Annotated in this window: 52 protein-coding genes and 1 pseudogene (2 of these 53 only partly in view); 22 read left to right on the top strand and 31 right to left on the bottom strand. The window is 73.0% G+C overall.

Annotated elements, in window-relative coordinates:
* The 5 genes in view from ACZ56L_RS11390 to ACZ56L_RS11370 are tightly spaced (at most 50 nt apart) and all read left to right on the top strand, a layout consistent with a single transcriptional unit that may run on beyond the window.
* Positions 1-1,859: the 3' portion of a molybdopterin oxidoreductase family protein gene (locus tag ACZ56L_RS11390; RefSeq protein WP_471063356.1), read on the top strand. It extends 343 nt beyond the left edge of the window; the window shows 1,859 of its 2,202 coding nt (coding positions 344-2,202); its start codon lies beyond the left edge, outside the window; the stop codon is at positions 1,857-1,859.
* Positions 1,856-3,241: an NAD(P)/FAD-dependent oxidoreductase gene (locus tag ACZ56L_RS11385; protein WP_471063354.1), complete on the top strand. Its 1,386-nt coding sequence runs from the start codon at positions 1,856-1,858 to the stop codon at positions 3,239-3,241. Before ACZ56L_RS11390 ends, ACZ56L_RS11385 begins: the two co-directional genes overlap by 4 nt.
* A 50-nt stretch (positions 3,242-3,291) precedes the next feature.
* Positions 3,292-5,835 (top strand): nitrite reductase large subunit NirB, encoded by a 2,544-nt coding sequence (gene nirB, locus ACZ56L_RS11380; RefSeq protein ID WP_471063831.1) that lies wholly within the window; start codon positions 3,292-3,294, stop codon positions 5,833-5,835.
* Entirely contained in the window at positions 5,832-6,215 is a 384-nt protein-coding gene (locus ACZ56L_RS11375) for a nitrite reductase (NAD(P)H) small subunit (RefSeq protein ID WP_471063352.1), read from the top strand. The genes nirB and ACZ56L_RS11375 overlap by 4 nt, the downstream gene beginning before the upstream one ends.
* A 9-nt stretch (positions 6,216-6,224) precedes the next feature.
* Positions 6,225-7,571 (top strand): nitrate/nitrite transporter, encoded by a 1,347-nt coding sequence (locus tag ACZ56L_RS11370; RefSeq protein WP_471063350.1) that lies wholly within the window; start codon positions 6,225-6,227, stop codon positions 7,569-7,571.
* Positions 7,572-7,686: 115 nt separating this feature from the next.
* Here ACZ56L_RS11370 and ACZ56L_RS11365 read toward each other — a convergent pair whose 3' ends face one another.
* Positions 7,687-8,757: a YihY/virulence factor BrkB family protein gene (locus tag ACZ56L_RS11365; RefSeq protein ID WP_471063348.1), complete on the bottom strand. Its 1,071-nt coding sequence runs from the start codon at positions 8,755-8,757 to the stop codon at positions 7,687-7,689.
* 67 nt (positions 8,758-8,824) lie between these two features.
* Positions 8,825-9,478, bottom strand: a complete 654-nt coding sequence (gene def / locus ACZ56L_RS11360) for a peptide deformylase (RefSeq protein WP_345228011.1) — start codon at positions 9,476-9,478, stop codon at positions 8,825-8,827.
* A gap of 82 nt (positions 9,479-9,560) precedes the next feature.
* Here def and ACZ56L_RS11355 point away from each other — a divergent pair, with 82 nt between their 5' ends.
* Together ACZ56L_RS11355 and ACZ56L_RS11350 are read left to right on the top strand one after the other, a co-directional pair.
* Entirely contained in the window at positions 9,561-10,058 is a 498-nt protein-coding gene (locus ACZ56L_RS11355) for a winged helix-turn-helix domain-containing protein (protein ID WP_471063346.1), read from the top strand.
* A gap of 102 nt (positions 10,059-10,160) precedes the next feature.
* Positions 10,161-10,484 (top strand): L-rhamnose mutarotase, encoded by a 324-nt coding sequence (locus tag ACZ56L_RS11350; protein ID WP_345227770.1) that lies wholly within the window; start codon positions 10,161-10,163, stop codon positions 10,482-10,484.
* Between the two features lie 103 nt (positions 10,485-10,587).
* Here the strand turns inward: ACZ56L_RS11350 and ACZ56L_RS11345 are convergent, their stop codons facing one another.
* The 13 genes from ACZ56L_RS11345 to ACZ56L_RS11285 all read right to left on the bottom strand — a co-directional run bounded on the left by ACZ56L_RS11345 (position 10,588) and on the right by ACZ56L_RS11285 (position 27,656).
* Entirely contained in the window at positions 10,588-11,397 is an 810-nt protein-coding gene (locus tag ACZ56L_RS11345) for an NAD-dependent epimerase/dehydratase family protein (protein WP_468687110.1), read from the bottom strand.
* 170 nt (positions 11,398-11,567) lie between these two features.
* Positions 11,568-12,536, bottom strand: coding sequence for a carbohydrate kinase family protein (locus tag ACZ56L_RS11340; RefSeq protein ID WP_471063344.1), 969 nt, complete (start codon positions 12,534-12,536; stop codon positions 11,568-11,570).
* A 161-nt stretch (positions 12,537-12,697) separates the two neighbouring features.
* Positions 12,698-13,642 carry a pseudouridine-5'-phosphate glycosidase gene (locus ACZ56L_RS11335; RefSeq protein WP_471063342.1) on the bottom strand — a complete coding sequence of 315 codons (945 nt, stop codon included), beginning with the start codon at positions 13,640-13,642 and terminating at the stop codon, positions 12,698-12,700.
* Between the two features lie 51 nt (positions 13,643-13,693).
* Entirely contained in the window at positions 13,694-16,195 is a 2,502-nt protein-coding gene (locus ACZ56L_RS11330) for an Hsp70 family protein (protein WP_471063340.1), read from the bottom strand.
* A 44-nt stretch (positions 16,196-16,239) separates the two neighbouring features.
* On the bottom strand, positions 16,240-16,923 hold the full coding sequence (grpE, locus tag ACZ56L_RS11325; RefSeq protein ID WP_471063338.1) for a nucleotide exchange factor GrpE: 684 nt from the start codon (positions 16,921-16,923) through the stop codon (positions 16,240-16,242).
* A complete protein-coding gene (locus tag ACZ56L_RS11320; protein ID WP_471063336.1) occupies positions 16,920-17,288 on the bottom strand; it encodes a hypothetical protein in 369 nt (122 codons plus the stop codon). The genes grpE and ACZ56L_RS11320 overlap by 4 nt, the downstream gene beginning before the upstream one ends.
* Positions 17,289-17,295: 7 nt before the next feature.
* Entirely contained in the window at positions 17,296-19,929 is a 2,634-nt protein-coding gene (locus ACZ56L_RS11315) for a hypothetical protein (protein ID WP_471063334.1), read from the bottom strand.
* Positions 19,930-20,266: 337 nt separating this feature from the next.
* Positions 20,267-21,499, bottom strand: coding sequence for a multiple monosaccharide ABC transporter permease (mmsB, locus tag ACZ56L_RS11310; RefSeq protein WP_345227794.1), 1,233 nt, complete (start codon positions 21,497-21,499; stop codon positions 20,267-20,269).
* Positions 21,500-21,507: 8 nt separating this feature from the next.
* Positions 21,508-23,070: a multiple monosaccharide ABC transporter ATP-binding protein gene (gene mmsA / locus ACZ56L_RS11305; protein WP_401764104.1), complete on the bottom strand. Its 1,563-nt coding sequence runs from the start codon at positions 23,068-23,070 to the stop codon at positions 21,508-21,510.
* Between the two features lie 32 nt (positions 23,071-23,102).
* Positions 23,103-24,227, bottom strand: coding sequence for a multiple monosaccharide ABC transporter substrate-binding protein (chvE, locus tag ACZ56L_RS11300; RefSeq protein WP_471063331.1), 1,125 nt, complete (start codon positions 24,225-24,227; stop codon positions 23,103-23,105).
* A 4-nt stretch (positions 24,228-24,231) separates the two neighbouring features.
* A complete protein-coding gene (locus tag ACZ56L_RS11295; protein ID WP_345227799.1) occupies positions 24,232-25,233 on the bottom strand; it encodes a hypothetical protein in 1,002 nt (333 codons plus the stop codon).
* Positions 25,234-25,476: 243 nt separating this feature from the next.
* On the bottom strand, positions 25,477-26,505 hold the full coding sequence (locus tag ACZ56L_RS11290) for a zinc-dependent alcohol dehydrogenase (protein WP_401763886.1): 1,029 nt from the start codon (positions 26,503-26,505) through the stop codon (positions 25,477-25,479).
* On the bottom strand, positions 26,502-27,656 hold the full coding sequence (locus ACZ56L_RS11285) for a mandelate racemase/muconate lactonizing enzyme family protein (protein WP_471063329.1): 1,155 nt from the start codon (positions 27,654-27,656) through the stop codon (positions 26,502-26,504). The genes ACZ56L_RS11290 and ACZ56L_RS11285 overlap by 4 nt, the downstream gene beginning before the upstream one ends.
* Before the next feature lie 254 nt (positions 27,657-27,910).
* Here ACZ56L_RS11285 and ACZ56L_RS11280 point away from each other — a divergent pair, with 254 nt between their 5' ends.
* Complete coding sequence (locus tag ACZ56L_RS11280; protein WP_468687086.1) at positions 27,911-28,684, top strand: IclR family transcriptional regulator; 774 nt, start codon at positions 27,911-27,913, stop codon at positions 28,682-28,684.
* A complete protein-coding gene (locus tag ACZ56L_RS11275; RefSeq protein WP_471063327.1) occupies positions 28,681-29,550 on the top strand; it encodes an SMP-30/gluconolactonase/LRE family protein in 870 nt (289 codons plus the stop codon). The genes ACZ56L_RS11280 and ACZ56L_RS11275 overlap by 4 nt, the downstream gene beginning before the upstream one ends.
* 4 nt (positions 29,551-29,554) lie before the next feature.
* On the opposite strand, the gene ACZ56L_RS11270 is transcribed toward ACZ56L_RS11275, so the two are convergent.
* A complete protein-coding gene (locus ACZ56L_RS11270; protein WP_471063325.1) occupies positions 29,555-31,123 on the bottom strand; it encodes an aldehyde dehydrogenase (NADP(+)) in 1,569 nt (522 codons plus the stop codon).
* A 219-nt stretch (positions 31,124-31,342) separates the two neighbouring features.
* Here ACZ56L_RS11270 and ACZ56L_RS11265 point away from each other — a divergent pair, with 219 nt between their 5' ends.
* Both ACZ56L_RS11265 and ACZ56L_RS11260 read left to right on the top strand, forming a co-directional pair.
* Positions 31,343-31,924: a DinB family protein gene (locus ACZ56L_RS11265; protein WP_401763895.1), complete on the top strand. Its 582-nt coding sequence runs from the start codon at positions 31,343-31,345 to the stop codon at positions 31,922-31,924.
* 87 nt (positions 31,925-32,011) lie between these two features.
* Entirely contained in the window at positions 32,012-32,842 is an 831-nt protein-coding gene (locus ACZ56L_RS11260; RefSeq protein WP_468687078.1) for an alpha/beta fold hydrolase, read from the top strand.
* 9 nt (positions 32,843-32,851) lie between these two features.
* Here ACZ56L_RS11260 and ACZ56L_RS11255 read toward each other — a convergent pair whose 3' ends face one another.
* The 4 genes from ACZ56L_RS11255 to ACZ56L_RS11240 all read right to left on the bottom strand — a co-directional run bounded on the left by ACZ56L_RS11255 (position 32,852) and on the right by ACZ56L_RS11240 (position 37,356).
* Positions 32,852-33,754, bottom strand: a complete 903-nt coding sequence (locus ACZ56L_RS11255; protein ID WP_345227822.1) for a carbohydrate ABC transporter permease — start codon at positions 33,752-33,754, stop codon at positions 32,852-32,854.
* Positions 33,751-34,731 (bottom strand): carbohydrate ABC transporter permease, encoded by a 981-nt coding sequence (locus ACZ56L_RS11250; RefSeq protein WP_471063322.1) that lies wholly within the window; start codon positions 34,729-34,731, stop codon positions 33,751-33,753. Before ACZ56L_RS11250 ends, ACZ56L_RS11255 begins: the two co-directional genes overlap by 4 nt.
* A 4-nt stretch (positions 34,732-34,735) precedes the next feature.
* Complete coding sequence (locus tag ACZ56L_RS11245; RefSeq protein WP_471063320.1) at positions 34,736-36,007, bottom strand: ABC transporter substrate-binding protein; 1,272 nt, start codon at positions 36,005-36,007, stop codon at positions 34,736-34,738.
* 80 nt (positions 36,008-36,087) lie between these two features.
* Positions 36,088-37,356, bottom strand: a complete 1,269-nt coding sequence (locus tag ACZ56L_RS11240) for a Gfo/Idh/MocA family protein (protein ID WP_471063318.1) — start codon at positions 37,354-37,356, stop codon at positions 36,088-36,090.
* Between the two features lie 125 nt (positions 37,357-37,481).
* Here ACZ56L_RS11240 and ACZ56L_RS11235 point away from each other — a divergent pair, with 125 nt between their 5' ends.
* From ACZ56L_RS11235 to ACZ56L_RS11220, 4 genes are all read left to right on the top strand, one after another.
* A complete protein-coding gene (locus tag ACZ56L_RS11235; RefSeq protein WP_468687069.1) occupies positions 37,482-38,633 on the top strand; it encodes an ROK family transcriptional regulator in 1,152 nt (383 codons plus the stop codon).
* Positions 38,634-38,916: 283 nt separating this feature from the next.
* Positions 38,917-40,911, top strand: coding sequence for a discoidin domain-containing protein (locus ACZ56L_RS11230; RefSeq protein WP_471063316.1), 1,995 nt, complete (start codon positions 38,917-38,919; stop codon positions 40,909-40,911).
* 182 nt (positions 40,912-41,093) lie between these two features.
* A complete protein-coding gene (locus ACZ56L_RS11225; protein ID WP_345227838.1) occupies positions 41,094-41,990 on the top strand; it encodes a SigB/SigF/SigG family RNA polymerase sigma factor in 897 nt (298 codons plus the stop codon).
* Between the two features lie 342 nt (positions 41,991-42,332).
* The gene (locus tag ACZ56L_RS11220) at positions 42,333-42,629 is read left to right on the top strand and encodes a DUF5133 domain-containing protein (RefSeq protein WP_345227840.1); all 297 of its coding nucleotides are present in this window, start codon (positions 42,333-42,335) and stop codon (positions 42,627-42,629) included.
* 69 nt (positions 42,630-42,698) lie between these two features.
* Here ACZ56L_RS11220 and ACZ56L_RS11215 read toward each other — a convergent pair whose 3' ends face one another.
* The 4 genes and pseudogenes from ACZ56L_RS11215 to ACZ56L_RS11200 all read right to left on the bottom strand — a co-directional run bounded on the left by ACZ56L_RS11215 (position 42,699) and on the right by ACZ56L_RS11200 (position 45,778).
* The gene (locus ACZ56L_RS11215) at positions 42,699-42,890 is read right to left on the bottom strand and encodes a helix-turn-helix domain-containing protein (RefSeq protein ID WP_471063313.1); all 192 of its coding nucleotides are present in this window, start codon (positions 42,888-42,890) and stop codon (positions 42,699-42,701) included.
* A gap of 384 nt (positions 42,891-43,274) precedes the next feature.
* A complete protein-coding gene (locus tag ACZ56L_RS11210) occupies positions 43,275-44,195 on the bottom strand; it encodes an alpha/beta fold hydrolase (protein WP_471063829.1) in 921 nt (306 codons plus the stop codon).
* Between the two features lie 51 nt (positions 44,196-44,246).
* Positions 44,247-44,681, bottom strand: a pseudogene (locus ACZ56L_RS11205) (GNAT family N-acetyltransferase); the annotation flags it as partial.
* 131 nt (positions 44,682-44,812) lie between these two features.
* Positions 44,813-45,778, bottom strand: coding sequence for an aminoglycoside phosphotransferase family protein (locus ACZ56L_RS11200; RefSeq protein WP_471063827.1), 966 nt, complete (start codon positions 45,776-45,778; stop codon positions 44,813-44,815).
* Positions 45,779-45,841: 63 nt separating this feature from the next.
* Here ACZ56L_RS11200 and ACZ56L_RS11195 point away from each other — a divergent pair, with 63 nt between their 5' ends.
* Positions 45,842-46,780 carry a DUF389 domain-containing protein gene (locus ACZ56L_RS11195; protein WP_471063311.1) on the top strand — a complete coding sequence of 313 codons (939 nt, stop codon included), beginning with the start codon at positions 45,842-45,844 and terminating at the stop codon, positions 46,778-46,780.
* 101 nt (positions 46,781-46,881) lie between these two features.
* Here ACZ56L_RS11195 and ACZ56L_RS11190 read toward each other — a convergent pair whose 3' ends face one another.
* From ACZ56L_RS11190 to ACZ56L_RS11180, 3 genes are all read right to left on the bottom strand, one after another.
* A complete protein-coding gene (locus ACZ56L_RS11190) occupies positions 46,882-47,298 on the bottom strand; it encodes an ATP-binding protein (RefSeq protein WP_471063310.1) in 417 nt (138 codons plus the stop codon).
* A 109-nt stretch (positions 47,299-47,407) separates the two neighbouring features.
* Positions 47,408-47,716 carry a hypothetical protein gene (locus ACZ56L_RS11185; RefSeq protein WP_471063308.1) on the bottom strand — a complete coding sequence of 103 codons (309 nt, stop codon included), beginning with the start codon at positions 47,714-47,716 and terminating at the stop codon, positions 47,408-47,410.
* Positions 47,717-47,945: 229 nt separating this feature from the next.
* Entirely contained in the window at positions 47,946-48,515 is a 570-nt protein-coding gene (locus ACZ56L_RS11180) for a MarR family winged helix-turn-helix transcriptional regulator (protein ID WP_401763927.1), read from the bottom strand.
* A gap of 46 nt (positions 48,516-48,561) precedes the next feature.
* On the opposite strand from ACZ56L_RS11180, the gene ACZ56L_RS11175 reads away from it, so the two are divergent.
* Positions 48,562-49,521, top strand: a complete 960-nt coding sequence (locus tag ACZ56L_RS11175; RefSeq protein ID WP_471063306.1) for an EamA family transporter — start codon at positions 48,562-48,564, stop codon at positions 49,519-49,521.
* Positions 49,522-49,593: 72 nt separating this feature from the next.
* On the top strand, positions 49,594-49,923 hold the full coding sequence (locus ACZ56L_RS11170; RefSeq protein ID WP_345227861.1) for a DUF4288 domain-containing protein: 330 nt from the start codon (positions 49,594-49,596) through the stop codon (positions 49,921-49,923).
* A 183-nt stretch (positions 49,924-50,106) separates the two neighbouring features.
* On the opposite strand, the gene ACZ56L_RS11165 is transcribed toward ACZ56L_RS11170, so the two are convergent.
* From ACZ56L_RS11165 to ACZ56L_RS11155, 3 genes are all read right to left on the bottom strand, one after another.
* Positions 50,107-50,610 (bottom strand): cupin domain-containing protein, encoded by a 504-nt coding sequence (locus tag ACZ56L_RS11165; protein ID WP_471063304.1) that lies wholly within the window; start codon positions 50,608-50,610, stop codon positions 50,107-50,109.
* 77 nt (positions 50,611-50,687) lie between these two features.
* Positions 50,688-51,209, bottom strand: coding sequence for a hypothetical protein (locus tag ACZ56L_RS11160; protein ID WP_471063302.1), 522 nt, complete (start codon positions 51,207-51,209; stop codon positions 50,688-50,690).
* A gap of 36 nt (positions 51,210-51,245) precedes the next feature.
* Positions 51,246-51,599, bottom strand: a complete 354-nt coding sequence (locus tag ACZ56L_RS11155; RefSeq protein ID WP_471063300.1) for a CbiX/SirB N-terminal domain-containing protein — start codon at positions 51,597-51,599, stop codon at positions 51,246-51,248.
* A 325-nt stretch (positions 51,600-51,924) separates the two neighbouring features.
* On the opposite strand from ACZ56L_RS11155, the gene ACZ56L_RS11150 reads away from it, so the two are divergent.
* Positions 51,925-52,896, top strand: a complete 972-nt coding sequence (locus ACZ56L_RS11150; RefSeq protein WP_468687036.1) for a quinone oxidoreductase family protein — start codon at positions 51,925-51,927, stop codon at positions 52,894-52,896.
* Positions 52,897-53,174: 278 nt separating this feature from the next.
* Here ACZ56L_RS11150 and ACZ56L_RS11145 read toward each other — a convergent pair whose 3' ends face one another.
* A complete protein-coding gene (locus ACZ56L_RS11145) occupies positions 53,175-53,627 on the bottom strand; it encodes a VOC family protein (protein ID WP_471063297.1) in 453 nt (150 codons plus the stop codon).
* A 69-nt stretch (positions 53,628-53,696) separates the two neighbouring features.
* On the opposite strand from ACZ56L_RS11145, the gene ACZ56L_RS11140 reads away from it, so the two are divergent.
* The 3 genes from ACZ56L_RS11140 to ACZ56L_RS11130 form a co-directional block, all read left to right on the top strand.
* Positions 53,697-53,915, top strand: a complete 219-nt coding sequence (locus ACZ56L_RS11140; RefSeq protein ID WP_471063295.1) for a hypothetical protein — start codon at positions 53,697-53,699, stop codon at positions 53,913-53,915.
* A 100-nt stretch (positions 53,916-54,015) separates the two neighbouring features.
* Positions 54,016-54,828 carry a MerR family transcriptional regulator gene (locus ACZ56L_RS11135; RefSeq protein WP_471063293.1) on the top strand — a complete coding sequence of 271 codons (813 nt, stop codon included), beginning with the start codon at positions 54,016-54,018 and terminating at the stop codon, positions 54,826-54,828.
* Positions 54,829-55,011: 183 nt separating this feature from the next.
* A protein-coding gene (locus tag ACZ56L_RS11130; protein ID WP_471063291.1) for a serine hydrolase crosses the window boundary here: on the top strand, positions 55,012-56,401 show its start. Its footprint extends 3,440 nt past the window's final position; only the first 1,390 of its 4,830 coding nucleotides appear in the window; its start codon is at positions 55,012-55,014; its stop codon lies off the right edge, out of view.

Genomic DNA, 56,401 nt, shown 5'->3' with positions numbered 1-56,401 from the left:
TGACGAACGAGAAGGCGTACCTGCTCGGCAAGTTCGCCCGGGTCGCCCTGCGGACGGCCAACATCGACTACAACGGCCGCTTCTGCATGTCCTCGGCCGCCGCCGCCCACCGCAACGCCTTCGGCCTGGACCGCGGCCTGCCCTTCCCGCTCGCGGACGTCGCCCGTACCGGCTGCCTGGTCCTCGTCGGCAGCAACCTCGCCGACACGATGCCGCCCGCCGTCCGTCACGTGCGCGAACTGCGGGACAACGGCGGGACGTTGGTCGTCGTCGATCCGCGCCGCACCCGCACCGCGGACCTCGCCGACCTCCACCTGGCCCCCGCCCCCGGCACCGACCTGGCCCTCGCCCTCGGCCTGCTCCACCTGGTGGTCGCGGGCGGTCACGTCGACGAGGACTTCGTCGCTTCCCGTACGACCGGGTGGGAGGCCGCGCGTACGGCGGCGACGGCGCACTGGCCGGAGCGTGTGGAGGCGATCACCGGGGTGCCGGTGGCCGACATGCGGCGCGCGGTCGAGCTGTTCACGGCCGCCGGATCCGGCATGGTCCTCACCGCGCGGGGGCCGGAACAGCAGTCCAAGGGCGTCGACACGGTGGGCGCGTGGATCAACCTGTGCCTGGCCACCGGCCGCGCGGGCCGCCCGTTCTCCGGATACGGATGCCTCACCGGCCAGGGCAACGGGCAGGGCGGGCGCGAGCACGGGCAGAAGGCCGACCAACTGCCGGGCTACCGGTCCATAACGGACCCGGCGGCGCGGGCGCACGTGGCGGAGGTGTGGGGCGTCGACCCTGCGGACCTGCCCGGCCCGGGCGTCTCCGCGTACGAGCTCCTGGACTCCCTCGGCACGGAGGGGGGCGTGCGCACCCTGCTCCTCATGGGCTCGAACCCGGTGGTGTCGGCGCCGAACGCCCGGCACGTGACCTCGCGGATCGCGGCCCTCGACACCCTGATCGTGTGCGACGTGGTCCTCTCCGAGACGGCGGCGCTCGCGGACGTGGTCCTGCCCTCCGCCCAGTGGGCCGAGGAGACCGGCACGATGACCAACCTCGAAGGCCGCGTCATCCTGCGCAGGGCGGCCGTCCCCCCGGCGGGGCGGGCCCGGACCGATCTGCGCATCCTGCGCGGACTCGCGGGCCGCCTGGGCCACGAGAAGGGTTTCCCGGCCGACCCGGAGGAGGTCTTCACGGAACTCCGCGCGGCGTCGGCGGGCGGCCAGGCGGACTACTCGGGCATCGACTACGCACGCATCGAGGCGGAGGACGGAGTGTTCTGGCCGTGCCCGGCGGGGGCGGGCGGGGTCGGGGCGCAGGGTCCGGCGGGGGCGGGCGGGGCGGTGTATCCAGGGACCCCGCGCCTCTTCCTGGACCGGTTCGCGACCCCCGACGGGCGGGCCCGGTTCGCGGACGTCTCGCACCGGCCCGCCGGGGAGGAGCCGGACGCGGAGTACCCCCTGTACCTGACCACCGGGCGGGTGCTCGCCCAGTACCAGAGCGGTGCCCAGACCCGCCGGACGCCCGAGCTGAACCGGGCCGCCCCTGGCGCCTTCGTCGAGCTGCACCCCCGGCTGGCGGCCCGGCTCGGGGTGGCGGAGGGCGAGCGGCTGACCCTCACCAGCCGCCGGGGGCGGGCGACCGCGCCGGCCCGGATCACCGCGGCCATCCGGCCGGACACCGTCTTCATGCCGTTCCACTGGCCCGGCGAGGGCCGCGCCAACTCCCTCACCCATGACGCCCTGGACCCGCAGTCCCGGATGCCGGAGTTCAAGGTGTGCGCGGTACGGGCGGAGAAGGCGCCCCCGGCCGGAACCGGCACTGCGGCGACCACGGCCGGCACCGCCCCCGTGGAGGCGGCCCGATGACCGCCGCCCCCCGCCGCGTCGCGGTCGTCGGCGCCGGAATGGCCGCCGCCCGCCTCGCCCAGCAGACCCTGGCCCAGGCCCCGCCCGGCACCCTCGAACTCACGCTGTACGGGCACGAGCCCCACGCCCCCTACAACCGGGCCCTCCTCGCCGGAGTCCTCGACGGCCGCTACCCGCCGGGGGCCCTGACCCTGCCCACGGGCGGGGCGACGGTCCGCACCGGCACGGAGATCGTCGCCGTCGACCCCGCGTCCCACACCCTCCGCACCGCTTCCGGGGAAACCTGCGGCTACGACACCCTCGTCCTCGCCACGGGCGCCAACCCCATCCTCCCTCCCCTCCGCAACCTCCACGCGACCCCGACCCCGGACCACCCCCACGCCGCCCCGCCCCAGCCCCGCACCCCCGATCTCAAAGCGGGCGTCCACCCCTTCCGCACCCTCTCCGACTGCACCCGCCTCGCCGAGGCCACGGCAACGGCCACGGACACGGCCACGGACACGGGCACGGACACGGGCACGGGCGCGGGCACGGCCACGGGCGCGGGCACGACAAACCCACCCCACCCCGCCGGCCGCCAGCCCCCCCGCACCATCGTCATCGGCGGCGGCATCCTCGGCGTCAGCGCCGCCCGCGCCCTCACCGCCCTCGGCCTCCCCACCGAACTCGTCCACCAGGCACCCCACCTGATGGAACGCCACCTCGACGCCGAGGCCGCCGCCACCGTCCGCCACGCCCTCGAAACCATGGGTGCCACCGTCTACACCGACAACCGCGCCCGCGCCCTCCGCGGCACCACCTCCGTCACCGGCGTCGAGCTCGCCAACGGCCACGTCCTGACCTGCGACCTCGTCGTCCTGGCCTGCGGCGTCCGCCCCCGCACCGGCCTCGCCCGGGCCGCCGGCATCGAGGTCCGGCGCGGCATCGTCGTCGACGACACCCTCGCCACCTCCGCCCCCGACGTGTACGCCATCGGCGACTGCACCGAACACCGGGGCGCCGTCCACGGCGTCACCGGACCCGCCTGGGCCCAGGCCGACGTCCTCGCCGCCCGCCTCTCCGGTGCCGACCCGCACGCCGTCCACACCGGCGCGCACGCGTCCGCCCGCCTCACCGCCGGCGCCCTGGAGATCGCCGCGTTCGGCGAGGTCACGGACACCGCGGGCGACGCCCTCCGCCTCGCCGACGGCACCCGTGGCAGGTACGGCTCGTACAAGAAGCTCGTCATGCGCGGGGACCGCCTGGTCGGCGCGATCCTCGTCGGCGACCTCGCCGCGATCGGCGAACTCACCCGCACCTACGAGAGGGGCGAGCCGCTGCCGCCGCGCCCCCTCGACCTGCTCGCCGCCCTCCCCGCCCTCCCCGAAGGAGCCGCCCTGTGACGAACACGCAGCCCACGCAGCCCCGGAAGCTCGTCCTCGTCGGCCACGGCATGGTCGGCCAGCGCTTCCTCGAAGCCTTCGCCGAGCGCGGCGGCCACGCCCCCGCCTGGCGGATCACCGTCCTCGCCGAGGAGCCCCGCCCCGCGTACGACCGGGTCCACCTCACCTCGTGGTTCTCCGGCACCAGCGCCGACGAACTGTCGCTCTGGGAACCGGAGTTCGGCGACAAGCACGGCATCGACCTGCGCCTCGGCGACCCCGCCGCGGCCGTCGACCGCGAGGCCCGCACGGTCACCTCCCGCACCGGGCAGGTCTTCCCGTACGACGCCCTGGTGCTGGCCACCGGCTCCTACCCCTTCGTGCCGCCGGTTCCCGGCCACGACGCCCCCGGCTGCTTCGTCTACCGCACCATCGAGGACCTCGAAGCGATCCGCGCCGCCGCCGAGCACGCCCGCGTCGGCGCGGTCGTCGGCGGCGGGCTGCTCGGCCTGGAAGCGGCGGGTGCGCTGCGCGCGATGGGCCTGGAGACGCACGTCGTCGAGTTCGCCCCGCGCCTGATGGCGCTCCAGGTGGACGACGGCGGCGGTGCCGTACTCCGGGAGAAGATCCAGGAGCTGGGCGTCACCGTCCACACCGGCGCGGGCACCCAGAGCGTCGAGACCGCCGCCGACGGCACCGTCACCGGCATGGTGCTGTCCGACGGCGCGACCGTCGACACCGACCTCGTCGTCTTCTCCGCCGGGGTGCGCCCCCGGGACCAGCTCGCCCGCGACTGCGGCCTGCCCGTCGGCGAACGCGGCGGCATCACCGTCGACGCGCACTGCCGCACCGAGGACCCGGCGGTCTGGGCCATCGGCGAATGCGCCCTCGCCGTCGACGGCCGGGTGTACGGCCTGGTCGCCCCGGGCTATGCGATGGCGGAAGCGGTGGCCGCGCAACTGACTGGTCATCAGGGCGAGTTCACCGGCGCCGACCTCTCCACCAAGCTCAAGCTCCTGGGCGTCGACGTCGCCAGCTTCGGCGACGCGCACGGCGCCACCGCCGACTCCCTCGAAGTGCTGTACGCCAACAGTCGCGAGGGCGTCTACAAGAAGCTCGTCATCGGCGCCGACGGCGCCCTCCTCGGCGGCGTCCTGGTCGGCGACACCGAGTCGTACGACCTCCTGCGCCCGCTCGCCCTGTCCGGCACCCCCCTCACCGCCCCGCCCGAGCAGCTCGTCCTCCCCGCCTCCATCGGCGCCGCGCCCGGTCCGGTGGCGCTGCCCGACGAGGCCGTCGTCTGCTCCTGCCACAACGTCACCAAGGGCGCGATCCGCTCGGCGGTCGCCGACACCGGCTGCGCGGACGTCCCGGCGGTCAAGAAGTGCACCCGCGCGGGCACCGGCTGCGGCTCCTGCGTGAAGCTCCTCACCACCCTGGTCAACGACGAACTGGCGGCGCAGGGCGTCGAGTTGAGCCGTGGCCTGTGCGCGCACTTCGACCTCACCCGGGCCGAGATCTACGAGATCGTACGCGTCCGGGGCATCACCACCTTCGCCCGCCTGATCGAGGAGCACGGCACCCCCGGGTCCGGCACCTCCGAAGGCTGCGAGATCTGCAAACCCGTCGTCGGCTCCGTCCTCGCCTCCCTCGGCCCCGCCCTCGGCGACGGCGTGTCGGGCCACATCCTGGACGGCGAACAGGCCGCCCTCCAGGACACCAACGACCACTTCCTCGCCAACCTCCAGCGCAACGGCTCCTACTCCGTCGTCCCCCGCATCCCCGGCGGCGAGGTCACCCCGGCCGGACTCATCACCATCGGCGAGATCGCCCGCGACTTCGGCCTCTACACGAAGATCACCGGCGGCCAGCGGATCGACATGTTCGGCGCGTCCGTCGACCAACTCCCGCTGATCTGGCGGCGGCTGGTCGACGCCGGCTTCGAATCGGGGCACGCGTACGGGAAGTCCCTGCGCACGGTCAAGTCCTGCGTCGGACAGACCTGGTGCCGGTACGGCGTCCAGGACTCCGTCGCCCTCGCCATCGAGCTGGAGCTCCGCTACCGGGGCCTGCGCGCCCCTCACAAGCTGAAGTCCGCCGTCAGCGGCTGCGCCCGCGAATGCGCCGAGGCCCAGAGCAAGGACTTCGGCGTCATCGCCACCTCCTCCGGCTGGAACCTCTACGTCGGCGGCAACGGCGGCATGACTCCGCGCCACGCCGACCTCCTCCTCACCGACGCCGACCACGCCACCCTGATCCGCACCATCGACCGCTTCCTGATGTTCTACATCCGCACCGCCGACCGCCTGGAGCGCACCGCCCCCTGGGTCGAACGGATGGAGGGCGGCCTCGACCACCTGCGGGCCGTGCTCGTCGACGACTCGCTCGGCATCTGCGCCGACCTGGACGACCTGATGAGCCGCCACGTCTCCGCGTACGAGGACGAGTGGCGCGCCACCCTCGACGACCCGGACCGCCTCGCCCGCTTCGTCTCCTTCGTCAACGCCCCCGGCACCCCGGACCCCACCATCCGCTTCGTGCCGGAGCGCGAGCAGATCCGCCCGGCCGACACCCTCGTCGCCGGTCCCGCCCTGGAAGTGAGGACCCTCGCATGACCAGCACCCCCGTCGCTTCGGCGATGGTCGAAGTGGCCGTCGGGGACGCGTGGTTCCCCGTCGTCCTCTACGACTCCCTCGTTCCCGGGCGCGGAGTCGCCGCCCTCGTCGGCGGCGAACAGATCGCCCTCTACCGCGACCGGGCCGGCGCCGTCCACGCCGTCGGCAACCGCGACCCGTTCAGCGGTGCGTACGTCCTCTCGCGCGGCCTCCTCGGCAGCCGCGACGGTGTCCCGGTCGTCCTCTCCCCGATGTACAAGCAGGCCTTCGACCTGCGCACCGGTGTCTGCCTGGACGAGGACGCGACCCCGGACGGCACCCCGGCCACCCTCCCCGTCTGGCCGGTACGCACCGACTCCCCGCCCACCCACGGAAGCTAGGCGCGCCCCATGACGACCACCGTCCGCCCGCCCCGGGCCACCGCCACCCGCCCTCCCCTCGACCGGTGGGAACCGGAGGACCCCGCCTTCTGGGCCGCCACCGGCGCCGGGGTCGCCCGCCGCAACCTGGTCTTCTCGGTCCTCTCCGAGCACATCGGCTTCTCGGTGTGGAGCCTGTGGTCGGTGCTGGTGCTCTTCCTCGGCCCCGAGTACGGCATCGACCCGGCCGGAAAGTTCGTGCTGACCGCCGTCCCCACCCTCTTCGGCGCGGCGCTGCGCATCCCGTACACCTTCGCGGTGGCGGTCTTCGGCGGCCGCAACTGGACCGTCGTCACCGCCCTGGCCCTGCTGCTCCCGACCCTGCTCACCGCGTACGTCCTGGAACCCGGCGTCTCCTACACGACCCTGCTGTGCGTGGCCGCCGTCGCGGGCATCGGCGGCGGCAACTTCGCCTCCTCGATGGCCAACATCAACGCCTTCTACCCCCAGCACCTCAAGGGCCGCGCGCTCGGCGTCAACGCGGGCGGCGGAAACCTCGGCGTGCCTGCCGTCCAACTCCTCGGCCTGCTGGTGCTCGCCACGGCGGGCGCCGGGCACCCCCGTCTCGTACCGCTCCTCTACGTACCCCTGATCGTGCTCGCGGCGGTCGCCGCCGCCCTGCGCATGGACAACCTGCCCGCCCTGCGCAACGACCGGGGCGCCCTGCGCGAGGCCGCCCGGCAGCCGCACACCTGGGTGATGTCGCTGCTCTACATCGGCACCTTCGGCTCCTTCATCGGCTTCGGCTTCGCGTTCGGGCAGGTGCTGCTGGTGCAGTTCGCGGCCGACTTCCCGACGGCGGTCAGCGCCGCGTACCTGACCTTCCTCGGGCCGCTGCTCGGCTCGCTGGCCCGGCCCGTCGGCGGGGCGATGGCCGACCGCTGGGGCGGGGCGCGGGTCACCTTCTGGAACTTCACGGCGATGGCGGCGGGCGCGCTGCTGGTGTTCGTGGCGTCCCGGGCCGGATCGCTGCCGCTGTTCCTGACCGGCTTCGTCGCCCTCTTCCTCTTCTCCGGGTTCGGCAACGGGTCGACGTACAAGATGATCCCCGGCATCTTCCACGCCCGGGCGGAACGCGAGACGGCGGCGGGAGCGGATCCGGCCGGGGCCTCGAACCGTTCCCGCCGCCGGGCGAGTGCCGTGATCGGCATCGCGGGCGCGGTGGGCGCGCTGGGCGGGGTGCTGGTGAACATCGCGTTCCGGCAGTCCTTCCTGACGGAAGGCTCCGGGGACGCGGCGTACCTGGCGTTCCTCGCGTACTACGTGCTGTGCCTGGTGCTCACCTGGGGGGTGTACCTGCGGCGCGGAGCGGCCTGACACCGGATCGGCGCTGGTGGCCCGGACACCCCGAAGCTACGGACGGCAGGTGGTGGCCATGCCCAGAGAACGCAACCCGCCAAAACCCCCGAAGCCGGTGCGACCGGGCCTGCAGCTACCCCTGTGCCGTCTGCCTCTGCTTCTGCTTGCGGCGCAGCCGGGCCGGCCACTTGCGGGTGTCACGCGGTTCGACGTACGGCTCCTCCTCGACCGGCAGCCCGCCGCTGATGGCCCGCTGCCGGGCCAGTTCCGCGTCGAACTCCAGCCCCAGCAACACCGCCAGGTTCGACAGCCACAGCCAGATCAGGAAGACGATCACACCCGCGAGGGTTCCGTAGGTCTTGTTGTACGAGCCGAAGTTCGCGACGTACAACGCGAAGCCGCCGGACGTCGCCAGCCACAGCACCACGGCCAGCACGCTTCCCGGGCTGACCCAGCGGAACCCGCGCCCGCGCACGTTCGGCGCCGACCAGAACAGCAGGGCGATCATCAGTACCACGAGCACCAGCAGCACCGGCCACTTGGCGATCGACCACACGGTGACCGCCTCGCTGCCGAGCCCGATCGCCTCCCCGGCCCACTGCGCCAGGGAGCCGGTGAAGACCACGATCACCGCACTGGTCGCCAGCAGCACCATCAGCACCACCGTCAGCCCCACCCGCAGCGGGGTCACCTTCCACACCGGGCGCCCCTCCGGCATGTCGTAGATCGCGTTCGAGGTGCGTATGAACGCGCCGACGTAACCCGACGCGGACCACAGCGCCGCGAACAGACCCACGATCGCGACGACGCCACTGGTGCCGCCGCTGTTCTGGAGCTGCTGCACCGCCTGCGTGAGGATGTCCTTCACGGCGCCGGGCGCGAGGCTCTGGATGTTGTCGAGCACGGTCTTCGTCGCGGACTCGCCGACCACACCGAGCAGCGAGACCAGCACCAGGATCGCCGGGAAGACGGAGAGCACGCCGTAGTACGTCAGCGAGGCCGCCCGGTCCGCCAGTTCGTCGTCCAGGAACTCCTTGCCGGTGCGCTTGAGCACGGCCCACCAGGAGTGCTTGGCGAAGTCAGTGGGGCTGTCCGCCTCGTCGGCGGAGCGTGGATCTGGTTCATCGGTGGAGCGCGGGACCGGCTCGTCGCCCGGCCGGGGGCCCGACACCTTCTCACGCTGATTGTCACGGCTGTCTGTCATGCCGTGCCGGGTACCCCCGTACAGGGCGCCTGACCCGGAGAATCACCGGCCGCGCGCCGGACGTCACCTACTTCCCCCACTTCGCCGCGTTGGCGGCCCGCCGCGCGAACGCCTCCTCCTTCGCCTCCTCCATCTCCCGCAGGGCGGTCTTCCGCTCCCGCCGGGCGAGCCGGTCCAGATAGAGGCGGCCGTTCACATGGTCCGTCTCGTGCTGGAGGCACCGGGCGAAGTACCCCCGCCCCTCCACCACCAGCGGCTTCCCCTCCTTGTCCCGCCCCCGCACGACGGCCCGGCCGAGTCGGGGCACCATGCGGTAGGGACCGGGGACCGAGAGGCACCCCTCCGTCTCCTCGACCAACTCCCGCTCGTCCGCCGGGACCTCGTCCAGCACCGGATTGACGATGTGCCCGACGTGGCGCACTCCCCAGTCGTCCGTCATGTCCCAGACGAAGACCCGCAGGTCCACATCGATCTGGTTCGCGGCGAGCCCCGCCCCCTCCGCCACCTGGTTCGTGGCGAACATGTCGTCGATCAGCCGCGCGAGCCCTGGCGTCCCGAACTCCACGACCTCCCGGCACCGCCGCCGCAGGATCTCCTCCCCGACCACGGTGATCCGGCGCACCGCACCCCGCTCCACCTCCGGCGCGATCCTCGGATACGACGCCACGGGCTCGCCCTGCACCCGTACCCGACGGTCGGGCGCGATCTCGCCGAACCCCATCTCCGTCACCCTCCACCACTGCGGCGCGCGACTGCGCGCGGTGAGCTTGCCGATCGCTTTGCAAAGTAGCACCCTTTGCAAAGTGACCGACGAGATCCAGCAATCCGCCGCCCGCGACCTGCTCCGCCGCGCGGCTCCGCTTCCGCGCGCGCCCAGGACCCTCCCCGAACACCCCTTGCGCATCGCCCTCCTCGACCTGCTCGCCGAGGCCGGCACGCTGACCTCCACCCAGGCGGCCGCCCGCCTCGGCGAGAGTTCCGGCCTCTGCTCCTTCCACCTGCGCCAGCTCGCCCGGCACGGCCTGATCGAGGAGGCCCCCCACCCGGGCGGCCGCGCCAAACCGTGGCGCCTGCGCTGGGAGTCCGACGGGGTCCCGCCGTCGGCCCCCGCCGTCCTCCCCCTCCACGAGGTGCTCCACCTGACCCCGCAGGAGTGCGCCGAACTGACCGCCTCCGTACGGGACCTGCTCACCGCCTTCCGGGACCGCGTCCCGGCACCGGACACCACCCCGACGACGGTCACCGTCGCGCCGCACGCCCTGCCCCCGGAGCCCCGTCGCTCACGCCCGCCCCGGGCTTGACCTCAGTGCGGTGCGAGGCACCACCGGCCTCTGCGCGGACGGGGACTTCCTATAGGTTCATCCCCAGCTTCTCCCATTGGTTCTCGTGCAGGAGGTGGTCCCGTGCAGCGGGTCGCGCAGGTCATTCGGGTCAGGCCCGAGAAGCTCGCGGAGTACAAGGAGCTGCACGCGGCGGTGCCGGGTCCGGTGCTCGCCCGGTTGCGCGCCGCGCACATCGCCAACTACTCGATACATCTGCTCGGCGACCGGCTCTTCAGCTACTTCGAGTACCACGGCGACGACCTCGCCGCCGACCTCGCGGCCATCGGCGAGGACCCGGCCACTCAGGAGTGGTGGAAGCTCACCGATCCCTGCCAGGAACGGGTGCCGGAGGCGCGGGAGGGGGAGTGGTGGGCTTCGACGGAGCAGGTCTTCCTCATGGAGTGAATCCGACGCCCGCGGGCGAGCGCCGAACCGCGCTCCCCGCACGTGCCCGGTACGCCCGTCGGCGTTCGGCGGTGCACAGGCCCCCCGCCGGACGCCGGGCGCCTCAGTGCGGCCACAGGGTCGGCTCGACGCAGAAGTGCCCTCCGACGCGGGTCTGCGACGGATCGTCGTCCGACAGCTCACCGTGCTCGGCGATGAGCCGTGCGGCGTACGGCTCGGAGTCGTCCCGCGGTACGTAGCCCAGCGCCCGCGCGCTCGAAAGGTCCCACCAGAGCCGGGTGTTGGCGGAGGACCCGTACACCACCGTGTGGCCCACGTCCTCGGCGGTGAGGGCCGCGTGCAGCAGCCGGGCGCAGTCGGCGGGGCTCAGCCAGAGCGAGAGCATCCGGACCGACGTCGGCTCCGGGAAGCAGGAACCGATGCGCACGGAGACGGTTTCCAGGCCGTGCAGGTCCCAGTACAGCTGTGCGAGGTCCTCGCCGAAGCACTTGGACAGCCCGTAGAAGGTGTCCGGCCGGTGCGGCGCCGTGACGGGGACCGGATCGCCGCCCGCCGCCGGGCGCGGGGTGAAGCCCACGGCGTGGTTGCTGGACGCGAACACCACCCGCCCCACGCCGGCTTCGCGGGCCGCCTCGTACAGGTGGTAGGTGCCCTCGATGTTGGCGCGCAGGACCTTCTCGAAGGGGGCTTCCAACGAGATGCCCGCCAGGTGGACGACCGCGTCCACCCCCCGGACGGCCTCCCGCAGCGCCTCCCGGTCCGCCAGATCGGCGACGACCGCGTCCGGCGCGCCGTCCACGGGACGCAGGTCCAGCAGGCGCAGCCGGTATCCGTAGGCGGGCAGCAGCTCCCGCATCAACGTGCCGAGGCCACCGGCGGCGCCGGTGAGCAGAACGGTGCGGGGGGTTGGCACGGGGAGGGCTCCTCAGGGCGGAGAAATCTGCTTCAGAAAGCGCTTTCTATGCTTCCTCGCGGGACTCTGTCAATCCCACCGACTCTTCGGGCGCGCGCGGACCCCGGCTCCACCGGCACGACGGGGCGGAGTGGAACGGAGAGGGGTTCAGGCCGACGGGACGAAGGGACTCACTCGGGCGGACGCGGTGAGGAGCAGGACGGGGCGCGGTGTCGCGGCGGACGGGCGCCCACCCCGGCGACCGCTTCCGCGCCCGAACGGCAGCCCGCCGCGGCCGCCTCCGCGGCGGCCGCCCCGGCAAGGCGCGCGGCGAGGAAACCGCCGGTGAAGGCGTCGCCCGCGCCCGTCGAGTCGACCGGAGCGCGGACCGGTTCGGCCGTGACGTGCGCGCTCACCGCTCCGGAGACGGCCAGGAGCACGCCGTGGACGCCGAGGGTGACCGCGACCAGAGGGAAGCGGCGACTCAGTGCGGCTGCCGCGTCGGCGGGTTCGGGCAGGCCGGTCAGCAGGCGGGCCTCGTCGGCGTTGGGCAGGAGGAGGTTCGCGCCGTCGACGGCGGCCAGGAAGCGGTCGGCTCCCAGTTCGGCGAGGAAGCCGGCGGAAGCGGGGTCCACGCTCGTCGGGATGCCCCGGTGGCGTGCCTCCCGCAGGGCGAGGAGGGCGGCGGCACGGCTGGCCGGGGCGAAGAAGAGGTAACCGGAGACGTGCAGATGGCCGATGCCGTCGAGGAGGGAGGGGGACCAGTCGGCGGAGGACAGACGCAGGGCCGCGCCGCTGTCGGTGAGGAAGGTGCGCTCGGCGTCGGCGCCGACGAGGGCGACCACGGTGGCGGTCGGCGCCTCTTCGTCGACGACGAGCTCCGCCCGCACTCCGGCGCGGCGCAGGGCGTCCAGATGCCAGGCGGCGGAATCGGTGCCGACGCGTGCGAGCAGCCGCACGTCACGGCAGCCCCAGCGCGCCGCCCAGCAGGCGACGTTCGCCCCGGCGCCGCCGGGCAGGGTGCGGATGCGGGCCGCGGTGTCCGTGCCCCGGGCGGGAGGCGTCGCGTGCCGTACGACCACATCCGTGACGACGTCCCCGATGACGAGCAGGCCGCCACCACGGCTCCCCGGGGCATACTTCCCCCGGTCACCTTTCACGGCGCCACGGCTCCCCGCGCCTCCGGTCACCGGGTCGCTGCTCCCTGCGTCCCCGCTTCCCGTGCCCCCGGCCACCGCGTCCCCGCTCCCCGCGTCCCCGCTTCCCGCGCCTCCGGTCACCGGGTCGCTGCTTCCCGCGTCCTCGCTCCCCGCGCCTCCGGTCACCCCGCCGCCGCCGCTGTCGCGATCCGGGCGGCCAGTGCCACGTTTCCGCGTACCGCCGCCAGGTTGGCCTCCAGGGATGCTCCTGCCGTACGCCGCATCAGGTGGTCGAGCAGGAACGGGGTGACGGCCTGGCCCGTGATGTCCTGCTCCCGGCACGCTTCGAGCGCCTCTGCCAGCACCCGGTCGTGGAGTTCCGGATCCAACTGGTCCGCCTCGGCGACGGGGTTGGCGACGATCAGCGCCGACTCCGGGCCGCCGAGCGCGTCCCGGGCCCGCATCACCTCCGCGACGTCCTCGGGGGTGTGCACCGTCCAGTCGACGGGCACGCCCGAAGACGCGAGGTAGAAGCCGGGGAAGCGCGTGGTGTCGTAGCCGAGCACGCCCACGCCGAGCGTCTCCAGGCGCTGGAGCGTGGCCGGAACGTCCAGGATCGACTTGACCCCGGCGCAGACGACCGTGATGCCGGTGCGTGCGAGCAGCCGCAGGTCCGCGGATTCGTCCTGGGTCTCGGTCCACTCCCGGTGTACGCCGCCGAGTCCCCCGGTCGCGAACACCCGCAGCCCCGCCCGGACGGCCAGGAACGCCGTGGCGGACACCGTCGTCGCTCCGCTCGCGCCCGTCGCCAGCGCGGGTGCCAGGTCCCGGTGGCCCAGCTTCCGTATCTCCGGGTCGTCGGCGACCCTCTTCAACTCCCCTTCGGTCAGGCCGACGCGGGCGCTTCCGTCCAGGACGGCGACAGTGGCGGGGACGGCCCCGGCGGACCGTACGAGTTCCTCCAGTTCCAGGGCGACCCGGAGGTTGCGGGGGCGCGGCAGGCCGTGCGCGATGATCGTCGATTCGAGGGCGACGACGGGGCGGTGGGCGGCGAGAGCGTCGCGCGCCTCCGCGGAGAGCGTGGGTTCGTACCGTCGACGGCCGGCCGTGGGCGTGTGGGATGCCATGCCCCATCCCTGGCGCGCGTGGGGCGGGCGCAAACCACCGGTACGACCTCCTCAGTCCCCGACCCCCTCCGGGCGGATGGTCCGGCGGTCCGGGGCTTCCTGTTGCTGGAGTTCGCGGAAGGCGTCCCCGTGGAGGTCGGTCATGCGGGAGAGGGCCGCGTCGCGGGTGGCCGGGTCGTTGGCGGAGGCCGCTTCCTTCAGTTGGGCGGCGACGTCGAGGACGCGGCGGGACAGGGCCGAGGAGAGGCGGCCCTGGGAGGCGGAGGCGATGGTGGAGAGGATGCGGTAGAGGTCGTGGCCGAGGCGGTCCTTGAGGGCGATGATCTCCTCGGCGACGGCGCACGCGCCCGGGAGGTCGCCGTCCTTGCGGAGGGCGCGGATCTCCGCGTTGCCGCGGCGCATGGTTTCGAGGTCGTCGGCGGACATCAGGTGCGGGACGTAGCGGGGGTAGAGCGCGGAGAGGGCGCAGGCCCAGCGGACCGTGTCCTGCTGTTCGCGGCGGCGGCGGGCGTCGTCGAGGAGGTGGTCCAGGGTGCCGCTGGTGCTGCCTCCGGCGAGGAGGGCGCGCAGACGCTGTTCCGTTTCCTCGAACTGCGCCAGTTCGGCTTGTTCGAGTTCGTGCCGCCAGTTGGCGAGGTAGGTGACGTAGTCGCGGTGGACGTTCAGGACGCGGCCGCGGAACTTGCTGGTCAGGGGGTTGCGGTTGAGCTCGACCGCGTGCCAGTCGCCGTTGTCGATGCGGAATTCGAGGTCGATGATGCGGTCGCTGTTGAGGCGGGTCCTGATGACCAGGGAACGGGTGCCGGTGATGTCCTCCTCGATCTCGTGGGTGTGGCTGGCGCAGAGGTCGTTGAGGTGGGCGGGCTGTTGGTCGCCCTCGCGCAGGAGGATCTCCAGCATGTCGCCCTTGCGGCCGGTGAGCTGGAAGTCCTTGACGTGCCAGTCGGTGGGGTAGGACTCGCCCGCCTCGACCAGGACGCGCAGGGAGCCGTCCTTCTGCTGGATGCCGAAGGGGAGGGCGGTCACTTCGAGCGGGGTGGAGACCGCGAACTCCCTGTCGCAGTGCGAGCAGGCGCTCAGGCCCGCGGAGTTGACCATTCCGCAGCTCGGGCACTTCAGGCCCGCGAAGCCGGGGAGCGGTTCCTCGCAGAGGGCGCACAGCATCGCCGCCGCCGGGTTCTCCTCGCCGCACCGCGCGCACTCGACGACCGTGGCCCGCACGGGGGGCGGCGTGAGGGCGGAGAGGTCCTCGGCGCAGACGGGGCAGGCCGCGCTGCCGGACGGGGCCGGGACGTGGCAGCCCGGGCAGTCCACCGTCGGCACGCCGACCAGCGGGGCCGCGCAGCCGCCGCAGGCGTCGGCCGCGACCGGGTTGACCGCGTGACAGGCCGCGCAGGTCAGCTCCTCCAGCAGGGCCGACTGCACCGCCGCCCCCAGGGCCACGCAGTGCATGGGGTCGATGTCGGTACGCAGCCGTTCCTCGCCGAACATCGCCGCGAGGTTTTCCCGTACGAGGGGGATCGCGCTCGAACCGCCCACCAGCAGCACCTGTTCGACGTCCTGCGGAAGGTGGTCGATGCGGGCGAGGGCCCGGGCGGTGTGGTCCATGGTCGCGGCGACCGGGGCCGCGATCAGGGCTTCCAGGACGGGACGGTCCACGCGCTGTTCGAGGGTCGCGCCGTGCGTGCCCAGGGGGGAGACGGTGACGTCCGTGGCCTGCGCGAGCGAGAGCCGGATCTTGGCCTGCTCGGCGGCCCGGCGGAGGCGGTGGCCGTCGGCGGGGGCGGGCACGTAGTCCTGCGGGTTCCTGTCGTTGCGCCAGCGCTCCTCGATGCGGGCGGCCAGCAGGTCGTCGAAGTCCGTGCCGCCGAGCAGGTTGTCCCCGCCCAGCGACATGACGTCGAGGTAGCCGGGCGCGGTGTTCAGGACGGACACGTCGAAGGTGCCGCCGCCCAGGTCGTACACGACGAAGGTGGCCGGGGCCGCGTCCTGGGGCCGGGTCAGTCCGTGGGCCAGCGCGGCCGAGGTCGGCTCCACCAGGACGCGTACGACGTGGAGTCCGGCCAGCTCGCCCGCGGCGCGGGTGGCCGCGAGCTGGCGTTCGCCGAAGTACGCGGGGGCGGTGATCACGGCGCGGTCGAAGACGACGCCGAGGCGGGACTCCACGTCCGTCTTGAGCCGGCGCAGGATGATCGCGGAGATCTGGACGGGGGTGTACCGGTGCGGGCCGAGGCGGATCAGGATGCCGCCGTCGCCGCCCTCGCTGAAGCGGGCCGCCGCCTCGCCCATGCGGCCGAGCGCCTCCTGCACTGCCGCCTCGCCGAACGTGCGGCCCATGAAGCGCTTCACCGAGGTGACGACCCTGCCCGGGTCCCGGTCCAGCCAGCGCAGGGCCTCCTGGCCCACGAGCAGACCGCCGTCCTCCGTGACGCCGACGGCGGACGCCGTGCTGAGGCGGTCGTTCGCGACGGGGAGCACTTCGGGGGCGCCGTTCTTCATCCAGGCGACCACGGAGTTGGTGGTGCCGAGGTCGATGCCGAGGGTTCTGTGCACGGTGCGTACCTTCGTTTCCGCGGAGCCAGAAGGGGGAGTGGGGGTCAGGTGCGGCGCTTGCGGCGCTTGCGGCGCTTGTGGCGGCTGGGACGACGGGGCTGACGCCGCGGCCGTACGGGGGCGGCCGTCGGCGAGGCGGCATCGGGCTCGGCCGTGGGCTCGGGATCGGGTTCCGGTTCGGGGTCCCGGCCCGGTACGGCGACCACCACGAGGGCCTCGCGCAGCACCTCGCGGTCCGCGTAGAAGCCGGTCACCCGTTCCTCCAGGACCGTGTCGGCGGGCACGGACGCGCGGGGCTCCCTGGCCACCACGCGCGAGATGCTCGGCACCGCCCTGCTCCCGACCAGGTCCATCGGCTCGACCCCGGCGGCGAGGAGACCCCGGCGCAGGACCCGGTGCGCGGCCCCGAGCTGCTCCTCCAGGAGTCCGGGCCCGGCCTGCGCCGTTCCCGGGCGGCCCGTTCCGTCCGTTCCGTTCGCCTCGTCCGCCGTGGTGCGCCGTACGGCGTCGGCCAGGATGTCGTCGACCTCCAGGAGACCTTCGAGGAGGTCGCGCAGCGTGCGTTCCACCGCGGCGCGCTTCTTCTCGAGGGCCTGCGCGCGGAAGGTCAACTGCTGGACGCGGCGGTCCTGTTCGGTGGGCAGCGCCCGTGCCGGGGACTCGGGCCCCCGGGGCGAGGAGTGTTCCGGGGAGGAGGAGTGTTCCGAGGGGGAGGCGGGCGGGGTCACGAATCGCTCCTGGGGAACGGGCCGAACCGGTCGGGTTCCGGCATCAGCGGGGGCAGGTCGTCCACCAGGTGCCGGGCCGCCTCCAGGACCAGGGAGGTCAGCTCCTCCTCCGACAGCGAACCCAGCAGCGGGGTGAGGAGGGCTGCCTTCAGCCGGCCGCTCGGCCTGGCGAGCGCGTTGGCCGCGCGTGACACGTCGCCGCGCCGCTTCGGATCCGCCATCCCCTTCAGCCGTGCCGCCCTGACGGCCCCGGCGTCGGCCCCCGGAGCGAGGCCGAGCACGTCGTACGGGGTGGGGCCGAAGGCGGCGGGCCCGCCCTCGTCGGGCGGGCGGGGGGCGCGGGGCGGGTTCGGCTGTGCTGTCATCGCGGGATCACACGCCTTCGGGAGGGTCGACTTCGGGGGTGTCCTGCTTTCTCGGCCGGGCGCGCCCCTGGACGGCCCGGGCGGCTTCGGAGTCCCGCTCCGCCCCCGCCGGGTCGCCCGCCCGGCGCCGCCGCATCGCGCGCAACCGGTAGGCGTGCACCAGGATCTCGTGGAACTCCGTCAGGTCCCCCTCCGCACCCGTGCAGCGTTCCCGCAGCGCGATGATCTCGTCGTACGCGCTCCGTGCCAGCAGCGCGCTCGCCCACTTGGCCAGGACGTCGGGGAGGCCGGTGTTCTCTTCGAGCGGGTGGTACGAGAGGGACAGCCACAGGGTCTCCGCGTGCGCGCGAAGGCTCGGCTCGTCATAGGCCCGGTACGGTCGCCGCTCACGCCACAGCCCGCGCGCCACGTCGACTTCCGGGGACTGGCCGGAGAACCGCGTGTCCGGGTGGCCGGTCAGTCGGGACGCGGCCTCCCGCATCACGGCCAGGGCCTTGTCGCGGCGGCCCGCGCGGGCGAGGCCCAGGGCCTCCTGGTGCAGGGCCTCGGCGATCAGCCACTTCACGGAGCCGACCCCGGACGGCACGTTCCGTGCCCCCGCTCCCGCGTCCACCGGTGCCGTGCCGGTCGCCGTGCCGGTCGCCGGGCGGGACGGCGGCGGGGGCGGCGCGGGGGCCGGGGGCGCGGGCGGGGCGCCGGGCGCTCGTGCGGTCCTGGCCAGGCCGGCTCTCGCCTGGGGGTCCTCGGGGGACAGCTCCCGGGCGCGCCGGTAGCGTCGTTCCGCTTCCTCCCGGTGGCCGCGCCTCTCGGCCTGTTCGGCGAGACGGAGCGAGACGGCGGTCAGGTTGCGCCTCAACTCCCGGTCGCCCGGGGCCAGCCGGAGCCCCCGCTCCAGGAAGCCCGCCTGCGCGTGCCCTTCCTTGACCTGCCCGCGCACGGTGGTCCCGGCCCCCACGGCGGCCCGGCAGATCTCGTCGGCGTACCGGGTCACGTCCTGCCCCGCCCGCAGCGCCTCCTCGAAGTCGCCCAGCGACTGCGACCACCGTCTGCCGCGGGCGTGCTCCCCGGCCCGCCGGGCATGGGCGGCGCCGAGGAACCTCAGGGCGGCGGCCTCGTCATCCGCTTCCGTACGGCCCGGGCGCGAGCGGCCGGACCCGGCCCGGGTCCCGCTGCGCGCCGCCGCCGCCCGGACCCGCCAGTCCGGGCGGGTCTCCTCGACCGCGTCGATCACCTCCTGCCAGCGCCCCTCCCGCAGCAGGGTCGCCAGCACCGCGTCCGGGCCGAAGAGTTCCGCCGGCACGAGACCTCCCTGCCCGGCCGGCCGCGTGCGAGGCATGGCGTCCCGGAGTTCCCGCACGCGCCGGCTCCAGTTCGCGCCGAGTGCCCCGACCTCGTCCAGGTAGAGCGGCCCGCAGAAGAAGCCCGGGGCGGCGGGAGCGGGGGCGTCCCGCGCGGGAAGCGCGGCCCAGCGGCTCGCGGCCTCGCACTCCAGCCGCCACCTCAGCTCCAGCGACCGGTGGGGGGCGGTTCCCCCGGCCCGGTCCTGGTCGCGGCAGAGCTGCGTGATCCGGCTGCGCAGGGTGTCGACGGCGGTCGCCCAGACGCCGTCCTCGAAGTCCTCCCCGCACACCTCCCGCATGGCGGTGCGACAGGCGGGCGAGTGCAGTGCGGCGGCCCAGCAGGTCACGCTCTGCCGGGTGGCCGCGAGGCGGTCGTCCCGGTCGAGGGGGGCGCCGGAGGCCAGCAGACGGAGCGCGGCGACCCCGAGGCCGTGGGCCGACGCGAGGTCGAACGGCCGGGTCCGCCAGATCGCGAGCCAGTGCCGCCACGCGCCCAGGTGGTTGCCTGCCGCGGTGAGGCGGCGCGCCGTACCGGCGGAGGACTGGCCGTACAGGGCGGACGCGTGGCCCTGGATGTCACGGGCGGTGGGGCGTCCGACGCGCTCCCACTCGGGGTAGCCGCCGCGGGTGAGGGCCCGGTGGAGGGCGAGGGTGCACACGTGCTGGCGGGAGGTGCGGTGCGCGGGGGGCGGGGGCGCGGCGCGGGTGCCGTACGGGAAGAAGGCGCTGACGAGTGAGTCGGTCTCGGCGCGGTCGGCGGGCGCGAGGCCGCGCAGCAGTTCGCTCGCCGCCGACGGGTCGTCGGGGCGTGCCCAGGACCGCAGTACGCGCACGGCCTCCGCGGTCCGTGCGGTGAGGACGGCCGCCTGGGCCAGGTTGGTCAGCGCGAGGTTCAGGCAGGGGAGGCAGCGGTGCGCCCCGTCGCCGTGGCGCACGCCGTGGGCGAAGCAGCAGCCCCCGCCGCACTGGCCGCAGCGGGAGGCGGCCACGCTGCCGCAGTCCGCGACGGAGCACGGACCCGAGACCTGGAGGGTGAGCCGGGCGTCGTGAGGGGCGAGGGAGGCGAGGTACCAGTCGTAGCAACGCCCCCAGTCGCGGACCCGGGCGGCGAGCGCCCCGTGGAGGGCCGCGTGCGCTGCCGCGCGGTGTGCGGGCACCGGTCCGTCCCGGTCGAGCAGGCGCAGATGGCCGACGGCCGCGGCGAAGTCCTCGCGCGCGTACGCGGCGACGGCCTTCCCGAAGGCGCCGGCAGCGGCCCGCTCGTCCCCTCCGGCGGCGGCGCCGGAGTGCTGTGATGTCACTGTGCTCCCCCGACACAGGCAACGGATCAGCGCGGTGGGGGCCCGGGAGGCGTCGCTGAGGCAGACGGCACCCTGGGCTCTGCGCACGCAGGCGAAGCATACGTCCTGACGAGGCGCGGAGTAAGGCCGATCTTCTCCGTGCGGGAGGCCCCGCTGAGGCGTGCTTCGCCCGCCAGGCCGCGGGAGGGGTGCCCGGTGAGGTGAGGTTGGCGCACCTGTCGCGCCGGTGCGCACCGGAGGTCTGCGGCCCGCGCACGTGTTCCGCCCCTGCCGGTGCGTACCGGAGGACTGCGGCCCGCGCACACGTCCCGCTCCCGGGACACGGGGTGACGGGCCGTCAGCGGCCCGCCTTGCGTTTGTTCCAGATGTCGAAGCCGACCGCGGCGAGCAGGACGAGGCCCTTGATGACCTGCTGGTAGTCGGTGCCGATGCCGACCAGCGACATGCCGTTGTTGAGGACGCCCAGCACCAGGCCGCCGATGACGGCGCCCATGACCGTGCCGACGCCGCCGCTCATCGACGCGCCGCCGATGAACGAGGCGGCGATGGCTTCGAGTTCGAAGTTCAGGCCGGCCTGCGGGGTGCCCGCGTTGAGGCGTGCCGCGTAGACGCAGCCCGCGAGGGCGGCCAGGACGCCCATGTTCACGAAGACCAGGAAGACGACGCGCTTGTCCTTGACGCCGGACAGCTTCGCCGCGGCCTTGTTGCCGCCGAGCGCGTAGACGTGACGTCCGATGACCGCGTTGCGCATCACGTACCCCAGCCCGATGAGCAGCGCGCACATGATCAGCATGACGACGGGGACGCCGTGGAAGCTGGCGAGCGTGAGGGTGAACGCGATCACGGCGGCGGCGATGGCGACGCACTTGGCGATCCACAGGCTCTTCGGCACGACCTCCAGTGCGTACGCCGACTCGCGCCTGCGGTCGCGGACTTCGCGGTACAGGAGCACGACGAGGGCCAGCGCGCCGAGGACCAGGGTCGGGTTGTGGTACTGGGTGTACGGGCCCATCTCCGGAATGAAGCCCTTGGCGATGTTCTGGAAGCCCTCGGGGAACGGGGCCAGGGACTGGCCCTCCAGGACGATCTGGGTCAGGCCCCGGAACAGCAGCATTCCGGCGAGCGTCACGATGAACGACGGAATGCCGACGTACGCGATGAAGAAGCCCTGCCAGGCGCCCGCGACGGCCCCGATGAGCAGGGACAGGGCCAGGGCGAGGACCCAGGGCATGTCCTGTTTGACCATCATCACGGCGGACATCGCGCCGACGAAGGCGACCAGCGAGCCGACCGAGAGGTCGATGTGCCCGGCGATGATGACGATCATCATGCCGATGGCCAGGATGAGGATGTAGCCGTTCTGCTGGATCAGGTTGGAGACGTTGTTGGGCAGGAGCAGCGTGCCGCCGGTCCAGATCTGGAAGAGGACGACGATGAACAGCAGGGCGACGAGCATGCCGTACTGGCGCATGTTCGTGCGCATGCTGTCGAGGAGGGCGGTGAGGGCGGCCGGACGTCCGGACGGCGGCCCGGCCGGTGCGTCCTCGCGCAGGGGAGTGGCAGTGGTCATGGCGGGCCTCAGCTCCGATTCTTCGTCTGCGTCATGTGGCGCATCAGCGTTTCCTGGGTGGCGTCCGCGCGGGACACCTCGCCGGTCAGCCGGCCCTCGGCCATCGTGTAGATCCGGTCGCACATGCCGAGGAGTTCCGGCAGCTCCGAGGAGATGAACAGGACCGCCTTGCCCGCTGCCGCGAGCCGGTCGATCACCGTGTAGATCTCGAACTTCGCGCCGACGTCGATCCCGCGCGTCGGCTCGTCCAGGATCAGCACCTCGGGGTCGGCGTGGATCCAGCGGCTCAGCACCACCTTCTGCTGATTGCCGCCGGACAGCCGCCCGACCTGCTCGAAGACCGTGGGGGACTTGATGTTCATGGAACGGCGGTAGCCCTCGGCGACCTGCCGCTCGTGGTGCTCGTCGACCACGCCGCGCCGCCGCATCCCGGGCAGGGAGGCCAGGGAGATGTTGCGGTTGATGTTGTCGATGAGGTTGAGGCCGTACTGCTTGCGGTCCTCGGTGACGTACGCCAGGCCCGCCCCGATCGCCGCCGGAACGGTGCGTACGTCGGCCTCCCGGCCCCCGACCTCGACGCGCCCGGCGACGTAACGCCCGTAGGAGCGCCCGAAGACCGACATGGCCAGTTCGGTGCGGCCCGCGCCCATCAGGCCCGCGATGCCGACGATCTCGCCCCGCCGGACGGTCAGGGAGACGTCGTCGACCACGAGGCGCTGCTGGTCCACCGGGTGGCGGACGGTCCAGCCGCTGACGGCCAGCGCGGTGCTGCCCGCGTCCTCGCCCCGGTACGTGCTGCGCTCGGGGAAGCGGTGGTCCAGGTCCCGGCCGACCATCGAGCGGATGATCCGGTCCTCGGCCAACTCGGCGGCTGAGCCGATGGACTGACGTACCGTCAGGGACTCGATGGTGCGGCCGTCGCGCAGCACCGTCACCGTGTCGGCGATGCGGCGGATCTCGCCCAGCTTGTGGGAGATGACGATGCAGGCGATGCCCTGCTCGCGCAGCTCCAGGATCAGGTCGAGCAGCTTCGCGCTGTCCTCGTCGTTCAGCGCCGCCGTCGGCTCGTCGAGGATGAGCAGCCTCACCTCCTTGGCGAGCGCCTTCGCGATCTCCACGAGCTGCTGCTTGCCCACGCCGATGTCGGCGATCGGGGTCTGCGGCTTGTCGGGCAGGCCCACCCGCTTGAGCAGGACGCCCGCGCGGCGCAGGGTGTCGTTCCAGTCGACGAAGCCCCGCTTGAGGAACCGCCGTCCGCCGCCGGTCTGCTCATTGCCGAGGAAGATGTTCTCGGCGATCGAGAGATGGGGGACGAGAGCCAGCTCCTGGTGGATGATCACGATGCCGCGCTGCTCGCTGGCTCGGATGTCCCTGAACGCCACCGGCTCGCCCTCGAAGAGGATCTCGCCCTCGTAGGAGCCGTGCGGGTGGACCCCGCTCAGCACCTTCATCAGGGTCGACTTCCCGGCGCCGTTCTCGCCGCAGATCGCGTGGATCTCGGCGTCGCGGACGGTCAGGCTGACCTCGGAGAGGGCCGTGACGCCGGGGAAGGTCTTGGTGATGCCGCGCATCTCCAGCACGGGACGGGCCGCCGCCGGAGCCTTCACCGGAGCTGTCCCGCCGTGAAGTACCCCTCGTCCACCAGGAGTTGCGTGTTCGACTTGTCGATGCTCACCGGCTTCAGCAGGTACGACGGCACGACCTTCTTGCCGTTGTCGTAGTCGGTGGTGTTGTTGACCTGCGGTTTCTTGCCGTTCAGTACGGCGTCGCTCATGGCGACCGCCTGCGCGGCCAGCTTGCGGGTGTCCTTGTAGACGGTCTGCGTCTGCTCGCCGCCGATGATGGACTTGACCGACGCCAGTTCCGCGTCCTGCCCGGTCACCACGGGCAGCGGCTGGCTCCTCGTACCGTAACCGGCGCTCTTGAGGGCGGAGATGATGCCGATCGAGATGCCGTCGTAGGGGGAGAGCACCGCGTCCACGCGCTGGTCGCCGTAGTTCTTGCTGATCAGGTCGTCCATCCGCTTCTGGGCGGTGCCGCCGTCCCAGTCCAGGGTGGTGGCCTGGTTCATCTTCGTCTGGCCGCTGCGGACCACGAGCTGACCACTCGTCAGGTACGGCTGGAGGACCTTCAGGGCCCCGTTCCAGAAGTACTTGGTGTTGTTGTCGTTGGGGGAGCCCGCGAAGAGCTCGATGTTGTGCTTCTTCGCGTCCGGGTCCTTCGACGGGGCGCCCAGCTTCAGCTTGCCGACGATGTAGGTGGCCATCAGCTCGCCGACCCGCTCGTTGTCGAAGGACGCGTAGTAGTCGACGTTCGGGGTGCCCAGGATGAGCCGGTCGTAGCTGATCACGGGAATGCCCGCGTCGTGTGCGCGCTGGAGCACCTCGGTCAGCGCCGAGCCGTCGATCGCGGCGACCACCAGCAGCTTGCGCCCCTTGGTGATCATGTTCTCGAGCTGGGCGATCTGGTTCTCGACCTTGTTGTCGCCGTACTGGAGGTCGGTCCGGTAGCCGGCCTTCTGGAACTGCTTCGCCATGTTCTGGCCGTCGGCGATCCAGCGTTCGGACGCCTTGGTGGGCATCGCGAGCCCGATCGTGCCGCCCTTGCCGGTGTCCGGCCGGTAGCGGCTGCCGCCCCGCGCCTCCTGGCCGCAGGCGGTGACCGTGCTGAGCAGGAGGGCGGCGAGGGCGAAGGAGATGAGGGGTCCTGTGGTGCGGTTGTTGCGCATATGGCTACTTCTCCTCTGACGAGAGGGTTGCGTCGACGGGCCCGCCCGGCGCGGTGAACCGGCGCAGCGCCCCCGGCAGCCGTGCGCCCAGCGGCGACATCCCGCCGTCGGCGCCGTGCCGGGCCAGCAGGTCGAGCACCAGCCGCCCGCGCCGGACGCGTTCGCGCGCCGAGGCGAGCGCGGTGTCCCGGAGCTGCGCGCCGTAAGGGTAGATGCCGGGGGAGCGGCTGAGCCCGAACTTCAGGTAGAGCGGAGCGCCGCGCCGGATCAGCTCGGCGACCTCGTACATCCGGACGTAGCCGCCGAGGTCGTCCGGCGCCTCGACGTACATGTCCATGGGCGCGGCGCTGACCCGGCGGATCTCGGTGAGATGGCCGAGGGTGAGGTCGGAGGGCACGTTGAGGGAGTCCGCGCCGAGCTGCTCGTAGACGGCGTACGACGCGGGGTTGACCGGGCCGGTCAGCGCGGACAGCTTGAAGGTGACGTCGGCGGGCAGGACCGAGGCGGCGCGCATCCGGTGCAGGCTCCACAGCACGCCCTCGTCGGCGACGAGCAGGCAGCGCACCCCCAGCTCCGTCGCCCGTACGGCGTCCTCGACGCATCCGGCGAGCGCGTCGTGGCCCCGGGCGCGCAGTCCGCCGCCGCCGGAGTCGCTGCGGGTGGAGCCGCCGATGTCCCAGGTGCCGCGCGGGCCGGTGAACAGGCACAGCTCGATGCCGCGCGCCGCGCACGCCTCGGCCATCTCGGTGATCTCGGCGTCGGTGAGCATCCAGACGCCGGACCCCTGGCTGATCCGGTGCACCGGAACGTCCAGGGCGGCGCTCTCCTTCAGCACGGCGGCGAGCGCTTCGGGCCCCTCGACCGAGGGGATCTCGGTGCGCCAGGTGCCGCCGTCGGGGAAGGCGTGCGGGGAGGCGTCGGCGGGGTCGACGGCGGGGAAGGGATGCCCTATCCGGGCGAGCGCGTGGGCGCCGGGGCGGCGGGGGGAGTCGGTTGCGGGGGGCACAGGGGGCATGGTGCTCCGTAAGTAGCGTTCGGGATGTCGAACAACGGTCGGGGAAGTGGTCACGAGGCACTGCCGAAGCGAGGCATGGGGCGGAGAGTAGCCCCGGAGCGCCGAGGAAGGGATGCGGACGGCGTGAAGCGATCGTGCAGGGGGCAATTGGGGGGCGGGGTGCCCTGAAGGGGACCGCAGGGGCGGCGGGCAGGCGTGCCCCCGCGCGGTCGGCGGCCCGGCGGCCCGGCGGCGCTACGGCCTCAGCAGCACCTTCCCGGTCGCGGGGTCGCCCCCGCCCACCAGCGCGATCGCCTCCCCGAACCGCTCCAGCGGGAACTCGTGCGTGATCAGCGGCCCCGGATCCAGCAGCCCGAGCCCGAACGCCCGCACCGCCTGCGACCAGGCCGACGACGGCGCTCCGAACACACTGCGCACCTCCAACTGGCTCAGCGAGAGGTGCACCGGGTCGATCCCCGCCGCACCCGGCGCGAACATCCCCGTGAGCACCACCCGCCCGCCCCGCCGGGCCAGCAGACAGGACTCGGCGGCCGTGGTCGGCGCGCCCGCCGTCTCGACCACCAGGTCGAAGTGCCCGTACGCCGACCGGGCTTCGTCCGGCGTCAGCGCCCGCGTCGCGCCGAACCTCCGCGCCTGCTCGCCGCGCGGGGCCCGGGGGTCGACCACCGTCAGCTCCGCGGGCGAGAACGCCGCGAGCAGTTGTACGGCGAGCAGCCCGAGGGTGCCCGCGCCCACCACCGCGATCCGCCCGCCGGGGCCCGGCCGGCCGCACCGTACGGCTGCCGCGACGACCGCGGCGGGCTCCAGGAGGGCCGCCGCGCGCAGGTCGGCGTCGTCCGCCAGCAGGTGCAGCAGCCGCGCGGGCACGGTGAGGTGGTCGGCGAAGGCCCCCGGCTCGGTGAAGCCGGTCTCCGCGTACCCGCTGGTGCACAGGCTCGTCTCGCCGCACCGGCAGCGCTCGCACGCACCGCAGGACCTGAACCCCTCGGCCACGGTCCGGCGGCCGGTCAGCGCGGGGTCGACGCCGGGCCCGACCGCCGCCACGGTGCCGGACCACTCGTGCCCCGGCACCAGCGGATAGCGCACGAAGCCGGGGTCGCGGTGGCCGTCGTACACCTCGCGGTCGCTCAGGCAGAGCCCGGCGGCGGCGACCTCGATCAGCACCTCGCCGGGACCGGGCTCCGGCAGCTCGCCTGCCACCAGGCGGTGCTCCCCCGGCCGGTCGACGACGACGGAGCGGCTGCGGGCAGCTTTGGGGCTCACTTGGGCGCCCTCTTCTCCCAGCCCTCGGCCCACAGGTCGAACCGCGCCTGCTGCTGCGGGAACTCGGCCGCCGCGTCCACGTCCAGCTCCACGCCGAGCCCGGGGGCGTACGAGATCTCGAAGCAGCCCGTTTCCGGGTCCACCCGCGGAGCACCCCTGACGACCTTCTTGATCTCGGCGTCGGCGAAGTCGTTGAAGTGTTCCAGGACCTTGAAGTTCGGGGTGGTGAAGCCGACCTGGAGGGAGGCCGCCGTCAGGACCGGGCCGCCGACGTTGTGCGGGGCGATCAGCGTGTAGTGCGTCTCGGCGGTCGCGGCCAGCTTGCGGGTCTCCGCGATGCCGCCGATGTGGCCCAGGTCCGGCTGGATGATGTCGGCGGCCTGCGACTCGAACAGTTCGCGGAACTCGATGCGGTCGTGGATGCGCTCGCCCGTCGCGATCGGCATGTCCACCTTCGCGGCGACCTTCTGGAGCGCCTTGAGGTTCTCCGGCGGCACCGGCTCCTCCAGCCACGCGGGCCGGAAGGGGGCCATCTCCCTGGCGAGGCGCACCGCCGTGGACGGGCTGAAGCGGCCGTGCATCTCCAGCATGAGCTCGGCGTCCGGGCCGATCGCGTCCCGTACCGCCTCGATCAGCGAGACCGCGTACCGGCTCTGCTCGGCGTCGAGTTCGAGGTGCCCGGTCCCGAACGGGTCGATCTTCAGGGCGCGGTAGCCGCGCTCCATCACCCCGCGCGCCGCCTTGTGGTACGCCTCCGGGGTGCGCTCGGTGGTGTACCAGCCGTTGGCGTACGCCTTGACGCGGTCGGTGACCTTTCCGCCGAGCAACTGCCAGACCGGGACGCCGAGCGCCTTGCCCTTGATGTCCCAGCAGGCCATCTCGACGCACGCGATGCCGGACATGACGATCTCGCCGGCCCGGCCGTAGTCGCCGTACTTCATCCGGCGCACCAGGGCCTCGGTGTCGAAGGGGTCCGCGCCGACGACGTGGTGGGGGGCGGCCTCGTTCAGATAGCCGATCAGGGCGTCGGTGTGCCCGAGCATCCGGGTCTCGCCGATGCCGGTGAGGCCCTCGTCGGTGTGCACGAGGACGTAGGTGAGGTTGCGCCAGGGGGTCCCGACGACATGGGTGGTGATGCCCGTGATGCGCACGGAAGTTGCTCCTTCTGAGCCGGGGCTCCGAGCCGGAGAGGGAACGTCTGGGATGTTCGATATTTCGACACACGTTCGAAATGTTGGCGTGACCGTAGCCAGCGGCCCGGAAGGTGTCAATGGGTGGCGCGGGAAACCCCGGAGACGCCGCCCGGCCATTGCCCGCCGCGGCCCCCGGGGCTACTGTGCGTTCGTCATACCGGTCAGCGGCCGGAATCTCGAACACTCAAGACGCGGAGAGTGGGTGGACGGCCATGGGGCGCCATGTTCCCGCAGTGACCAGAGCACTGGACATACTCGAACTGTTCCTGGAGGGCGACGGCACGCTCTCCGCCCCCGACATCACCCGCAGGCTGAACCTGCCCCGCACCACCGTCCACGAACTCGTCACCACCCTCGCCGCCCGCAACTACCTGGTGACCGTCCCCGAGCAGCCGGGCCGCTACCGACTGGGCGTGCGCACCCACCAGTTGGGCAGCCGGTACGCCGAGCAGCTCGACCTCGCGGCCGAGGGCCGGCGGGTGGCCCGCGAGGTCGCCGAGACCTGTGACGAGACCGTGCACGTCGCCGTGCTCGAAGACACCGACGTCATCTACATCGCGAAGGTCGACTCCACCCACGCGGTCCGCATGGTCTCCGCCGCGGGCCGCAAGCTCCCCGCGCACTGCACCGCCGTCGGCAAGATGCTGCTCGCCTCCCTGCCCGAGGCCGAACTGCGCTCCCGCGTCGACGGCCGGGAACTCGTCGCGATGACCCCGCACAGCATCACCGACCCCGCAGCGCTCCAACAGGCCCTCGCCGCGATCCGCGCGCGCGGCCTGGCCACCGAGCACCGCGAGTCCAACCCCGACGTGAGCTGCGTCGCCGCCCCGGTGCGCGACAGCACCGGACGGGTGGTCGCCGCACTGTCGGTGTCCGTCCCGATGATCCGCTGGACCGAGCAACGCGGGGCGGAGCTGGCCGAGTTGGCCGCCAAGGGCGCCGCCGACCTCTCGCTGCGGCTCGGCCACCGGGGCCGTCCCGCATGAGGCCGCGTACGGAAGGGGGCTCCCGCGTGGAGGTCGCGGTACGCGAACACGCGGTACTCGGCGAGGGCCCCACCTGGGACCCGGCCGCCGGCCGGCTGATCTGGGTCGACATCCTCGGCTCCCGCGTCCACACCTACGCCCCCGGCACCGGCCGCCGCACCGTCATGGCCACCGAGCAGCACGTGGGCGCCGCGAAGCCGACCACCGACGGCGGGCTGGTCGTCAACCTCCGGGACGGCGTGGGGAGTTACGGCCCCGACGGGACCTTCCGCTGGCTCCTGCACGATCCCGTGCCCGGCCGGCGCGGCAACGACGCGGCGGTCGCCCCGGACGGCTCCCTCTGGGCCGGCACCATGCGCTACGACGAGGCGCCCGGCGGCGGGCACCTGGTCCGCGTCGACGCCGCCACCGCCGAACCCACCGCGCTCTTCCCCTCCGTGACCGTCAGCAACGGCATCGGCTGGTGCCCGCTGAGCCCCCGCGTCTACTACGTGGACAGCCCCACCCTGCGCGTCGACGTGTGCGACGTGGCGGACCACCTCCCCGTCAACCGGCGGCCGTTCGTCGAGATCGAACCCGGCGCCGGATTCCCCGACGGCCTCACCGTCGACGCCGAGGGCTGCGTCTGGGTCGCCCTCTGGGACGGCGGCCAGCTCCGCCGCTACACCCCCGACGGCCGCCTCGACCGCACGGTCCGCCTCCCCGTGCCCCGCCCCACGGCCTGCGCCTTCGGCGGCCCGGACCTGCGCGACCTCTACGTCACCACCGCCCGCTCCGCCCGGCGTCCCGCACACCCGCTGGCGGGCTCGCTGCTCGTCCTGCCGGACGCGGGCCGGGGACTGCCGTCCCCGGCCTTCGGCGGGTGAGCGCTCAGCCCTCCCTGCGGCCGTCCACCACGCGCGGCAGGCCCAGAGGGTTGGACTCGCGGAGCTCCGGGGGGAGGAGGGCGTCCGGGGTGTTCTGGTACGTGACCGGGCGCAGCCACCGCTCGGCGGCCGTGGTGCCGACCGAGGTGGAGGTCGAGGTGGTGGCCGGGTAGGGGCCGCCGTGGTGCTGGGCGGGGGCCACGGCGACGCCCGTGGGCCAGGCGTTGACCAGGACCCGGCCCGCCAGCGGGGTCAGCCGGGCGAGGAGGCCCGGGTCGCCCTCGGCGCCCGCCGCCTCCGGGGCGGAGACGTGGACGGTGGCGGTGAGGTTGCCGGGAAGCCGGGCGAGCAGGGCCTCTGCCTCGGCGGCGTCCGTGTAGCGGGCGACGACGGTCACCGGGCCGAAGCACTCCTCCAGGAGCAGGGCGTGCGCACTCCCGTCCCGGGCGAGGGCGGCGGCGGGCACGGTGAGGAAGCCGGGGCCGACGGTGTGGGCGTCCGGCCCGGGGCCGGGCCGGACCGGGGACTCCACGTCGGGCAGCTGCGCGCGCTCGGCCACACCCGCCACGAAGTTCTCACGCATCCGGTGGTCCAGCATCACGCCCGCGCCCGCCTCGCCCAGCGACTGCCCGAGCGCCGTGACCAGCCGGTCGCCCGCCGCGCCCGCCGGGGCCAGGACGAGCCCCGGCTTCACGCAGAACTGGCCCACCCCCATGGTCATGGACCCGGCCAGTCCCGCGCCGATCTCCTCGGGCCGCTCGGCGGCGGCCGCCTCGGTGACCAGCACCGGGTTGAGCGAGCCCAGTTCACCATGGAAGGGGATGGGCACGGGCCGGGCGGCCGCCGCGTCGAAGAGGGCACGTCCGCCCCGTACCGAACCGGTGAAACCGGCGGCGGCGACCAACGGGTGCTCGACCAGCGCGACCCCGGCGTCGAAGCCGTGCACGAGCCCGAGCACACCCTCCGGGACCTTGTGCGCGGCCGCGGCCCGGCGCACGGCGGCGGCGGTCAGCTCGGAGGTCGCGGGGTGGTCGGGGTGGGCCTTGACCACGACCGGACAGCCCGCCGCGAAGGCGCTCGCGGTGTCGCCGCCGGCCACCGAGAAGGCGAAGGGGAAGTTGGAGGCCGCGTAGACGGCGACGACGCCGAGCGGAATCTTGTAGCGGCGCAGGTCGGGGACGGGCGGGGTGGCGTCGGCGTCCGGATGGCTGATGATGACGTCGAGGAACGAACCCTCGTCGACGGCGTCGGCGAAGGACCGCAACTGGTAGCAGGTGCGGGTGAGTTCGCCGTTCAGCCGTACGTCGCCGAGCGCGGTCTCCGCGTCGGCCGCCGCCACCAGTTCCGCGCGTGCCTGCTCCAGTTCCTCGGCGACGGTGCGGAGGAAGGCGGCCCGCACGCCCCGGTCCGCGAGGGCCGGGCGGGCGTCGTGCGCGGCCCGGACCGCCGCGTCGACGGTCTCGGGCGTGGCCTCCGTCCCGACCTGCTCGCGCCGTTCGTCGGTCCGGGGGTCGACGCTCCAGACCGCACGCGCCCGGGAGCTGGACGCGGGCCCTGCGGGTATTGCTGACACGGTGGCCTCTCCTCGCACTACATATCCGATATCTCGAACGGCGTTCACAATGTCGGATGTTGGGGTGGTCCCGGCAGATTAGGCACGGCGGAGAAGGCCGGTCAAGGGACGGGGGCGCCACGGGTGCGGGCGGCCTCCGCGGACCTTGCGGACCGGGGCGGTCCGTGCCGTGCGCGCGCTCCCGGGGCGTTGTCGGACCCCCGTGCCACAGTGAGGTCCATGAACACGATGCCCGACGGCCGACCGGTCCCCCCGCCGCACGCGGACGAACGCACCATGCTGGAGAGCTGGCTGGACTTCCATCGTGCGACGCTGGCCCTGAAGTGCCGGGGACTGGACGACGAGCAGATACGGACCGCCTCCGTGCCGCCGTCCTCCATGACGCTGCTCGGGCTGGTCCGGCACCTGGAGGGGGTGGAACGGCACTGGTTCCAGGAGGTCTTCGCGGGCGAGGCGGTCGACCTCGGTGACCTCGTGCGCCGGGACGGCGGCTTCGCACTCGACGCGGAGGAGGGCGACAGCGCGCGGACCGGCACCGGGGAGGCCGGCGGGCCCGGCGCGCGCGGCGGCATCACCGAAGCGCTCGACGCCTGGCGCGCGACGGTCGACCGCAACCGGGCCCTCTCCGCCGCGGCCCCCCTCGACGCCCCCGGCCGCCTCACCGCGGCGGAGGCGGCGATGGCCGGGAGCGACACGGTGTCGCTGCGCTGGATCCTGGTCCACATGATCGAGGAGTACGCCCGCCACAACGGCCACGCCGACCTGATCAGGGAACGCATCGACGGGGTGACGGGCCCCTGAGCACTGGCGGAGGGGCCTTCCGGGCTCCTCCGCACCCGCACCGCTTCCCCCTCCCGCCATCGGTGATCAGGCTCGTATCGTGTGCCCATGCGCACCCACGAGGTCCAGAACGCCACCCTCCACTACGACGACCACGGTCCCGAGGACGGCCTCCCGGTCCTCCTCGTCCACGGTCACCCCTTCAACCGCACGCTCTGGGCCCCGCAGGTGCGCGAACTGGTGGCGCACGGCCACCGGGTTCTCACTCCCGACCTGCGCGGTTACGGCGACAGTCCGCTCCCCGCCGACGCGCCCGCGACGCACCTCTCCGCCTTCGCCGACGACCTCGTGGCCCTCCTCGACCACCTGGGCCTGCCCGGTGCGGTGGTCGGGGGAGTGTCGATGGGCGGCCAGATCGCGATGGAGTTCCACCGCAGGCACCCGCGGCGGGTGCGCGGACTGGTCCTCTCCGACACCTCGGCCCCCGCCGAGACCGACGAGGGCAAGGCGTTCCGCAACGCTCTCGCCGACCGCCTGCTGGCCGAAGGCATGGCGGGCTACGCCGACGAGGTCATCGACAAGATGCTCGCCCCGTACAACGTCACGGCCCAACCCGCTCTCGCGGAAAGCGTGTTGACCATGATGCGCACCACCGACCCCCGCGGCGCGGCCGCCGCCCTGCGGGGCCGCGCCGAACGCCCCGACTACCGGGAGACCCTTCCCGGCGTCACCGTCCCCACCCTGATCCTGGTCGGCGCGGACGACGTCTACACGCCGGTCGCCACGGCCCAGGAGATCCACCGGCTGGTCCCGCACGCGACCCTCACCGTCATCGACGACGCGGGGCACCTCCCGGGCGCGGAGCAGCCGGTTCGGTTCAACGCTGCCCTGCTGGACTTCCTGCGCACGGTGGGAGACCGCGCGCCCCGCACCGGATGAGGGGTGCTCCTACTTGCCGATGCCCGCCGTCATCCCCTCCACGATCCGCCGTCCCAGCCACAGGTACAGCACGATCATCGGGTACACCAGGATCGTGATCCCGGCGAACAGCGCCCCCCAGTCCGAGCTGTACTGCATGCTGCCGTACAGACTCAACAGCGCCGCGGGCAGCGTCCGTTCCTCCGGGAGCGGGGTGATGAGGAGGGCGAGGAGCGTCTCGTTCCAGAGGCCGATGACGTTCAGGACGAGGACCGTCGTCATGGCCGGTTTCGCCAGGGGCAGGACGACCTGGAGGAAGGCGCGCAGCGGGCCCGCGCCGTCCAGTTCCGCGGCCTCCTCGATCTCCGAGGGGAGCGAGCGGAGGTAGCCGGTCAGGACGAAGACCGTGAAGGGGAGGGACAGCACGACCTGGAAGACCAGGAGCGTGATGCGGTTGTCCCACCAGCCCGTCACCCAGTCGGTCATGAAGCTGCTGACCGACAGCTTGATGACCACGATCGGGATGACGACCGTCTGCAACGGGATGCTCATGCCCATCGCGAAGTAGCCGGTCAGCGGCCCGGCGACCCGGCGCGTCGAGCGGGCGAGCACATAGGCGGCCGGGGCCGCGAGGGCCACGATCAGGAAGGCGCCGAGCAGGGTGAGGACCGTGCTGTTGAGGGCGGCGGAGGAGAAGCCCGCCGCCTTCCACGCGGTGGAGTAATTGCTCCACCGCGGGCTGTCCGGAAAGCCGAACGGCGAGATCCACACCTCGCCCGACTCCTTGAGCGACTGCACCCCCACCCATCCCACCAGCGCCAGGTTGAACACCACCCAGGCCCACAGGGCGAGCGTCGTGGCCCGGGGGACGAGGAGGTCGCCGAACAGCCTGCGCGGGGTCCACGGGTCCCGGTCCGTCACGGTCGTACTCATGACAACTCCACTCGTTCGCGCCGGGTGATCCGACGGGTCAGCCACACCAGCACCACCGTCACGACCAGTACGAAGACGCCCATCGCCGCCGCCGACCCCAGGTCCGGAGCACCGCCGTTGTTGGTGACCGACAGGAACTGCTGCACCGCCACCGTCCGCGCCTGGAGCGGCGGACTGCCGGGCGTGCCGGCCGTCGTGAAGGCGATCACGATCTCGAACACCTTCAGGCTGTTGACCACCCAGAGCACCGCGCACACCGCGAAGACGTCCCAGGTCAGCGGCAGGGTGATGTGGCGGAACTGCTCCCACCGCGTCGCCCCGACCAGCTTGGCGTCCTCGTAGAGGTGGGGCGGGATGGAGTCCGCCGCCGACATCATCAGCGCCACGTAGAAGCCCGTGCTCGACCAGACGAGCCCGCCGATCACACACCGGAACACCATGTCCGGGCCCAGCCACGGCTGCGGATCGAGCCCCAGCCGGTCGAAGACGGTGTTGACCGCACCGTCCGGATTGAGCAGGAAGCCGATGGCCGCGCCCACCGCGATCAGCGAGATGATCATCGGCAGGAAGACCACGGACCGGATGAAGCCGCGTCCCTTGGCCTGCCGCAGCACCACCATGGACAGGAAGGTGAAGGCGAAGACCGCGAGGCCGCCGCCCAGCGCCAGTACGAAGGTGTTGACGAAGGAGGTGCGGAACGCCTCGTTCTCCAGCAGCGCCGCGTAGTTCCCGAACCCCTTCCACTCCATCGCGGAACCCGGGCCCGCCCACCTGTTCAGGCTGACCCAGAACCCGTACAGCGCGGGCAGCACGAACAGCACGCTGTAGCCGAGCAGCGCCGGCAGGAGGAAGGGCCAGAAGGCGCGCTCCCGGGCGGGGCGGAGCTTCCCGCGCTTCGCCCCGTACGGTGCCGGCGCGGCCGGAACCGGGCTTTCCGCCTCGCCGACCGGGCCGGGGGCCACCGTGGTCGTCCCCATCGCGTCAGCCCTTGTTCTTCAGGTGGGCGGCCGTCGCGGCCTTGCCCTCCTCGACGAACGCCGCCGCGTCCGACTTCCCCGACACCAGCTTGTCGTCGATCGGCAGGAACACGTCGTTCCACCACTTCTGGTCGGCGGCCGCCCCGTCGTACGTCCGGTGCGTGGCCTTGGCCCGCGTCACGTCCTGCTGTATCCCGGCCAGGTGGGCGGGCGCGGGCACGTCCTCGCGGGCGGGGATGCTCAACGCGCTCCGCGACATCGCCTGCGCGTACTCCTTCTTCAGCGCGAAGGCGAGGAACTCCTTCGCCGTCTCCGGGTTGCGGCCCTTCGCGTTCACCCCCCAGCCGAGCGTGCCGACCTCCACCGACTCCGCGCCGCCGACCGGGAGCTGGAAGGACGTCACCTCGGCGCCGGCGGCCAGCTTGGGCTTCGTCTCGCCCGCGAGCCACGTCCCGTTGAGGTTCAGGTCGTACTGCCCCTGCGCCCAGCCGTCCTGGGCGGCCGGGAACTTGGTCGCCATGAAGTCCTTCTGGAAGTACCCGCCCCGCGCGAGCCGCTCCACCTTCTTCGCCGCCTCCAGCACTTCCGGCCGGTCCCAGGCGGCCGGGTCGGTGGCGAGCGCCTTCATGCTGCCCTCGCCGTTCGCCCGTACCAGCGCGCTGTAGAACCAGTACACGTTGTAGAAGTTGATCGTGCCGTCCTGCCCGATCGGCGTACGCCCCGCCTGCTTCGCCGTGTCCAGGTACGCGACGAACTCCTCCCAGCTCTTCGGCGTCTTCACCGGGTGCCTGCTCGCGTCGAACCACACGGCGGTGGAGATGACGGTGTGCGGAACGAAGGCCAGGCCCTTGTCCGTACTGGACGCGCCCCGCACCGCCTTCGACAGCACCTGCGACACCGGCTTCGACTCCCCGGGCACCTGCTTCTTCAGTACGTCGTCGAGCGGTGCGGCCAGGTTCTGCGCCGCGAACCGGTCGATGGTGTCGGTGGAGGTGTCGAACAGGTCCGGGCCCTGCCCCGCCGCCATCTCCGTGGCGAGGTTGTCGTTGCCCTTGCGGCCCACGAACTTCACGTCGACCTCGGCGCCGGTCTCCTTCGCGAAGTCGTCGAAGAGCGTCTTGATGGCCTTGCCCTGCGGCTCGTCCGCACCCCAGGAGGAGCGGTAGACCAGTTCCTTGCCCGCGGAAGCGCTGTCGCCGCCGCCGTTCTTCTTGCCGCAGGCGCCCACGCTCAGGGCGAGTGCGCCCACGGTCAGGACGGTCGTCAGCTTGCGCATGGTGGTAGTGCCTTTCATCGCGTCTTCGGGACTGCAAGGACTTCGGACGGGGAAGAGAGGGCCGAGAGGATTCAGGGGGCTCAGGGGGAGAGGGGGCCGGTCGGCGCGTCGAGCGTCACCACCGTGCCCGTGTGCCGCGCGCGCTCCGCCGCCCACACCACCCGGTGCGTGGCGAGGCTTTCGTCACCGCTGCTCAGGACCAGGCTCGGGTCCTGCTTGTCCACCGCGGCCACGAACGCGTCGAACATCGTGGCGTCGCCGCCGCCGTGCCCCGCCGCCGCCGACGCGTTCGCACCGGAGCCGGTCCCGACGACCGTCACCGTGTCCGTGAGGAAGTCGTGCAGCCGCAGGGTCACCCCGTCGCCCTCCACCGAGCCGAGCGTGCCGAAGATCCGCGTCTTGCGGTGCTCCAGCGCGGCGAACGCCGTCACCGTGCACGTCGCGTTCGTGCCATCGGCGAACTCCAGGCTCACCACCTGGTTGTCCAGGACGTCGTTCCCGCCGGCGTAGGCGCACCTGCCGTACGGGCTGTCCGCCAGCGCGGCCAGCACGCCCGCCTCGGTACGCGCCCCGGTCACCGCCGACAGCGGCCAGAACTCCTTGTCGGGATCGCCCAGACACCCCAGGTAGAGGCGCTTGGCGGAGTAGGCGCAGCTCCGCTCGACCGGGCAGGACGGGCAGGAGTCCGCGGCGCCCGCGGGCCGGTGCTCGGGCCTGAAGTGCGTCAGCGCCCCGAACGAGCTGACCCGTGCGGGCAGTTCGCCCTTGATGTACGTGATCCAGTCCAGGTCGTGACAGGCCTTGGCCAGCAGCATCGGGGCCGACTCGTCCTCACGGCTCCAGTTGCCCCGTACGAACGAGTGTGCCTGGTGCCACCAGCCGATCTGCTCCAGGTGCTGGATGTTCACGACCTGCCCGATCCGGCCCGCGTCCACGATCTCCTTGAGGGCCGCGGTGTACGGGGTGTAGCGCATGACGTGGCAGACGGCGAGCAGCACCCCGGCCCGCGCGGCGGCCCCGGCGATGGCGTGCGCCTCCTCCTCGCTGTGCGCCATCGGCTTCTCCAGCAGGATGTCGTACCCCAACTCGGCCGCCCGCACCGCGGGTTCGCGGTGCATGCGGTCCTGCGTGGAGACGATCGCCGCGTCCGCGAGGCGTTCCCCGGCGAGCAGTTCGCGCCAGTGCGCGAACGTCCGCTCCGGTGGTACGCCGTGTTCCTCGGCCATCGTCCGACGGCGTACGGGATCGGGCTCGGCCACCGCGACCACCGTGGCCCGCCCGGTCTCCAGGGCGCGCCGGGCATAACTCTGCCCGCGCAGTCCGGCGCCGATGACGGCGAGTGTGACCATGGAAGTCCTTCCGAAGAGCCCGTCGCCGAACTCGCTTCACCGGCAGGGGAGATGCTTGCCAGTTACTAATGAAGACTGTTTTTATTTGTCCGTACAGACTCTGTCAAGGGAACGACGGTGACGTTTTGACACAGCACGGAGGCGACACCTCCCGACTGCGCCGGATCAACCTGGTCACGACGCTGCGCACCGTCCGGGACGGCGGGCCGACCAGCCTCACCGAGCTGGCCCGGCGGGTCGGGCTGTCCCGGCCCACCGTGGAGAGCCTGGTGGAGGAGCTGCTGGCGGCGGGCTGGTTGCGGGAACTTCCCCCGGAGGCGGGGCAGATGGGCCGTCCGGCCAGGCTGGTGGCCTTCCACGCCGCGGGCAGCCATGTGCTCGGCGTGGACATCGGCTCGTACAGCGTGCGCGCGCAGGTCGCCGATCTGTCGGGAGCGGCGGCGGCCTCGCGCACCCGGCCGGTGGCGGCCGACTGCGGGCGCGCGGAGCGGCTGGCGGCGACCCGGGCGGTGATGCGGGAGGCCCTGGAGGAGGCCGGGCTCGGGGCGGGCGGGATCGCGGCCGTCTGCGTCGGCACCACGGGGGTGGTGACGGCCGAGGGCGTGGTGCGCATGTGCGTGGGGCTGCCGGACTGGGTGGGCGTCGACCTCGCCGGCGAACTCGGCGGCGGCTTCGACTGCCCGGTCCTGGTCGAGAACGACTGCAACCTGGCAGCGCTGGCCGAGAGTTGGACCGGACTGGCCCAGGACGTGTCCGACCTGGTCTTCGTCCTCTCCGGGGTGCGGACCGGGGCCGGGATGCTCATCGGCGGGCGCATCCACCGCGGACGCCGGGGCACGGCGGGGGAGATCGGGGCGCTGCCGCTGGTGGGCTGGCACCGGGCCCCGTCCCACCTGGCGGGCTGCCAGGGGCTGCCGCCGGGGACCCGCCCCGAGGAGATCGCCGGGCATGTCTTCGGGCGGGCCAGGGAGGGGGACCCGGCGGCGCGCTGGGCGGTCGAGCAGTACGCGCACGACCTGGCGGAGGGGATCGCGGCGCTGGTCCTGACCGTGGATCCGGACCTGGTGGTGCTGGGCGGCGGGGTGTCCCGCTCGGGGGACGTGCTGCTGGAGCCGCTGCGCCGGCACCTGGACCCCCTGTGCCTGGAACCTCCCCGGCTGGAGGTCTCGGCGCTCGCCGAACGGGCGGTCACGCTGGGGGCGGTCCGGCACGCGCTGGACCAAGTGGACGCGCTCCTCTACGACTTCGACACACCTTTGCCTCGTCCGGCCTCTTGACGCGCGGCCCCGAAGAGGGCCATATATGCAAACACCTTTTCAATCCTCATCCCACCCTTGTACCCCTGCCCCACCCGGCTCCCCTGCGCGACGGGGCTGTCCTCCCCTTCCTCTTCCTCTGTCCCGTCTGGCGACGGGGCCGCCCCGGAAGGGGCGGAACGAGTGGGCAAGGGGGCGGCCCCTCCCGTTCCCGGCCCACCGGGACGCCCCCCCGCCCAGCCTCCCCGCCGGACCGCCCCTCCCCAGAAGCCCGGCCCCGCCCCGTACCCCTCAAGGAGCCCCCGTGCCCACCCGCCGCACCTTCCTCGGCCTCACCGTCGGCGCCACCCTCGCCCTCGCCGCCCCCGGCACCGCCTCCGCCGCACTGCCCGACCGCCCCACCGGGCCCGCACCCGCCGCCGGCCCCGGCACCACCTACTACCTCGACTCCGAGTCCGGCTCCGACACCGCGAACGGCACCACCCCCACCACCCCCTGGCGCACCCTCACCCGTGCCAACCAGCACACCTTCCTCCCCGGCGACACCCTCCGCTTCGCCGCCGACCGCACCTGGACCGGCCAGTTCGCCCCCCGCGGCTCCGGCACCGCCGGCGCCCCCGTCACCGCCACCTCCTACGGCACCGGCCGCAAGCCCGTCATCGCCGGAAACGCCACCGTCCCCTCCGCCGTACTCCTCCACAACCTCTCCCACTGGACCCTCGACGGCCTCGAAGTCACCAACGGCACCGGTGGCACCACCTGGCGCACCGGCGTCGAGGTCCGCGCCAAGGACATCGGCCCCGTCCCCGGCATCACCCTGCGCAACCTCCACGTCCACGGCATGGACGGCATCGCCCAGGTCGGCAAGGGCAACATCGGCTCCGCCGGCATCCTGGTGAACGTCCGGGGCAACACCACCCCCACCTACTTCACCGGCATGCGCATCGAGAACAACGAGATAGCCGACACCAAGGCGTACGGCATCACCACCTGGTCCACCTGGATGCGCCGCGAGGGCTGGAACGAGCTCTGGGGCGAACTGAACATCCCCGCCGCCGAGTACGGGCCCTTCACCCCCAGCACCGGCCTGGTCATCCGCGACAACTACGTCCACGACGTCGGTTCGGGCGGCATCAACCCCAACCAGGTCGCCGACACCCTCATCGAGTACAACACCGTCGCCCGCCCCACCTCGACGACCACCAACGTCGGCATCTGGTGGTCCGGGGCGGACCGCACCACGGTCCAGTTCAACGAGGTGTACGGAGCGAGATACGGCGGCCGGGGCCTGGACTGCACCGCCTTCGACGCCGACGCCTCCAGCCACGACAGCCTGATCCAGTACAACTACAGCCACGACAACGGCGGCGGCTTCTTCATCTCCGTCTCGCTCGGCACCGCCCCGGCCAGCGCCGTCATCCGGCACAACATCAGCCAGTTCGACGGCAACGAGATCTTCACCTTCTCGACCAACACCGACGGCGTCGACATCTACCACAACACGGTCTACGTCGCCCCGGCCCCGACCTCCGCCCGCCCCCTCCACAAGATCGCGCAGGTCTACCACAACCCGAAGAACGTCACCTTCCGCAACAACCTCATCGTCAACCAGGCGAAGCTGCCCTACGACACGGCGGGCATCACCTACCGCAACAACCTCTACGCGGGCGGCCCCGTCCCGCCGGACCCGGCCGCCGTCACGGGCGCCCCGAAGCTGACCGCCCCCGGCACCGCCACCTCCCGCACGGATCTCACCGGGTACGTTCCGCTGTCCGGCTCCGCCGCGATCGGCACCGCCGTCGCGGTCCCCGGCAACGGCGGCCGGGACATTCTGGGTGCGGTCCTCCGTACTCCCGGGGACATCGGCGCGGTACAGAGCGCGGCCGGCAGCCTGCCCGCGCCGACCGCGACCACCACCCTCGGCACCGGACAGGGCTCGATCGCCGCCGTCGTCGACGGCAGCGAGGCCACCAGTTGGGGCAGCGCCGACCCCGCCGTCCTGCCCGGGACCGTCACCGTCGACCACCACACCGCCCGCACGGTCCACTCCGTCACCCTCGCCACCCACTTCGGCCAGGGGCAGGGCTTCACCAGGGTCGACGTGCAGACCTGGGACGGCTCCGCCTGGACGACCCGCCTCACGGACGCCGCGGTCACCTGGAACAGCAACACCGCCACCGTCGAACGCCGTACGCTCGCCCTTCCCGCCCCCGTCACCGCCTCCCGGGTCCGCCTGGTGGTCAAGGCGGCGAACACCCAGTGGGGCAATGTCGCCCTGAACGAGCTGACGGTGAGCTGACGCGGCGTCGACTCGGCATCCGTGCCTCCCACTCGGCGCTCCCCGGCCCCGGCCCGCACTCTCCACCCCTCGAAAGGCTTTGGTGAAAATATGTCGAAGAAAGATTGCCTCTGCCGAGAGTGAACACGCGTTCGCGGGCAAGGCTCGGTGAGGAGACGACCGTGACTCAAGGAGGAACTGTGATGCTGTCAGCCCCCACCACCACTGCCGTCGTGGCCCCGGCCGACATCGGTTCGCAGTCCCAAGAGCCGGTCCGTCCCGCCGGGCTCCCGCACATCGCGCACCCCACCGCCGTCGCCCCCAAGGACGCGCGCCAGCTCTCCAAGCTGTTCCTCGACCGGCTGCAGGAGCTGGAGGAGGGCACGCACGAGTACCAGTACGCGCGCAACACCCTCATCGAGATGAACCTCTCGCTGGTGAAGTTCGCCGCGCGCCGCTTCCGCAACCGGGGGAGCGGCGACCTGGAGGACATCATCCAGGTCGGAACGATCGGTCTGATCAAGGCGATAGACCGGTTCGACCTCACCCGCGAAGTCGAGTTCACCTCCTTCGCGATCCCCTACATCACCGGCGAGATCAAGCGCTTCTTCCGCGACACCACCTGGGCCGTGCACGTGCCCCGCCGCCTCCAGGAACTGCGTACCGAACTGGCCAAGGCCAAGGAGCAGCTCGCGACCGTCCTGGACCGGGACCCCACCGTCGCCGAGCTCGCCGAACTCCTGGAGCTCACCGAGGCCGAGGTCACCGACGGCCTGGTCGCCGCCAACGGGTACACGGCCGGCTCCCTGGACCTCCCCGCCGAGACCGGCAACGACAACAACGCCAAGTCCGCCGTCTCGTACGCCGACTTCTTCGGCGCGGTCGACCCGGGCATGGAACTCTTCGAGGACCTGCACACGCTGGCCCCGCTGCTCGCCCAGCTCTCCGACCGCGACCGCCGCATCCTCTCGATGCGCTTCGGCCAGGAGCTCACCCAGGCCGAGATCGGCGAGGTGCTCGGCATCTCCCAGATGCAGGTCTCGCGTCTGCTGACCCGCATCCTCGGCCAGCTCCGCACCGGCATGCTGACCACCGCCTGAGAGCGGCCCACCGGCTGTCCGACGAAGGCTGTCCGACGACGACCGTCCGGCGGAGGCCAAAGGTTAACTCACGGGTACTTGACGGGTCTTCTGCGTAATCTCTGTTCACCGTGCGTGCCGCGGGCGACACACTCTGGCGCAAACCGGCCGGTGTGGCGCACGTGAAAGAGGGGAAGTCGCACCAAGAGCACGCGTACCCGGCGTAGACGTGCCACCACCTGACGCACGCGACGCATGCGATGCATGCCGCGACCCGCACCAAGAACGCCGAACAGAGAAGTACCCGACGCACACGACACAGGTGCACAAAACTCAACAGGACAAGAGAAGGGGAACCCTTACATGCTGGTGCCCGACCCGAAGGTGCTGCGCACACTCCTCACGCGCTACGCGGAGACCCGGTTCGCCCACGCCCAGAACCCGACACCGGAGTCCCGGCAGGCGCTGGACGACGTCACGTACACGCTGTGCGTGATGACCTCGACGAAGACGATCGAGGCCGCCCTGGCGTCGGCCGACGCCCTGCTGGCCCGCACGTGCTGCGCACGGGCCGTCGAGACGCCGGACTCCACCGTCACGCTCCCCGCGCAGAACGCGCAGAGCGCGCAGAAGGTCTCCCAGGCGGACCTGGCTGCCTGATCCCGGGCAGCGGCGCCCGTGCCGGACCCGGCACGGGCGCCAGAGCCTGAAGGCTGCTCGCCCCGGGGGCTACTCCTCCGGGGCGAGCAGCCCCCGGCCCGCCGCCATCACCGCCGCCGTGCGGTCGTCCACCTCCAGCTCGCCGAAGACGCGCAGCAGATGGGTCTTGACCGTCGCCTCGCTGAGGACCCGGCCGGCCGGTTCCCCGGCGCTGATCCGGGCGGTGGCGGTCACCCCGCTGCCGGGCATGCGCAGGTCCATGAGGACGACGGCGGGGCTCAGGGCGAGGGTGAGGGCCTCGTCGTGCGCGATTGTCCAGGTCCAGGCCGTCGACGACCGTCGTGCGGCCGTACCGCTTGGTCAAGTCCCTTACGCTAACAGCCTCTTCGAGCCGGTGCGGAGTCCTGCGTGGAGTCATGGGTGCATCGTGTCGGGGCCGGGGCGCGGCCGGTGGCGACCCGAGGAGGGAACCCCCTGTCCACCGATCGGTGGACAGGGGGCGGCGCCCGGACGCCCGGACCCGGGCACCTGCGGGGGACTGAAGGGCCCGAAAGGGACTGAAGGACCGGAAAATCGAATTACGTTCGGATCATCGCGGGACACGGGCCCGGGGCGGCCGGTGAGCAGCGCCCGGGGCGGCGGGCTTCAGCGCAGGAGGTCCGCCACGGCCCGCGTGAACGCCTTCGGGTCGTCCAGCCACGGGTAATGCCCCGCCCCCGCCTGCACCCGGCAGGTCGTGTCGGCGTTCGGGAACAGGCCCGCGAACTCCTCCGTCGACCCAGGCGGACTGTTCAGGTCGTACTCGCCCGCCAACAGGCCCACCGAGACGGCGAGTCGGGCGAGCGCCGCCCGTGTCGCCTCCGGGTCGAAAGCGCCCTGCGCGCCGAAGGAGCGGCCGGAGTCCGGGTTGGTGTTCTGTGCCTGCCACTCGGCGGTGCGCGCCCGGGCCGCCTCGTCCCAGCGGCCCCAGAAGAACGGCGTGACCGCCGCGAAGTTCTCCGCCGTCGCCTCGCCCGCCGCGATGGCGCTCAGCGCGGCCGAGGCCTGCGGATACCAGTCCTCGCCCTGGCGCAGGTCCGCGCCCGCGCGCCGCATCGCGTCCGGGACCTCGATGCCGACCGCCCGGGTGCTCGGGGTGATCAGCACCAGCCGGGCCAGGCGGTCGGGGTGGCGGGCCGCGTACTGCACGGCGACGTTCGCCCCGGCGGAGTGCCCGAGCAGGTCGAGCGCGGGCAGGCCCAGGTGGACGCGCAGCGCCTCGACGTCCTCGACGAGTCGGTCACAGCGGTACGAGCCGGGGTCGGCCGGGACGTCGGAGCCGCCGCTGCCGCGGAAGTCGAGGAACAGCAGCCGCCGCCCGGACGCCTCCGCGAGACCGCCGAGGTCCCCGAGGTAGCGGGAGTCGTGCAGGGGGCCGCCGGGCAGGCAGACGACGGGGGCCGCCGGGCCGTCCGTACCGCCGCCGACGACGCGGTAGGCGAGCCGGGTGCCGTCGGGGGCGGCGAAGCGGGAGTACGGGGCGCTCGCCACGGGCAGCCCCCGGGCCTCCGCGCCGTCCCACGCCACCTCGAAGTACCGCACTTCCGCGTCCTCCCCGACCGGAAGCATCCCCGCCGCCCGCATCACCCGCTGCGACGCGACGTTGGCGTGGTCGGCGTCGCCCTTCACCCGGGTGGCCCCGCAGGCGCGGGCGAACCGTACGACCTCCCGCAGCGCCTCGGTCGCGTATCCCTTGCCCCACGCCTGCGGAATCAGCCCGTACCCGACCGTGACGGCGCCGCTCTCGTCCTCCGCGTCGTGGAAACCGATGCCGCCGACGGGCAGGCCGTTCTCCCGCAGCCGTATCTCAAAGTTGGCGTACGGACTCGGGTCGCCCTTCTCCGCGCACACCCGCAGGAAGCGCCGGGCCGCGGAGATGTCCCCCTCGCGGGGGTAGTCCGGGGTCCGGTGGTACGGCCCGCCCGCCACCAGGCGTTCGCTGTCCGCCACGGACAGGGGGTGGAGGACGAGCCGGTCCGTGCGGAGGTCGTTCGCATGGGGATCTGTGGTCATGGGGGCGAGACCTATCACGCGCACCCGTCCGGCCGCACCGGGATTGATGCTCCGCCCCCGCCTCGCCCCGCGCCCCGACGGCGGTCGGCGCGGCGCACGTCACCGCGATCCGGGAAGGGGAGGCCGAGCCTTCAGCCCGCCAGCACCCGCTCCAGCGCCGCCCTGCCCGCCGGGCCCCATGTCGGCTTTCCGCCGGGCAGGCCCTTGTCCCCGTTGTGCCCGACGGCGATGAGCATCAGGGCCCGCGACAGGGCCCAGCCCCTGGCCCGCCGCAGTGTCGCCTCGTCCACCTCGCCGTATCCGGCGAGGAAGCGCGCCACGGTGGTGGGGGCCGCGCCCGGCGGACCCGAGGGGAGCAGGGTCCAGACCGCCGCGAGGTCCTGGGCGGGGTCGCCGGTGGACAGGTCCCCGAAGTCGATGATCCCGGTGAGCCTGCCGCCCGTGACGACGACGTTCGCGGGGTGCAGGTCGGTGTGCCGCCACAGCGCCGGGCCCGTCCAGGCCGGTGCGGCTGCCGCGTCCGCCCACAGGGCGCGCACGCGCTCGACGCCCGCGCTCCGTACCGCCGAGGCGGCGCCCTCCGCCAGGTCCTTGTTCACCGTGTCGGCGAAACCGTCGCTCACCTGGGCCAGTGACCACTCGCGCAGCGGGTTCACCGGCGCGTCCGCCGGGGCCGGAACGTGCAGGGCGCGCAGAAAGCCCGCCAGCGCGTCGGCCGCCTCCAGCCGGTGCCCGGCGGTCACGGGCGAACTGTCCGCGGGCTCGCCCGGCACCCAGGCCGCCACCGACCACGGGCGCGGGAAACGCGCGGTCGGCACCCCGGTCCGCACCGGCACGGGCGTCGGCAGCGGAAGGCGCCCGGCCAGCTCCGGCAGCCAGCGCAGTTCGTTGCGCAGCAGCTCGGGACCCCGCCGGGTGAGCGGCAGCCTTACCGCCAACTCGTTGCCCAGCCGCCACAGTTGCATGTCCCAGCCGCCCTGGACGCGACGCAGTTCCAGACCGGCCAGATCCGGATGCTGCTCCTCCAGCAACCCCCGTACCAGCGGCGCGTCGATGGCGTCCCCGTTCAGGTGGCTCGTCGCGTCGATGTCCGGCATGCGTGTGTCATGTGTGCTGCCCATCCGGTCAATCTACGGCGGCGGGCCCGGCAGAATACGGCCATGCTGCATGTACGAGTCATCAGTCCGGCCGACCGCACCGACGCGGTGCTGGACATCGCGACGGACTGCCCCGCCGTCGTCAACGTCCTCAGACTGCCCGGGGCCGCGTACGCCCCGGCGGGCGACCTCGTCGAGTTCGACGTCGCGCGGGAGGCGGCCAACGGCGTGCTCGACGCACTGCGCGGCCTGGGGCTCAAGGACACCGGCGGCATCACCGTCGAGGCGCTCGACCTGTCGATCTCCACGGCCGCCGAGAAGGCGGAGGAAGCCGCTCCGGGCGACCCGGACGATGCCGTGGTCTGGGACGAACTGACCGCCCGCACCGCTACCGAGACCCGTCTGACCTGGGCCTTCCTCGCCTTCCTCGCACTGGCCACGCAGATCGCGGCGATCGGGGCGCTGCTGGACCAGCCCATCCTGATAGTCGGCGCGATGGTGCTGGGCCCCGAGTTCGGGCCGGTCGCGGCGATCTGCTTCGGCCTGATGAGCCGCAGGGGCGCGCTGGTCGGCCGGGCCGTCCGCACGCTCGTCGTCGGCTTCACGGCGGCCGTACTGATCACCATGGCGTTGGCCGCGGCCGGGCGGCTGCTGGGCTGGATCGAGCCCTCGATGCTGGACGGCCGGCCGCTGACCGACTTCATCATCCACCCCGACCGCTGGTCGTTCGTGGTCGCGCTGCTCGCCGGGATCGCGGGCATCCTCTCCATGACCGCGGGCAAGTCCTCGACGCTGGTCGGCGTCTTCATCTCGGTCACTACCGTGCCCGCCGCGGGAAACCTGGCGGTCGCGGTCCCGCTCGCGCACTGGAACGAGGTGGGCGCCTCCCTGATCCAGCTCGGCGTCAACCTCGCGGGAATGCTGATCGCGGGAACGGTGACCCTGTTCGTCCAGCGGGCCCTGTGGTCGCGGTACGGGATGAAGGTCGCCCGCGGCCGCTGAGCGTCCCGCACCCGCCGACGCGTGCCCCCGCCTCTCAGCCCCGCGTCGGCCGGGGTCGGCCGGGTCCAGCTCCGCGTCGGCCGGAGGCTGCCGGGGTCGGCTCAACTCTGCGCCGACTCCGGCAACTCCGGGGTGAAGCAGGCCGTGACCGCCTTGCCGTGCTGCTGCTCGTGGGTCTCCCAACTGTCCGCCAGCGCGTCCACGATCGCGATGCCGCGCCCCGAGGTCGCCGCCGTGGACTCGGCGCGCTGCTTCGGAGACCGCCCGGACGTGTCGTCGTGCACGGTCACGTGCACACAGCGGCTGTCCCAGGTCAGCACGAGCTGAGCGTCGCTGCGGGCGTGCAGATGGGCGTTGGTGAGCAGCTCGGAGACGGTCAGCACGATGGAGTCCACCGTGTCCGGGCAGCTCTCGTACCAGGGGAGCTGGGAGAGGTGCTCCTCCGTCCACCTTCTGCCCTCGCGCACGCCCTGCGACATCGGGAACGTCCTCGCCCAACCCACCGCGCGCATCGACATGACCCTGTTCCTCTTCCGTGTCGCCGTTCCGTGGCACGTCATCGACGTGCTGCGGTACGTGTACCCGGGAACCCGGCGGTGAACAGGGGCGCGCGGGGCGCGTGCGGAATCAGGCGGCGCCGGCGCCGGCCTCCGGGTCGCGGACCACGCGCAGTCCGCGCCGGGCGTTGTTCACCGGGCCGCCGCCCGCGCCGGTCGTGGCCGTCCAGTACGGATGCTCGTTGACGGCCATGGTCAGCTCGCGGATGCGCTCCCACAGCTCCTCCACCTGGTCCACCTCCTCCTCGGTGAAGACGGGGGCGGAGTCCGCGCCCCAGGGAGGGGCGGTGGCGAGAGTGTGGAAGTCGGCCTGGGCCTGGTGGAGCTGCTGCTGAAGGTCGATGAGGTCCTCGGGGAAGGGGGCGGAGTAGGAAGACATACCGGAAGCGTACGTCTGTTCGATTTGCAGGGGCCAGTCGGGCGGCTGTGATGTGCGCGTTCGTTCCGGAGGGACGTCGATGGGCCTCTCCGTCGACCGGGCGGGGGTGCGCTTCGCGGTGCTGCGGCCGAACCCCCGGCAGGAGCGAGCGCTTTCCCGGGTACGGGCAGGCGGGCGGTCGTGCCCGGCCCGCGACCGTCGTTCCGTTCCCGCCCAAGGGTCCGTCCGGCTAGAACGTGTCGCCGAGCCCCAGCAGCAGGGTCCGCAACAGGAGGGACAACTGCTCCTGCTCGGCGGGGGAGAGGGCGGCCAGGACGCGCGTCTCGGTGGCCAGGTGGTCCGGCAGCGCGGTCTCGACCAGCGCCAGCCCCTCCTCCGTCAGGGCGACGTGGACGACCCGGCCGTCCGTGGGGCTCGGGGTGCGGGTGATCAGGCCGCGGCTCTGGAGGCGGTCCAGGCGCTGGGTGACCGCACCCGAGGTCACCATCGCGGAGGCCATCAGCTCGGCGGGGGTGAGGGGGGTGCCGGGGCCGTTGCGCCGCAGGGTCGCCAGCACGTCGAAGGACGCCCGGTCCAGCCCGTGCGCGGCGAAGGTCTTCTTCATCTCCGGCTCGATGAACAGCGTCAGCCGCTTCAGCCTGCCGATCACCGCCATGGGGGAGACGTCCAGGTCGGGACGCTGGGCGTGCCACTGGTCCAGTACGTGATCCACGTGGTCGCGGACGTCCGGGCCCGCGCGGCCGGGCACCGCTTCCGTGCCGTTCCCGGCGTCTCCGTGCGTCGTCGCGTTCTCCGTCATGAGGAAGACAGTAGTCGATCCCTTAGCGGTGAGATATGTTGTCTTAGTGCTAAGAAACCGCGCGGCTCTCGTGCTGCTGACCGCCCTCGCCCCCGCCGTCTGGGGCTCCACCTACTTCGTCACCACCGAGTTCCTGCCCCCGGACCGCCCGCTGCTCGCCGGCGTGCTGCGGGCGCTTCCGGCCGGAATCCTCCTCGTGCTCCTCACCAGGCAGCTTCCGAAGGGGAGTTGGTGGTGGAAGGCCCTGGTGCTCGGCACCCTGAACATAGGCGTCTTCTTCGCCCTCCTCTTCGTCGCCGCCTACCGTCTCCCCGGCGGAGTCGCCGCCACCGTCGGCTCCGTCCAGCCCCTTCTCGTGGCCGGCCTCGCCGCCGGGCTGCTCGGCCAGCGCCTGACCCTCCGTACGGTGTTGGCGGCCGTGACCGGCATCGCAGGGGTCGCCCTGCTGGTGCTGCGCGCCGATGCCCGGCTGGACGCGCTCGGGGTGGCCGCCGCGCTCGGCGGCGCGGTCGTCATGGCCACCGGCGTCGTGCTCAGCAAGCGCTGGGTCTCCCCGGCTCCGCTGCTCGCCACCACCGGCTGGCAACTCGTGGCGGGCGGGCTGCTGCTGACGCCCGTCGCGCTCCTCGTGGAGGGGCCGCCGCCGTCCTCCTTCACCGGGGAGAACCTGCTCGGCTACGGATACCTCACGCTGATCGGCGCGGCCGTCGCGTACGCCCTGTGGTTCCGCGGCATCAAGGCGCTGTCGCCGACCGAGGTCACCTTCCTCGGCCTGCTCAGCCCGCTGGTCGCCACCGTGCTCGGCTGGGCGCTGCTCGGCCAGCAGCTCACCCCGCTGCAACTGCTCGGCGGAGTGCTTGCCCTGGCCGCCGTGGCCCTGGCGCAGTTGCGCCCCCGGGGGGCCTCCGCCGCCAGGGCGGTGACGGGGCCCGCACCGGCCGAGGCGCCCGCCGACGTCCCGGCCGCACCGGCCGCCGCACCCGCCGCCCGGGGCAGGGCACGGTGACCGAGCGCGCCGGCCGCGGTCGTCCATGACGTAGGGTCCCTGGCACGGACCCCAGTGAAGCGGAGGAGACCCATGGCGAGCAGCTACATCGCGATCCTGTTGTCCCGGGCGACCTCGGACGCCGCCGGGCACGAGCCCCGCTACGCCGAGGACTTCGTCCTGCTCACCGCCGACAGTGAGGACGAGGCCCGCACCAAGGCCCTCGCCCACGGCAAGGCCCAGGAGACCAGCTACGAGAACGACCGCGGCGAGCGCATCACCTGGGAACTCCTGCACGTCGTGGACGTGAACGAGGTCCTGGACGCCTCCCTCGGCGACCGGGCCGACCTCTACAGCCGGAACTTCACGAACTACGACGCCTACCGCGCCTTCGAACCCCTGCTGTCCGAGGAATCGCGGTAAGTCCCGGAGAGTTGCCCAGCGGGGTCCGGGGGCCGCCCAGCGGGATCTGAGGGCCGCCCAGCAGGGCCCGCAGTCCGCCCAGCGGGATCTGAGGGCCGCCCAGCAGGGCCCGCAGTCCGCCCAGCGGGACCCGTACGCCGCCCAGCAGTACCCGCAGTCCGCTCAACAGCCCCCGCGGGCCGCTCAGTAGGCCGACGTCGTCGGCAGCTCCTCCCCGCACCACGCGCAGTACCGCGCCCCGCCCTCCGCCCCCAGCCGCCCGCACTCCTGGCAGACCCGCCCCAGGGCGCAGGGGGCCTCGCCGCCCTCGTGCTCGACGGGGCGGGGGCCCACCGCCATCCCCGGGCGTCGCCGGTGCACCGTGAGGTACGTCAGTCCCCGGGCGCCCGCCGCCAGCGCCCGGGTCGCGTCCCTCGGGAGCCACACCAGCCCGCCCGGCCGCATGTCCTGCGGTGTCGGGGACCCGTCGTCGAGCTGTCCGTCGCCCTCCACCACCAGCAGCAACACGTCCAGCGCGCCCTCGACATGCGGCGTCACCGAGGCGTGAGGCGGAAGCCGCACCAGATTGGCGTCGAGCTGCCGCCCCCGCTCGGCGAGCCGCCACAACGCCCCGCGCTGCCCCTCCGACGCGCCGACGACGTACTCGTCGAGGTGCGCGAGCACCCTCGCCGTCTCCTGTGCGGGCACCACGTCTCCTTCCGACCTCCGTCAGACATACGCTACGTGCCGCCGCCGGTTGGCGGGCCCGGAGCGCGAGTGCCCGCTCAGCCCCTCAGCGGCGGGTCCGTCAGGTTGGTGATCTTCAGGTCGGAGCGGCGGACCGTGTACCAGACCTCCGTGTCCGGGACCGCGCCCCAGATCTGGGTGAGGACGACCGTGGCGGTGGTGGCCGTCTGGGCGTGAAGGCGCACCTTCCAGCCCCTGGGGACGTTCTGCGCGCGCATCACCGGATCGGCGTGGTTCTGCTCGGCCCATTCGGTGAGGTGGGCGTTCAGTTCGGCGGTGAGGTGGGCCCTGCGGACCTGCTCGGGGGTGTGCGGGCCGGAGCCCAGGACGGCTTTGCGGTAGGCCGTGAAGAAGTGGTCGACCTGGGCGGCGGGAGTGCGGGCCTCACCGCGCACGGCCGGGGAGGCCGGGCCGGCCGGGGTCACCGCTGCGGGTGTGGCGGCGGACGCGGTGGGCGTGGTGGCGGGCGTGGCGGACGCCGGGGTCGCGGCGAGCGGGGCCGCCAGGGCGAGGGCGGCGATCAGAGCCGCATGGGCGAGGTAACTGCGCTGCGTGTTCATACGTACCAGAGAAGCAGCCCAAATGCGTTCGTGTCATCACTCACAGTGATGAATCTGCTCCAGAGGTCCGGGGCCGCGCCGCGCCGCCGCGTACCTGTCCGCCACCAGCCGTGCGATCCGTGGATGGTCGGCGACCGGCTCCGACACCGCCCACGCCCCGCACCACGCCAGCGCGCGCGTGAAGCGGCCCGGCGCGAGAAGGCGGGTGGCGACCGCGACGCGGCGGTGGCCCTCCGCGCGCAGCCGGGCCACCGCCTCGGGCACCGTGGGCTCCGCCGCCGAGCAGTAGGCCGGGACCACCGGCACGCCCCGCAGGCCGCGGAAGCCGTCGACCACGGCGAGGGTTCCGTCATTGCCGCCCGGCCGGGTCGAACCCGCGCCCGCCACCACGATGCAAGAACGCCGAGGCCCCCAGCTAGCGCGCCCCTCTCACGAACGGGACCCCGGGTGCGTCCGTGCGTACCCGGGGCCCTTCTGCGCGTGGCACGGCTACGCCACGGGACTCCCTCCGGGCCCGCCACGCCGCTGTTCGTACCGGCGGGGTGCGAGACCCTGCGCTGCCTGCTCGCCCGACGCGGCGTCAGAACGATCGCCCCGACCCGGTAATCCGTTGAGCGCCTTGACCTCGCGACGGCATGCCGAGCCGACACCTCTCGGCAGTTACAGTCGTGGCGGCCGAGAACGTGATGCGAAGCGAAGAGAGTGAAGAGGAAGCATGCCCACAGCAGTGCAGGTTCGGCGGGCCGGAGGCCCGGAGGTGCTTGAGGTCGCGGACGTGGAGATCGGCGCGCCGGGGCCGGGCGAGCTGCTGGTCGACGTGGCGGCTGCGGGTGTGAACTACATCGACACCTACCAGCGGGCTGGGATCTACCCGGTCCCGCTGCCCTACGTCCTCGGCCTGGAGGGCGCCGGAACGGTCGTCGCGGTCGGCCCGGACGTGCGCGGTTTCGACGAGGGGGATCGGGTGGCCTGGCAGGGCGTGCCGGGCGGCTACGCGCAGCGGGCGCTGGTGCCGGCCGCTGCGTCGGTGCGCGTACCGGACGGCGTGGCCGACCAGCTCGCCGCTGCTGTGCCGTTGCAGGGGATCACCGCGCACTACCTGGTCACATCGACCTATCCGGTCAAGGAGGGCGAAACGATTCTGGTGCACGCGGCGGCCGGGGGAGTCGGGCTGCTGCTGATCCAGTTGGCCAAGGCGCGGGGGGCACGGGTGATCGGCACGGTGTCGACCGCCGAGAAGGAGGCGCTCGCCCGCGAGGCCGGGGCCGACGAGGTGATCCGGTACGACCGGGTGAACTTCGCCGACGCGACGCGGAAGCTCACCGACGGCGAGGGCGTTCACGTCGTCTACGACGGGGTCGGCAAGTCCACCGTGGAGGGAAGCCTGGCGAGCCTGCGCAAGCGGGGCATGCTGGCGCTGTTCGGCGCCGCGAGCGGTCCGGTGCCGCCGATCGACCCGCAACTGCTCAACAAGGCCGGTTCGGTGTATCTGACCCGCCCGAACAGCGCCGACTACGTCCAGACCCGCGCCGAGCTGGAGTGGCGGATCGGCGAGCTCTTCGCAGCGATCGCCGACGGCTCCCTCAAGGTGCGGATCGGCGCCACGTACCCGCTGGCCGACGCGCGGCGGGCCCACGAGGACCTGCAGGCCCGCAAGACCACCGGAAAGGTGCTGCTCATCCCCTGACCGCCGCTCCAGCGCTCGGCGACGTGAGCCCGGCACGCGCCGGCCTGTTGCCGGTCCTGAATGACCGGGCACCCCGCCGCGATCGCGGGAAGCCCGCCGCTCACGGCGCGGCCGAAGCCGGAAGCACCCACCCCCTCCCGCCGGATGATCTGCGCGCCGGACTCCCGCCCCCGGCCGGCGCGAACACCCCTGGCGTGGCCTCCGGCCGGCGCGACCCCCACGAACGGGGCCCCGGGTACGTCCTGTGCGTACCCGGGGCCCCTCTGCGCGTCGCGCGGCTACGCCACGCAGAACTCGTTGCCCTCCGGGTCCCGCAGGACCCACCAGTGGCCGACCGGACCCCGGTCCACCTCGTTCACGCGGGTGGCCCCGAGCTGCTCCAGGCGTGCGACCTGCTTCTCCAGCTCGCCGGGCTCGGCGTGCACGTCGATGTGCAGGCGGTTCTTGCCGCTCTTGGGCTCGGGGACGTCCTGGAAGAGCAGCCGCCGCCCGTGGCCGACGCCGCTGTTCCCGTCGAACGGGTCGTCGGGGTGGCGTACGCCCGCGTACCCGCGGAAGAGCTTGCGCCCGTTGTGCTCGGTGACGGCCTGCTCGGGGAGGCGCCCGGCGGCGAGGAGCTGCTCGATGAGCGCGCTGGGGTCCTCTACGACGTACCCCAGGGCCTCGGCCCAGAAGTCCGCGAGGACGGGGGCGTTTCCGCTGTCGATGACCAACTTCCAACCCAGTGTCATACGAGCACTTATATCGGATCCGCACCCGCCCCAGGGGCTGCGCTCCCCAAATCGAGGCGGTACCGGCCCGTGGCCGCCGCCCGCGCCGGGGCCCGGGACGTCCGGGACCGGCCGCGCCGCACCCGGACCTCGCACCAGTACCGCCGGGCCCCCTCACCGACCGGCTCCCACGAGCGGGCCGGGTCCCTCGGCGAGCACGGCCCGCGCCTCTTCGGCCGGGCCGGGAACACCGGCCCCGGGGCCGCACCTGGCTGGAGGAAGAACGCGCAGGCCGGAGTCGTACCGTAACCGCCGGGACGACGGCCGTGCGGCGAGCGGCGAGCGGCGGGGAAGGTTCCCGACGGTGCTTGACCCTGACACCGTGTGAGGCCCTCAACTCGGAGACATCATGTTCACCATCGGAGACTTCGCCAGGCTCGGCCGCGTGTCGGTCCGGATGCTGCGCCACTACGACGCCACCGGACTGCTGCGCCCCACCCGGGTCGACCCCGCCACCGGATACCGCTTCTACACCGCCGCCCAGCTCGCCCGGCTCAACCGCGTCATCGCGCTCAAGGACCTCGGCTTCACCCTCCAGCAGGTCGGGGAGATCCTCGACGAGAAGGTGACCGCCGGGGAACTGCGCGCCATGCTGCGGCTGCGCCAGGCCGAACTGGAAACGGCGATGGCGGAGTCGGCGGCCCGGCTTGGTCAGGTCGAGGCGAGGCTCCGGTCGATCGAGAGCGAGGGATGCATGTCCACGAACGACGTCGTCATCAAGAGCCTGCCGAGCGTCCGCGTGGCGGAACTCACCGGTGTGGCCGCCGACTTCCACGCGGTCGGCTCCACCATCGCCCCCCTGTACGCCGAACTGTTCGAGCGGCTGGAGGCCGCGGGCATCACGCCCAGCGGCCCGGGTGTGGCCCGCTACGAGGTCGCCCCCGGCGGCGGCCTCCTCGTGCACGCCGGGGTGCAGGTCTCCGCTCCGGTGCGGGACGACGGCACGCTGCGGGTGCTGGACCTCCCGCCGGTCGAGTCGGCGGCGACCATCGTGCACCGGGGGCCCATGTCCGCGCTCCTGCCGACCGTCCAGACCCTGGGCCGGTGGATCGACGCCCACGGCTACCGCTCCACCGGGTACGCCCGGGAGGTCAACCTGGAGTGCCCGCCCGACCAGGACGACTGGGTGACCGAACTGCAGGAGCCCGTCGTCCCGGCCTGACCCTGAGCGGACCCGACTTGGGCGGCCCCCGCTCCCGCCCGCCCGGGGGCGGGGGCCGCCCGGCGGGCGGTTCACGGCGATCCCGCCATCGCCGGCCGGCCCCTCGGGGGTAGTGCCCGCACTACCTCCGAACTCCCCCGTACGCCACTGCGCCACGGACCCCTCCCGCGATGGGATGGGGGCATGAAGAAGAACGCGTCCACACCCCGCCGCCCGCGTGTCCTCGCGGCCGCCCTGGCCGCCGCCGCGGCCCTGGTCTGCAGCACCGGCTCCGCGCTCGCCGCGCCCGCCGCCCAGTCCGCTCCCGGTGCCGGGTCCCTGACCCCGGAGGCCGTCGACCGTTACGTACGGGACTACCTGGAGGACACCGCACTGCCCGGCGCGGTGGTGGCCGTCACCCGGGGCGACCGGGTCGTCAGCGTCGCCGGTTACGGGCACACCGCGGCGGGCCGGGCCCTGACCGCGCGGACTCCGGTGCCGGTGGCCTCGCTGTCCAAGTCGATGACCGCGCTGGCGGTGATGCAACTGGTCGACGCGGGCGAGGTCGGCCTCGACCGCCCGGTACGGCAGTACCTCCCGGACTTCACCCTCGCCGACCCCCGCGCCGAGCGGATCACCGTACGCCAACTCCTCAACCAGACCTCGGGCATGGCCGACTCCGCCCACCCCGACCTGGTCGGCCCCCAGCCGGGCACCCTCACGGAAGCGGTCGCCGCCCTGCGCGGGGTGGAGCTGGCGTCCGCGCCCGGCACCCGCATGAACTACCACAACACCAACTACGCGGTCGCCGCCCGCCTGGTGGAGGCCGTGAGCGGGAAGCCCTTCGCCGCGCACATGGCCGAGCGGGTCTTCCAGCCGCTGGGCATGACCGGCGCCACCACCGTCGACTCCACCGCCGACATGCCCGAGCAGGCACGGGGTTACGTCCGGGCGTACGGTCGGCTGATCGAGCGCGACCAGCCGCGCTGGTTCACCGCCGGCGGCTTCGGCGTCGTCGCCTCCGCCGACGACCTGGCGCGCTGGCTGATCGCCCAGAACAACGGCGGCGCCACGGCGGACGGCCGACGCGTCGTCTCCGCACGCGGCGTCACCACCATGCACACACCGCCCCGCACCCCCGAGGGCACGTCCTACGCCATGGGCTGGACCCGGTCGTCCGAGGGCGTGGGACCGCGCGAGATCCGGCACACCGGCCAACTGCTCACCCACAACGCCGCGCAGACCCTGCTCCCCGACTCCCGCACCGGCATCGCCGTCGTCACCAACACCGGCATGGTCTCCGGCGACGACGCCACCCTCCTCGCCCAGGGTCTCGCCGACCTCGCCCGGGGCAGGGCCCCGGACGGCGGCACCCCCTTCACCCTCCAGGCCGACTACGTCCTCGCGGCACTCACCCTGCTCTCCCTCGGCCTCGGGGCCACGGGTGTCGTACGCTCCCGCCGCTGGGCCCGCCGCGCGGTGGGCCGCCCCTGGTGGCGCACCGCCCTGCGCACCCTCCCGTACACCTTCCCCGTCGCCGCCTTCCTGCTGCTCGGCGACCTGGCGGGCCTGCTGACCCGCAGGGGTGCGGACC

The organism is Streptomyces sp. NPDC039736 (assembly GCF_055596485.1).
The sequence above is the reverse complement of the archived record's forward strand: the minus strand, read 5'-3'. Positions and strand labels throughout refer to the sequence as shown.

Bases quoted from the DNA above. Each gene is read 5' to 3' on its own strand.
- ACZ56L_RS11385 (WP_471063354.1), top strand. From the start codon at position 1,856: ATGACCGCCGCCCCCCGCCGCGTCGCGGTCGTCGGCGCCGGAATGGCC.
- nirB (WP_471063831.1), top strand. From the start codon at position 3,292: ATGGTCGGCCAGCGCTTCCTCGAAGCCTTCGCCGAGCGCGGCGGCCAC.
- ACZ56L_RS11375 (WP_471063352.1), top strand. From the start codon at position 5,832: ATGACCAGCACCCCCGTCGCTTCGGCGATGGTCGAAGTGGCCGTCGGG.
- ACZ56L_RS11370 (WP_471063350.1), top strand. From the start codon at position 6,225: ATGACGACCACCGTCCGCCCGCCCCGGGCCACCGCCACCCGCCCTCCC.
- ACZ56L_RS11365 (WP_471063348.1), bottom strand. From the start codon at position 8,757: ATGACAGACAGCCGTGACAATCAGCGTGAGAAGGTGTCGGGCCCCCGG.
- def (WP_345228011.1), bottom strand. From the start codon at position 9,478: ATGGGGTTCGGCGAGATCGCGCCCGACCGTCGGGTACGGGTGCAGGGC.
- ACZ56L_RS11335 (WP_471063342.1), bottom strand. From the start codon at position 13,642: ATGGCATCCCACACGCCCACGGCCGGCCGTCGACGGTACGAACCCACG.
- ACZ56L_RS11320 (WP_471063336.1), bottom strand. From the start codon at position 17,288: ATGACAGCACAGCCGAACCCGCCCCGCGCCCCCCGCCCGCCCGACGAG.
- mmsB (WP_345227794.1), bottom strand. From the start codon at position 21,499: ATGACCACTGCCACTCCCCTGCGCGAGGACGCACCGGCCGGGCCGCCG.
- mmsA (WP_401764104.1), bottom strand. From the start codon at position 23,070: ATGCGCGGCATCACCAAGACCTTCCCCGGCGTCACGGCCCTCTCCGAG.
- chvE (WP_471063331.1), bottom strand. From the start codon at position 24,227: ATGCGCAACAACCGCACCACAGGACCCCTCATCTCCTTCGCCCTCGCC.
- ACZ56L_RS11280 (WP_468687086.1), top strand. From the start codon at position 27,911: ATGGGGCGCCATGTTCCCGCAGTGACCAGAGCACTGGACATACTCGAA.
- ACZ56L_RS11275 (WP_471063327.1), top strand. From the start codon at position 28,681: ATGAGGCCGCGTACGGAAGGGGGCTCCCGCGTGGAGGTCGCGGTACGC.
- ACZ56L_RS11265 (WP_401763895.1), top strand. From the start codon at position 31,343: ATGAACACGATGCCCGACGGCCGACCGGTCCCCCCGCCGCACGCGGAC.
- ACZ56L_RS11260 (WP_468687078.1), top strand. From the start codon at position 32,012: ATGCGCACCCACGAGGTCCAGAACGCCACCCTCCACTACGACGACCAC.
- ACZ56L_RS11255 (WP_345227822.1), bottom strand. From the start codon at position 33,754: ATGAGTACGACCGTGACGGACCGGGACCCGTGGACCCCGCGCAGGCTG.
- ACZ56L_RS11250 (WP_471063322.1), bottom strand. From the start codon at position 34,731: ATGGGGACGACCACGGTGGCCCCCGGCCCGGTCGGCGAGGCGGAAAGC.
- ACZ56L_RS11245 (WP_471063320.1), bottom strand. From the start codon at position 36,007: ATGCGCAAGCTGACGACCGTCCTGACCGTGGGCGCACTCGCCCTGAGC.
- ACZ56L_RS11240 (WP_471063318.1), bottom strand. From the start codon at position 37,356: ATGGTCACACTCGCCGTCATCGGCGCCGGACTGCGCGGGCAGAGTTAT.
- ACZ56L_RS11225 (WP_345227838.1), top strand. From the start codon at position 41,094: ATGCTGTCAGCCCCCACCACCACTGCCGTCGTGGCCCCGGCCGACATC.
- ACZ56L_RS11220 (WP_345227840.1), top strand. From the start codon at position 42,333: ATGCTGGTGCCCGACCCGAAGGTGCTGCGCACACTCCTCACGCGCTAC.
- ACZ56L_RS11215 (WP_471063313.1), bottom strand. From the start codon at position 42,890: ATGGACCTGCGCATGCCCGGCAGCGGGGTGACCGCCACCGCCCGGATC.
- ACZ56L_RS11200 (WP_471063827.1), bottom strand. From the start codon at position 45,778: ATGCCGGACATCGACGCGACGAGCCACCTGAACGGGGACGCCATCGAC.
- ACZ56L_RS11195 (WP_471063311.1), top strand. From the start codon at position 45,842: ATGCTGCATGTACGAGTCATCAGTCCGGCCGACCGCACCGACGCGGTG.
- ACZ56L_RS11190 (WP_471063310.1), bottom strand. From the start codon at position 47,298: ATGTCGATGCGCGCGGTGGGTTGGGCGAGGACGTTCCCGATGTCGCAG.
- ACZ56L_RS11185 (WP_471063308.1), bottom strand. From the start codon at position 47,716: ATGTCTTCCTACTCCGCCCCCTTCCCCGAGGACCTCATCGACCTTCAG.
- ACZ56L_RS11180 (WP_401763927.1), bottom strand. From the start codon at position 48,515: ATGACGGAGAACGCGACGACGCACGGAGACGCCGGGAACGGCACGGAA.
- ACZ56L_RS11170 (WP_345227861.1), top strand. From the start codon at position 49,594: ATGGCGAGCAGCTACATCGCGATCCTGTTGTCCCGGGCGACCTCGGAC.
- ACZ56L_RS11160 (WP_471063302.1), bottom strand. From the start codon at position 51,209: ATGAACACGCAGCGCAGTTACCTCGCCCATGCGGCTCTGATCGCCGCC.
- ACZ56L_RS11150 (WP_468687036.1), top strand. From the start codon at position 51,925: ATGCCCACAGCAGTGCAGGTTCGGCGGGCCGGAGGCCCGGAGGTGCTT.
- ACZ56L_RS11145 (WP_471063297.1), bottom strand. From the start codon at position 53,627: ATGACACTGGGTTGGAAGTTGGTCATCGACAGCGGAAACGCCCCCGTC.
- ACZ56L_RS11135 (WP_471063293.1), top strand. From the start codon at position 54,016: ATGTTCACCATCGGAGACTTCGCCAGGCTCGGCCGCGTGTCGGTCCGG.